Origin of the sequence: Streptomyces sp. NBC_00490, from assembly GCF_036013645.1 — a bacterium.
GTDB lineage: Bacteria > Actinomycetota > Actinomycetes > Streptomycetales > Streptomycetaceae > Streptomyces > Streptomyces canus_F.
Window position 1 is genome coordinate 10,077,292 of the sequence record NZ_CP107869.1, and the last position, 56,291, is coordinate 10,133,582.

General features: G+C 69.2%; 57 protein-coding genes (2 of these 57 only partly in view). 39 read left to right on the top strand and 18 right to left on the bottom strand.

Features of this window, described 5'->3' with window-relative positions; genetic code table 11:
• Positions 1 to 220, bottom strand: the 5' portion of a protein-coding gene (locus OG381_RS46040; RefSeq protein WP_327721957.1) for a sensor histidine kinase. Its footprint begins 953 nt before the window's first position; 220 of the gene's 1,173 nt are visible here — the first part of the coding sequence; it begins with the start codon at positions 218 to 220; its stop codon lies beyond the left edge, outside the window.
• Positions 221 to 395: 175 nt separating this feature from the next.
• Between OG381_RS46040 and OG381_RS46045 the strand changes: the two genes are divergently transcribed.
• Positions 396 to 2,666, top strand: a complete 2,271-nt coding sequence (locus OG381_RS46045) for an MMPL family transporter (RefSeq protein WP_327721958.1) — start codon at positions 396 to 398, stop codon at positions 2,664 to 2,666.
• A gap of 108 nt (positions 2,667 to 2,774) precedes the next feature.
• Here OG381_RS46045 and OG381_RS46050 read toward each other — a convergent pair whose 3' ends face one another.
• Positions 2,775 to 2,999: a hypothetical protein gene (locus OG381_RS46050; RefSeq protein ID WP_327721959.1), complete on the bottom strand. Its 225-nt coding sequence runs from the start codon at positions 2,997 to 2,999 to the stop codon at positions 2,775 to 2,777.
• 610 nt (positions 3,000 to 3,609) lie between these two features.
• Between OG381_RS46050 and OG381_RS46055 the strand changes: the two genes are divergently transcribed.
• The 8 genes from OG381_RS46055 (at position 3,610) to OG381_RS46090 (ending at position 11,467) form a co-directional block, all read left to right on the top strand.
• Positions 3,610 to 3,870, top strand: a complete 261-nt coding sequence (locus OG381_RS46055; RefSeq protein WP_327721960.1) for a hypothetical protein — start codon at positions 3,610 to 3,612, stop codon at positions 3,868 to 3,870.
• A gap of 143 nt (positions 3,871 to 4,013) precedes the next feature.
• Positions 4,014 to 5,258: an IS256 family transposase gene (locus OG381_RS46060; RefSeq protein ID WP_327721961.1), complete on the top strand. Its 1,245-nt coding sequence runs from the start codon at positions 4,014 to 4,016 to the stop codon at positions 5,256 to 5,258.
• 78 nt (positions 5,259 to 5,336) lie between these two features.
• Positions 5,337 to 5,495, top strand: a complete 159-nt coding sequence (locus OG381_RS46065) for a hypothetical protein (protein ID WP_443061999.1) — start codon at positions 5,337 to 5,339, stop codon at positions 5,493 to 5,495.
• Positions 5,496 to 5,652: 157 nt separating this feature from the next.
• A complete protein-coding gene (locus tag OG381_RS46070; RefSeq protein WP_327721962.1) occupies positions 5,653 to 5,811 on the top strand; it encodes a hypothetical protein in 159 nt (52 codons plus the stop codon).
• A 643-nt stretch (positions 5,812 to 6,454) separates the two neighbouring features.
• Complete coding sequence (locus OG381_RS46075) at positions 6,455 to 6,865, top strand: ATP-binding protein (RefSeq protein WP_443062000.1); 411 nt, start codon at positions 6,455 to 6,457, stop codon at positions 6,863 to 6,865.
• 178 nt (positions 6,866 to 7,043) lie between these two features.
• Positions 7,044 to 7,736, top strand: coding sequence for a GAF and ANTAR domain-containing protein (locus OG381_RS46080; RefSeq protein WP_327721963.1), 693 nt, complete (start codon positions 7,044 to 7,046; stop codon positions 7,734 to 7,736).
• A gap of 515 nt (positions 7,737 to 8,251) precedes the next feature.
• Entirely contained in the window at positions 8,252 to 9,919 is a 1,668-nt protein-coding gene (locus tag OG381_RS46085) for an alkaline phosphatase D family protein (protein WP_327721964.1), read from the top strand.
• A gap of 186 nt (positions 9,920 to 10,105) precedes the next feature.
• A complete protein-coding gene (locus OG381_RS46090) occupies positions 10,106 to 11,467 on the top strand; it encodes a carbohydrate-binding protein (protein WP_327721965.1) in 1,362 nt (453 codons plus the stop codon).
• Positions 11,468 to 11,573: 106 nt separating this feature from the next.
• Here the strand turns inward: OG381_RS46090 and OG381_RS46095 are convergent, their stop codons facing one another.
• The 5 genes from OG381_RS46095 to OG381_RS46115 all read right to left on the bottom strand — a co-directional run bounded on the left by OG381_RS46095 (position 11,574) and on the right by OG381_RS46115 (position 15,468).
• Positions 11,574 to 12,596: a serine hydrolase domain-containing protein gene (locus OG381_RS46095; RefSeq protein WP_443062001.1), complete on the bottom strand. Its 1,023-nt coding sequence runs from the start codon at positions 12,594 to 12,596 to the stop codon at positions 11,574 to 11,576.
• Between the two features lie 71 nt (positions 12,597 to 12,667).
• Positions 12,668 to 13,588 (bottom strand): DUF6895 family protein, encoded by a 921-nt coding sequence (locus tag OG381_RS46100; protein ID WP_327721967.1) that lies wholly within the window; start codon positions 13,586 to 13,588, stop codon positions 12,668 to 12,670.
• Entirely contained in the window at positions 13,585 to 14,517 is a 933-nt protein-coding gene (locus OG381_RS46105; protein WP_327722734.1) for a DUF6895 family protein, read from the bottom strand. The genes OG381_RS46100 and OG381_RS46105 overlap by 4 nt, the downstream gene beginning before the upstream one ends.
• 38 nt (positions 14,518 to 14,555) lie before the next feature.
• Positions 14,556 to 15,266 carry a hypothetical protein gene (locus tag OG381_RS46110; protein ID WP_327721968.1) on the bottom strand — a complete coding sequence of 237 codons (711 nt, stop codon included), beginning with the start codon at positions 15,264 to 15,266 and terminating at the stop codon, positions 14,556 to 14,558.
• Positions 15,267 to 15,279: 13 nt separating this feature from the next.
• On the bottom strand, positions 15,280 to 15,468 hold the full coding sequence (locus tag OG381_RS46115) for a hypothetical protein (RefSeq protein WP_327721969.1): 189 nt from the start codon (positions 15,466 to 15,468) through the stop codon (positions 15,280 to 15,282).
• A 745-nt stretch (positions 15,469 to 16,213) separates the two neighbouring features.
• Here OG381_RS46115 and OG381_RS46120 point away from each other — a divergent pair.
• Positions 16,214 to 16,456 carry a hypothetical protein gene (locus OG381_RS46120; protein ID WP_327721970.1) on the top strand — a complete coding sequence of 81 codons (243 nt, stop codon included), beginning with the start codon at positions 16,214 to 16,216 and terminating at the stop codon, positions 16,454 to 16,456.
• A gap of 313 nt (positions 16,457 to 16,769) precedes the next feature.
• Here OG381_RS46120 and OG381_RS46125 read toward each other — a convergent pair whose 3' ends face one another.
• The 4 genes from OG381_RS46125 to OG381_RS46140 form a co-directional block, all read right to left on the bottom strand.
• Positions 16,770 to 17,690 carry an alpha/beta hydrolase gene (locus tag OG381_RS46125; RefSeq protein WP_327721971.1) on the bottom strand — a complete coding sequence of 307 codons (921 nt, stop codon included), beginning with the start codon at positions 17,688 to 17,690 and terminating at the stop codon, positions 16,770 to 16,772.
• A 113-nt stretch (positions 17,691 to 17,803) separates the two neighbouring features.
• Positions 17,804 to 18,097: a DUF1427 family protein gene (locus OG381_RS46130; RefSeq protein WP_327721972.1), complete on the bottom strand. Its 294-nt coding sequence runs from the start codon at positions 18,095 to 18,097 to the stop codon at positions 17,804 to 17,806.
• The gene (locus tag OG381_RS46135; RefSeq protein WP_327721973.1) at positions 18,094 to 18,243 is read right to left on the bottom strand and encodes a DUF1427 family protein; all 150 of its coding nucleotides are present in this window, start codon (positions 18,241 to 18,243) and stop codon (positions 18,094 to 18,096) included. Before OG381_RS46135 ends, OG381_RS46130 begins: the two co-directional genes overlap by 4 nt.
• Before the next feature lie 5 nt (positions 18,244 to 18,248).
• Entirely contained in the window at positions 18,249 to 18,809 is a 561-nt protein-coding gene (locus OG381_RS46140) for a quercetin 2,3-dioxygenase (protein WP_327721974.1), read from the bottom strand.
• Positions 18,810 to 18,954: 145 nt separating this feature from the next.
• Between OG381_RS46140 and OG381_RS46145 the strand changes: the two genes are divergently transcribed.
• Entirely contained in the window at positions 18,955 to 19,398 is a 444-nt protein-coding gene (locus OG381_RS46145; protein ID WP_327721975.1) for a MarR family winged helix-turn-helix transcriptional regulator, read from the top strand.
• A 973-nt stretch (positions 19,399 to 20,371) separates the two neighbouring features.
• On the opposite strand, the gene OG381_RS46150 is transcribed toward OG381_RS46145, so the two are convergent.
• Positions 20,372 to 20,953: a TetR/AcrR family transcriptional regulator gene (locus OG381_RS46150; protein ID WP_443062072.1), complete on the bottom strand. Its 582-nt coding sequence runs from the start codon at positions 20,951 to 20,953 to the stop codon at positions 20,372 to 20,374.
• A 180-nt stretch (positions 20,954 to 21,133) separates the two neighbouring features.
• Here OG381_RS46150 and OG381_RS46155 point away from each other — a divergent pair, with 180 nt between their 5' ends.
• From OG381_RS46155 to OG381_RS46170, 4 genes are read left to right on the top strand one after another with little or no spacing between them, the layout of a single operon-like run.
• Positions 21,134 to 21,691 (top strand): (2Fe-2S)-binding protein, encoded by a 558-nt coding sequence (locus OG381_RS46155; RefSeq protein WP_327721977.1) that lies wholly within the window; start codon positions 21,134 to 21,136, stop codon positions 21,689 to 21,691.
• Positions 21,688 to 22,680: an FAD binding domain-containing protein gene (locus OG381_RS46160; protein ID WP_327721978.1), complete on the top strand. Its 993-nt coding sequence runs from the start codon at positions 21,688 to 21,690 to the stop codon at positions 22,678 to 22,680. Before OG381_RS46155 ends, OG381_RS46160 begins: the two co-directional genes overlap by 4 nt.
• Entirely contained in the window at positions 22,677 to 24,794 is a 2,118-nt protein-coding gene (locus tag OG381_RS46165; protein ID WP_327721979.1) for a xanthine dehydrogenase family protein molybdopterin-binding subunit, read from the top strand. Before OG381_RS46160 ends, OG381_RS46165 begins: the two co-directional genes overlap by 4 nt.
• Entirely contained in the window at positions 24,787 to 25,998 is a 1,212-nt protein-coding gene (locus OG381_RS46170; protein WP_327721980.1) for an XdhC/CoxI family protein, read from the top strand. Before OG381_RS46165 ends, OG381_RS46170 begins: the two co-directional genes overlap by 8 nt.
• A gap of 470 nt (positions 25,999 to 26,468) precedes the next feature.
• Here OG381_RS46170 and OG381_RS46175 read toward each other — a convergent pair whose 3' ends face one another.
• The gene (locus OG381_RS46175; RefSeq protein WP_327721981.1) at positions 26,469 to 27,032 is read right to left on the bottom strand and encodes a TetR/AcrR family transcriptional regulator; all 564 of its coding nucleotides are present in this window, start codon (positions 27,030 to 27,032) and stop codon (positions 26,469 to 26,471) included.
• A 135-nt stretch (positions 27,033 to 27,167) separates the two neighbouring features.
• Here OG381_RS46175 and OG381_RS46180 point away from each other — a divergent pair, with 135 nt between their 5' ends.
• The 16 genes from OG381_RS46180 (at position 27,168) to OG381_RS46260 (ending at position 42,204) form a co-directional block, all read left to right on the top strand.
• Positions 27,168 to 27,530: an SDR family NAD(P)-dependent oxidoreductase gene (locus OG381_RS46180; protein WP_327721982.1), complete on the top strand. Its 363-nt coding sequence runs from the start codon at positions 27,168 to 27,170 to the stop codon at positions 27,528 to 27,530.
• Between the two features lie 151 nt (positions 27,531 to 27,681).
• Positions 27,682 to 27,891 (top strand): SDR family oxidoreductase, encoded by a 210-nt coding sequence (locus OG381_RS46185; protein WP_327721983.1) that lies wholly within the window; start codon positions 27,682 to 27,684, stop codon positions 27,889 to 27,891.
• 69 nt (positions 27,892 to 27,960) lie between these two features.
• Entirely contained in the window at positions 27,961 to 29,031 is a 1,071-nt protein-coding gene (locus tag OG381_RS46190; protein WP_327721984.1) for an aldo/keto reductase, read from the top strand.
• 250 nt (positions 29,032 to 29,281) lie between these two features.
• On the top strand, positions 29,282 to 30,034 hold the full coding sequence (locus OG381_RS46195) for a DUF4097 family beta strand repeat-containing protein (protein WP_327721985.1): 753 nt from the start codon (positions 29,282 to 29,284) through the stop codon (positions 30,032 to 30,034).
• A 105-nt stretch (positions 30,035 to 30,139) separates the two neighbouring features.
• The gene (gene htpG / locus OG381_RS46200; RefSeq protein ID WP_327721986.1) at positions 30,140 to 32,041 is read left to right on the top strand and encodes a molecular chaperone HtpG; all 1,902 of its coding nucleotides are present in this window, start codon (positions 30,140 to 30,142) and stop codon (positions 32,039 to 32,041) included.
• Positions 32,042 to 32,424: 383 nt separating this feature from the next.
• On the top strand, positions 32,425 to 33,450 hold the full coding sequence (locus tag OG381_RS46205; protein WP_327721987.1) for a hypothetical protein: 1,026 nt from the start codon (positions 32,425 to 32,427) through the stop codon (positions 33,448 to 33,450).
• A gap of 198 nt (positions 33,451 to 33,648) precedes the next feature.
• On the top strand, positions 33,649 to 33,813 hold the full coding sequence (locus OG381_RS46210; protein ID WP_327721988.1) for a hypothetical protein: 165 nt from the start codon (positions 33,649 to 33,651) through the stop codon (positions 33,811 to 33,813).
• A gap of 338 nt (positions 33,814 to 34,151) precedes the next feature.
• Complete coding sequence (locus OG381_RS46215; protein WP_327721989.1) at positions 34,152 to 34,598, top strand: DUF6086 family protein; 447 nt, start codon at positions 34,152 to 34,154, stop codon at positions 34,596 to 34,598.
• 311 nt (positions 34,599 to 34,909) lie between these two features.
• On the top strand, positions 34,910 to 35,095 hold the full coding sequence (locus tag OG381_RS46220) for a hypothetical protein (RefSeq protein WP_443062002.1): 186 nt from the start codon (positions 34,910 to 34,912) through the stop codon (positions 35,093 to 35,095).
• Positions 35,096 to 35,442: 347 nt separating this feature from the next.
• On the top strand, positions 35,443 to 35,742 hold the full coding sequence (locus tag OG381_RS46230; protein WP_327721990.1) for a hypothetical protein: 300 nt from the start codon (positions 35,443 to 35,445) through the stop codon (positions 35,740 to 35,742).
• An 81-nt stretch (positions 35,743 to 35,823) separates the two neighbouring features.
• The gene (locus tag OG381_RS46235; RefSeq protein WP_443062003.1) at positions 35,824 to 36,123 is read left to right on the top strand and encodes a transposase; all 300 of its coding nucleotides are present in this window, start codon (positions 35,824 to 35,826) and stop codon (positions 36,121 to 36,123) included.
• A complete protein-coding gene (locus OG381_RS46240) occupies positions 36,120 to 36,992 on the top strand; it encodes an IS3 family transposase (protein ID WP_327721991.1) in 873 nt (290 codons plus the stop codon). Before OG381_RS46235 ends, OG381_RS46240 begins: the two co-directional genes overlap by 4 nt.
• An 832-nt stretch (positions 36,993 to 37,824) precedes the next feature.
• Complete coding sequence (locus OG381_RS46245) at positions 37,825 to 38,106, top strand: hypothetical protein (protein WP_327721992.1); 282 nt, start codon at positions 37,825 to 37,827, stop codon at positions 38,104 to 38,106.
• A 1,970-nt stretch (positions 38,107 to 40,076) separates the two neighbouring features.
• Positions 40,077 to 40,625: a SigE family RNA polymerase sigma factor gene (locus OG381_RS46250; protein WP_327721993.1), complete on the top strand. Its 549-nt coding sequence runs from the start codon at positions 40,077 to 40,079 to the stop codon at positions 40,623 to 40,625.
• Complete coding sequence (locus OG381_RS46255) at positions 40,622 to 41,338, top strand: SecDF P1 head subdomain-containing protein (protein WP_327721994.1); 717 nt, start codon at positions 40,622 to 40,624, stop codon at positions 41,336 to 41,338. The genes OG381_RS46250 and OG381_RS46255 overlap by 4 nt, the downstream gene beginning before the upstream one ends.
• A 539-nt stretch (positions 41,339 to 41,877) precedes the next feature.
• A complete protein-coding gene (locus OG381_RS46260; RefSeq protein ID WP_327721995.1) occupies positions 41,878 to 42,204 on the top strand; it encodes a nucleoside triphosphate pyrophosphohydrolase in 327 nt (108 codons plus the stop codon).
• 131 nt (positions 42,205 to 42,335) lie between these two features.
• Here the strand turns inward: OG381_RS46260 and OG381_RS46265 are convergent, their stop codons facing one another.
• On the bottom strand, positions 42,336 to 42,539 hold the full coding sequence (locus tag OG381_RS46265; protein ID WP_327721996.1) for a hypothetical protein: 204 nt from the start codon (positions 42,537 to 42,539) through the stop codon (positions 42,336 to 42,338).
• 715 nt (positions 42,540 to 43,254) lie between these two features.
• Between OG381_RS46265 and OG381_RS46270 the strand changes: the two genes are divergently transcribed.
• The 5 genes from OG381_RS46270 to OG381_RS46290 all read left to right on the top strand — a co-directional run bounded on the left by OG381_RS46270 (position 43,255) and on the right by OG381_RS46290 (position 48,352).
• Complete coding sequence (locus OG381_RS46270; protein WP_327721997.1) at positions 43,255 to 43,488, top strand: hypothetical protein; 234 nt, start codon at positions 43,255 to 43,257, stop codon at positions 43,486 to 43,488.
• Positions 43,488 to 43,760 carry a hypothetical protein gene (locus OG381_RS46275; RefSeq protein WP_327721998.1) on the top strand — a complete coding sequence of 91 codons (273 nt, stop codon included), beginning with the start codon at positions 43,488 to 43,490 and terminating at the stop codon, positions 43,758 to 43,760. The genes OG381_RS46270 and OG381_RS46275 overlap by 1 nt, the downstream gene beginning before the upstream one ends.
• Before the next feature lie 66 nt (positions 43,761 to 43,826).
• On the top strand, positions 43,827 to 43,949 hold the full coding sequence (locus OG381_RS46280) for a hypothetical protein (protein WP_327721999.1): 123 nt from the start codon (positions 43,827 to 43,829) through the stop codon (positions 43,947 to 43,949).
• A 697-nt stretch (positions 43,950 to 44,646) separates the two neighbouring features.
• Positions 44,647 to 46,209, top strand: coding sequence for an alpha/beta hydrolase (locus OG381_RS46285; protein ID WP_327722000.1), 1,563 nt, complete (start codon positions 44,647 to 44,649; stop codon positions 46,207 to 46,209).
• A gap of 934 nt (positions 46,210 to 47,143) precedes the next feature.
• Positions 47,144 to 48,352 (top strand): RNA-guided endonuclease InsQ/TnpB family protein, encoded by a 1,209-nt coding sequence (locus OG381_RS46290; protein ID WP_327722001.1) that lies wholly within the window; start codon positions 47,144 to 47,146, stop codon positions 48,350 to 48,352.
• A 389-nt stretch (positions 48,353 to 48,741) separates the two neighbouring features.
• On the opposite strand, the gene OG381_RS46295 is transcribed toward OG381_RS46290, so the two are convergent.
• From OG381_RS46295 to OG381_RS46310, 4 genes are all read right to left on the bottom strand, one after another.
• On the bottom strand, positions 48,742 to 49,428 hold the full coding sequence (locus OG381_RS46295; protein ID WP_327722002.1) for an AAA family ATPase: 687 nt from the start codon (positions 49,426 to 49,428) through the stop codon (positions 48,742 to 48,744).
• Between the two features lie 167 nt (positions 49,429 to 49,595).
• Positions 49,596 to 50,297 carry an ATP-binding cassette domain-containing protein gene (locus OG381_RS46300; protein ID WP_327722003.1) on the bottom strand — a complete coding sequence of 234 codons (702 nt, stop codon included), beginning with the start codon at positions 50,295 to 50,297 and terminating at the stop codon, positions 49,596 to 49,598.
• Positions 50,294 to 50,827 (bottom strand): hypothetical protein, encoded by a 534-nt coding sequence (locus OG381_RS46305; protein ID WP_327722004.1) that lies wholly within the window; start codon positions 50,825 to 50,827, stop codon positions 50,294 to 50,296. The genes OG381_RS46300 and OG381_RS46305 overlap by 4 nt, the downstream gene beginning before the upstream one ends.
• A gap of 116 nt (positions 50,828 to 50,943) precedes the next feature.
• Complete coding sequence (locus tag OG381_RS46310; RefSeq protein WP_327722005.1) at positions 50,944 to 52,179, bottom strand: hypothetical protein; 1,236 nt, start codon at positions 52,177 to 52,179, stop codon at positions 50,944 to 50,946.
• Between the two features lie 1,049 nt (positions 52,180 to 53,228).
• Between OG381_RS46310 and OG381_RS46315 the strand changes: the two genes are divergently transcribed.
• The 3 genes in view from OG381_RS46315 to OG381_RS46325 are tightly spaced (each overlapping or abutting the next) and all read left to right on the top strand, a layout consistent with a single transcriptional unit that may run on beyond the window.
• On the top strand, positions 53,229 to 53,753 hold the full coding sequence (locus tag OG381_RS46315; RefSeq protein ID WP_327722006.1) for a PadR family transcriptional regulator: 525 nt from the start codon (positions 53,229 to 53,231) through the stop codon (positions 53,751 to 53,753).
• Positions 53,750 to 54,445 (top strand): ABC transporter ATP-binding protein, encoded by a 696-nt coding sequence (locus OG381_RS46320; protein ID WP_327722007.1) that lies wholly within the window; start codon positions 53,750 to 53,752, stop codon positions 54,443 to 54,445. The genes OG381_RS46315 and OG381_RS46320 overlap by 4 nt, the downstream gene beginning before the upstream one ends.
• Positions 54,442 to 56,291: the 5' portion of an ABC transporter permease gene (locus tag OG381_RS46325; protein ID WP_327722008.1), read on the top strand. 493 nt of this gene lie beyond the right edge of the window; the window shows 1,850 of its 2,343 coding nt (coding positions 1–1,850); its start codon is at positions 54,442 to 54,444; the stop codon falls past the right edge of the window. Before OG381_RS46320 ends, OG381_RS46325 begins: the two co-directional genes overlap by 4 nt.

Genomic DNA, 56,291 nt, shown 5'->3' on the forward strand with positions numbered 1-56,291 from the left:
CCGTCGCCAGCGGGCGGGTCCGGCGCCACAGGGGCAGCAGGCACAGCCATACGGCGAACACCACCGCCATCGGCCGCCACACGACGTTCTCGCGCAGGGTGGCCTCCAGCGCCACACCGGCAAGGCCCGCGGCGAGCAGCGCCCAGTCCCGCCGCACCCGGGCTGGCGCGTCGGGCGGCCGGGGTTCGGTCCACAGGGTTCGCAGGTCGTCTCGGAGCACGGTTCTCAGCCTAGGGACCGCGGCGTGCCGCGCATCGGCCGAAAGGACGGGTCCTCGCTCCGCCCCGGGGCTGACGGATCCGCGGCCCGTGAGCCGATGCCGCGCAGCGCCGTGGCGACGAGCCTCGGCATCGGCGGCCGTATATGGACGGCCGACGAGGTGGTTGGAGGACCCGATGCTGTCGAAAGCCCTGTTGCGCCTGGGCGCAAGCGCCGCCCGCCATCCCTGGCGGGTGATCGCGGCATGGCTGGTCGCCGCCACGCTCTCCGTCCTCGCCGCCGTCACCATCGGCGGGCGGACCGCGGACTCGATGACCGCTCCGGGACTGGACTCCCAACGGGCCGCGGAACTGATCGAGCGGGCCGGCACCGGCCAGGAGGGGATGACCGCCCAAGTGGTCGTCACCCCCCTCGACGGCGCTGCGACGTTCTTCGACCACGGCAGCGCGCGCACCGCTCTCACGCGGCTGCAGACCGAGGTGAAGCGGCTGCCGCACGTGCTCGGCACGAGCGACGCGGCGGGGGCGCTCGACGCACGCGGGGACACCACCGTGCGCGGCGGCCTGGTCTCGGCCGACGGGCGGATCGCAGTCGTCCGGGTGCAGTACCCCGACCAGAGCCGGCTGTCGGCCAAAGACCTCGACGCCCTGATCGATCTCGGCGACCGGTTGCGCGCCGAACTGCCCCTGCGCATCGAGATGGGCGGGAGTCTCTTCTACGCCTTCTCCGACCCCGATGGCGGCGCAAGCGAGCTGATCGGCCTCCTCGCCGCGGCCGCGGTCCTGTTCCTGGCGTTCGGTTCGCTCGTCGCTGCCGCGCTGCCGATCGGCATGGCGGTCTTCGGACTGACCGTCGGGGTCGCCGTGATGACGGTACTGGCGGGGGTCACGGACGTCCCCACCTTCGCACCGGTCCTGGGCAGCATGGTCGGGCTCGGAGTGGGCATCGACTACGCGCTGTTCGTGCTCGCCAGGCACCGGGAGTACCTCGCGTGCGGGCTCGATCCGCAGGCGGCGGCCGGACGAGCGGTGGCCACGGCGGGGCGGCCGGTGGTCTTCGCCGGCGGAACCGTTGTCGTGTCGATCCTCGGCATGGTGGTCGCGAACGTGCCGTTCATGACGGTGGGCGGGGTTGCTGTCTCGATCGTCGTCCTGACGATGGTGCTCGCGTCGGTGACGCTGCTGCCGGCTTTCCTCGGCGTGGCGGGCCCGCGGCTGGCCCGGGCCGGCTGGATCGGCCGGGCTGTGCAGACCAGGAAGTTGGGCCGACTCGCACGGCGGCGGGACCCGGCGGCAGGCTCTGCCCACGCCGCCGGGTGGCGTCGCTGGATCGGGCACGTCAGCCGGCACCCGGTGCCGTACGCGGTCGGTGCGGCGGGGGTGCTGCTGACCGCGACGCTGCCCGTGCTCGGCCTGCGCGTCGGCCTGCCCGACGACGGCTCACTGCCCCACAGCCGTACCGAGCGCCGGGCCTACGACCTCGTCGCCGAGGGGTTCGGCCCGGGCACCAACGGTCCCCTCGTCATTGCCGCGGACCCCACCGGTGATCCGGGAGTGCTGGATCGACTCGTCGGGGCGGTCGCGGCGGACCCGGGCATCGCATCCGTCGCGCCGACGCACATCGATCGGGCCACCGGTATCGCGACCCTTGTGGTGTTCCCGACCACCAGCCCTCAGGACAAGGCCACGGCCGACACGATCGCCCGGCTGCGCACCGACGTGGTGCCTTCGGCGATCGGGAACGGCCCGGCCAGGGCCCACGTCGGCGGCGCCGCCGCGAGCCTGTCCGACGTGGGTCAACGCACCAGCCAACGCCTGCCGGTGTTCGTCGCCGCCGTGCTGGCGATGTCGTTCCTGCTGCTGATGCTGGTCTTCCGCTCGATACTCGTACCGCTCAAGGCGGTACTGCTGAATCTGCTGAGCATCGGTGCGGCCTACGGCATCATGGTCGCGGTCTTCCAGTGGGGCTGGGGAGGCGCACTCATCGGGCTGGAAGCGACGGTTCCGATCGTGTCGTTCATCCCGATGTTCCTCTTCGCCATCCTGTTCGGCCTGTCGATGGACTACGAGGTGTTCCTCCTCTCCCGCGTACGCGAGGAGTACCTGCGTACCGGCGACAACGGCACGGCGATCGTTGAGGGCGTCTCGGGCACCGCCCGGATCATCACCTCGGCCGCCCTCATCATGGTGGCGGTCTTCCTGTCCTTCGCCGTAGCCGAGGACCCCTCCACCAAAATGTTCGGGCTCGGCCTGGCCACCGCGATCTTCATCGACGCCACGGTCGTACGCATGGTGCTGGTACCGGCGACCATGACACTCCTCGGCCGATCCAACTGGTGGCTGCCGAAGTGGCTGGACCGGATGCTTCCCCGCGGCCCTGTCGGCACCGACGACACCGACGCGGAATCCACGGGTGAGGCCCCGCGCCCACGGCTGGTTGACCGTTGACTCAACTCCTGCCCGCCCGTGGCGTCCGGCACCTCAGCGCGTCACCCAGGGACATATCGAGTCGTGATCATCGGGTGGTCCTGGTGAGGTCCTTGAGCCAGATCATCGTCAGTTCTGCCTCTTGCGCCGCCACCTCGCGCCGGCCTCTCGGGCCCGGTCGTTCCAGTGGTCCCGCACCCATCCCCAAAACAGCGCCACCGGCGCTGCGACCAGGGCGACCAGGAGCGACTTGTCCCAGGCCATGCCGCCGCGCCCGTATCGGAACATCAGCACGAGCAGCGCATAGACGCCGATGCCGAGTAAGAGAGCCTTCACCGGTTTCGAGAGATACATGCGGTGCGGATACCCCGCGTCCACCGATAGATCCGGCGCGTCCTTCGCATCCGTCTTGCCTCTCTTGTCCCGCGTCCCGTCTGTCGCAGAGGCGGGGAGCGCGTCCTCGTCTTTCCCCGCACTCCGCACCGGCAGGTCAGCTCCGAGTCCACCCCATGCCGCCTCCGTTCGGCAGGCCCGACAACGCCCCCAGCTGCAGCCCGCGTCAGCACTGAATCAGGCAGCTGGCGGAAGCACACCAGGTGCTCAGCGACCTCGGCGACGTCTTCCGGTTCTCGGAAACACGGTGCGGGCCTTCCAGGGCACCGCGACCGGGCTCGGGGCCGGGCCGGGCATCGGGGGAGAGGAGGGCGTGCAGCTGACGATCGACACGCGCGCCGACACGTAGGCGGAGGCGGAGGCGGTCGCGGCCGTGCAGGCCGCGTACGGGCGCAGCCAGGATGTTCTGATGTAGTGGCGTGCGCAGCTTTTGGGCGCAGATGAGCTTCTCCAAGGCGCCGTTGCGGGCTCGTTGGCACTGACGCTCGTCGCCGATCCGCCCACCTTGCCTGCGTCGGTCGGTTGAGGAATTTGGTTGCGGTGGACCAGGCGGATGCGGTGATACTCCCGCATGAGTAGAGACGCCGAGGCCATCGTGCTCGCCCGCTGGTCGGACGAGGTGATGGAACCGCTGACACAGGACGATCCGGAACGCACGTGGCAAGGTCGCTTCGTCCCGATAGCGGGGCACTGGGGCTACAAGTTCGGGTGGGCCCTGGAGTTGGAGAAAGTGCGTGCCCGCAAGGGCCTGCTCAGGCACCTGGAGTCGCTGCCGTGGCCGAATCCGCATACGGTGCAAGTTCTGCTTCGCGACCAGGATGGCGTCCCTTGAAGTGGTGTAGCCGGGCTTGGCCGCGGAACGCGCTGGTGTCTGCCCGGGGCGTGCATCCGCTGACCGTGCATGCTCCCTGAACAAGGGCAGGCCATCGCGTAAGTCTCCCTGGTGAACGGGCAGTTCAACCGGAGGAGCACGCGATGGCCTTGTCCCAGTCTGAGCTGATGCGGCTGCTGGAGTCACTACGTCGGGCCGATGGAGTTGAAGCAATCAGGGTGGTGTGCGAGCGCATCCTGCAGGAGCTCATCGAGGCCGAGGCCACCGAGGTGATCGGTGCCGCCCCGCGTGAGCACTCCGAGTCGCGCACGACCTGGCGCAACGGACACCGCGACCGTCTGCTGACCACCCAGGCCGGCGACCTGGACCTGAAGATCCCGAAGGTGCGGACCGGGTCGTTCTTCCCCTCGCTGCTGGAACGTCGGCGGCGCATCGACCGGGCGTTGTTCGCCGTGGTGATGGAGGCATACGTGCACGGCGTCTCCACCCGCAGCGTGGATGACCTGGTCAAAGCACTCGGTGCGGACTCCGGGATCTCCAAGTCCGAGGTCTCGCGGATCTGCGGCGAACTCGACGAGGAGCTGACCGCGTTCAAGGAACGGCCGCTGGATCACACCGTCTTCCCCTACGTCTTCCTGGACGCCACCTACTGCAAGGCCCGGGTGAACCACCGGATCGCCTCGCAGGCCGTGGTCATCGCCACCGGCATCTCCGCCACCGGACACCGCGAGATCCTCGGCGTGATGGTCGGCGACAGCGAATCGAAGCCGTTCTGGACGAAGTTCCTGCGCTCGCTTCGGGCCCGCGGCCTGGAGAACGTCCAGCTGGTGATCTCCGACAGCCACAGCGGGCTGGTGGCCGCGATCCGCACCGTCTTCCTCGGTGCGGCCTGGCAAAGGTGCCGCGTTCACTTCGTCCGGGACGTCTTCAGCGTGATCGAAAAGGGCTCGGGCGAGATGGTGGCAGCGACCATACGCACCATCTTCGCGCAGACCACCGCCGAGCAGGTGCGCACCCAGCTGGACGTGGTGGCCGACATGCTCGGACGACAGTTCCCGCAGGTCAAGAAGATGCTGCTGGACGCCGCACCGGACATCACGGCGTTCGCGGACTTCCCTCCGACGCACTGGAAGAAGATCTGGTCGACCAACCCGCTGGAACGGCTGAACCGGGAGATCAAACGACGGGCCGACGTCGTCCAGGTCTTCCCCAACCCCGCCGCCCTGGACCGGCTCGCCGCCGCGGTCCTGGCCGAACTCCACGACGAATGGCAGGTCTTCGACCGCCGCTACCTCTCCGAAGCCTCCATGGCCGAACTCCTCACCACCCAGCCCACTCCACCCGAGCCGCAGATCACCCCGCAACCGGAATCGAAACAGCTGCCGTGACTACACCACCCCGCGGGACATGACCGCGACCAGGACGACGACTGCTTCGGGCTATGGATGTTCCAGGAGGGCCGGCTGGTGGAAGTCACCATTCCGCGCACCGAGCGTTTCCACCAGCCGGCACCGCCCAATGAGGACTTCGAACCCGACCCGGGCATGCTGCTGCGCACCGACCACAACACGGCTCTGCCCGAGCAGACCCCGGAAGCACTCCGCGACACCCGCTCACCCTGGTAGGCCGAGTTCGACAGCTCATCTTGGGACGTCCGGGCTGTCGACGGATGGCGTCCCGCCGAAGACACTGTTGGCGAATTCGGCTGTGGTCACCAAATGCCCTTGCGGCGACGTGATGATGGACGGAACGGCGTGGGGGCGCGATCGTGAGGTGATCGAGGTGTCGCTGCGTCCACATCTGCCGGGTGAGGTTCCGGTCCAGACCGCCGAGGTGGCCCGGCTGGCGTTCCCGAAGGGCTGTCTGTGCATGCGGATCCGGGAAGTGATCGGGCTCGCTACCACCCGCACCTCCCGCTTCAGCCGACTGAGCCCCACATAGACGCCGCCGAATTCGCCAACGGTGTCCGCCGAATGGTGTAGCCATGCGGACCATGTGGCTCCGCTCAGGGCCGAGGTGGGGACAGCCGGCCGGCTCACCCGGCCGCAGCGCGCGCTGCTCACGGGCGTCAGCACCCCGATCCGGCGCCGAGGCGACTGCGTCGGCCAATTGACCTGCGGAGTCACGAACTCCGCGCCCGTGTATGCGAAATCGTCGAACGGTGCGATCCGCAGGCAAAAGCCCAGGTACACCATTCGGCGACAAGGGAGACGACCCGCCGCGGCTCCGCCGCCCACCCCGCGGGCAGCGCCGGATCATTGACCGGTACGGCGCGCATCGGCTCGGGCAGCGACCAGCTGGACGGCATAGACGCAGGCATGGTCGGCGTCTTCCACCGCCCCAGCCGCTGTTCTTCCAAGTGCGCACCGATTCCACGCTTCCGACGCGAAGCGGTGGCTGTGTCACCTTCTGTGGACGTCATCCGACGAGTTCGGGGATCACGTGGCGTGCTTTCGCGTGATGGCTGACGCGAGCGTGTCCGCCCGGCTGGTAGCCGTGTTCCTCAGGACGAGGGTGGCGGTGGGGTTGAGTGGTGCCCGAAAACGAGGATCTGCCACTGGCCGACCGTCCGATCCTGTCGGCTGTGACGTTCGCCGGCAGTGAGTCGGTGGCCGAGGCCCGGGATGCAGCCCGGGCCTTCCTGACTGAGGTGCAGGCCGTGCACGCCATCCCGGTGTCGGAGCGTGCGATGGGCCTGGTGCTGCTGGTGGTCAGCGAGCTGGTCACCAACGCGCACAAATACGCCCCCGGTCCGTGTCTACTGGACCTGGAGATCAACGACGGCGCGGTGGAGGTCAGCGTGTGGGACACCGATCCGACACTGCCGGTGGCCCAGCGCCCTGATCCGGGCCGGGTCGGACAGCACGGCCTGGAGATCGTGATCGGCGCGTGCCGCAGCTTCGAGATGCGCCGCGAGCCGGTGGGGAAACGCATCATGGCCGCCATCGCGCTGGCCGACGATCCCGGCGGGAACCCGGCAGGCCGCCTGATGTGAGGGACCACGCGATGCCTCCCACCTGGCACGACTGGGGTGGAGACAGCGGGGCCCACGAGATTTCATGCTTTCGACGAGAGCGGTGTGGACCGGCCGGCGCCTCTACTGCAGGCCCAGGCCTGCGGCTCAGCGGCTGGGGGTAGGGTTGCCGATTCGGTGATCGAGGCAGGGGTGACGGATGGATTGGCGTGAGTACGCCGAGCAGATGGCTCTGCTCGCCCGGGATCTGCTGGCTCGGGACTCGGTTCAGGCGACGCTGGATGAGATCGCGGCGTCGGCGGTGAAGCTGGTGGAGGGCTGTGACGCTGCCGGCATCCTCGCGGTCCGCAAGGGCCGGGCCGTGACCCTGGCATTCTGTGGGGACGTCGTCCAGGACTCGGACCGACTCCAGGGCGAGCTGGGCGAGGGCCCCTGCTTCGACCTGGCCCGCCGCAAGGACGGCGAGCGGGTGTACCGGATCGCCGACATGTCCCAGCCCCAGCCGACGTGGGAGCGGTTCGCCGCGCAGGCCCAGAAGCTGGGCATCGGGAGCATGGCCGGCGTCCTGCTCTATACCGACAACGAGGACTTCGGCGCGCTGAATCTGTACGCGCGCCGTCCGGGCGCCTTCGGCCAGGACATCGAGACTGCGGGCTGGCTGCTGGCCTCGCACGCTGCCGTCGCGTTGGCCGACGCCCGTACCATCGACCAGCTGCAGCACGCCGTGGAGACCCGGGAGGCCATCGGGGAGGCCATGGGCATCCTCATGGAACGCCACCAGCTCAGCAAGGAGGATGCCTTCAGCGTGCTGCGCCGCGTCTCCCAGGAACACAACATCAAGCTGCGCGACGTGGCCCAGAAGGTACGCGCCGAACGTACCGACCCTGTCTGACGGGCCAGGTACGGGACGGGGATGTGAGGAGGGCCGCGTCCGGGCCGGCTGCCTGCGCCGGGTCGGTCGTGGTCGGGCACAGCGACCACGGCGCCGCCAGCCCCTCCTTGAGGAGTAACGCCTTAAGCGCTGCGTAGCGGTTGCTGAAGGGGTGCCCGGTGAGGTCCTGTCCGTGTACGCGCAGCAGGTCGAACGCGACCAGGTGCGCGGGGAATTCGACGGCCGCGCGGGCCGCGGCCGTGCCGCGGTGGTGCATGTGTTGCTGGAGACGCTCTGGGTTCAGGTCGGAGATAGGCGGGACCCATGCATCGGGGCTCCGGCCGTCTCTTTCGCGTCCTGACGCTCGGACGTACGGCCCGCAGAGACGGCTGGGACACACGGCCCGACGCTCTCGGGAACTCGCACCTGCCGCGATTGTGACCTACATCTGATTAGCATTCAGAAGTTCGTTTTCTGCAACTTTGTCGTACGTGGCGTACAGGTCCTGCGTGCAATCAACCACGAGAGGAGGCCACATGGCCTCATCAGGCCGTCGTAGATCGCTGCTGCACCACACTTCTTCTCGACACGACCTTGAACTGCGTGCCGCGGCACCGCACTTCGGGCGGCGCCACTTCTTCACGATCACCGCGGCGGCCGCCGCGCTCGCCTTCACCACCAACCTGCCGGCCCGGGGCGTGGCGGGCTCCTCCGAGCTCGACGCGGCGAGGATCCCCAGCGACCCGTTCACGCTCGGCATCGCCTCCGGGGACCCGATGCCCCAGTCCGTACTGCTGTGGACGCGGCTCGCCCCCGCCCCGTACCAGGCGGACGGCGGTCTGCCCGGGCAGTACGTCGCGGTCCAGTGGGAGGTGGCCACCGACGAACGCTTCGCCCTGACCGTCCGCACCGGCCTCGCCATCGCCTATCCCGAGTACAACCACAGCCTGCACGTCGAGGTCGACGGCCTCGACCCCGACCGCGTCTACTACTACCGGTTCAAGGCCGGAACCTGGATCAGCGAGACGGGCCGCACCCGCACGGCCCCCGCCACCACGGCCGCCGCCGCGACGCTCACCTACGCCGCCGTCGCCTGCCAGGCCTACTTCGACGGGTACTACACGGTGCACCGCCATCTCGCCCAGGACGACGTCGACGTGGTGTTCCATCTCGGCGACTACCTGTACGAGTACGCCGTGAACTCCGTGGGCGGCCACCGGAACTACACCGACCGCAAGCTGCCCGACCTCTTCAACCACGAGGCCATGACCCTGGAGGACTACCGGCTGCGCTACGCCCTCTACAAGAGCGACCCGGACCTGCGGGCCGTCCACGCAGCCCACCCCTTCGTCGTCACCTGGGACGACCACGAGACCGAGAACAACTACGCGGGCGCCATCAGCGAGAACAACGACCCGCCGGAGACGTTCCTACTGCGCCGCGCCGCCGCCTACCGGGCACACTGGGAGAACCAACCGCTGCGCAACGCACAGCTGCCCAGCGGCCCGGACAGCCGGCTCTACCGCCGGCTCCACTGGGGCACGCTCGCCCAGTTCGACGTTCTCGACACCCGTCAGTACCGCTCCGACCAGTTGTACAGCGACGCCAAACACGCAGTTCTCGGCCCCGAGGTGGACGACCCGAGCCGCACCATGACGGGGGCGGCGCAGGAGAGCTGGCTGATCGACGGCTGGCGCGCCTCCGAGGCCCTGTGGAACGTGATGCCGCAACAGGTCTGCTTCTCCCAGCGCAAACTCGACCTCAACGCGGAGCCGAAGATGTCCATGGACGCCTGGGACGGCTACCGGGCCTCCCGTCGGCGGATCCTCGACGGCGCGAAAGCGGCCGAGGTCGAGAACCTGGTGGTGATGACCGGGGACGTGCACGTCGGGTACGCCTTCGACATCAAGGACGACTTCGACGATCCGGCGTCCAAGACCCTCGGCACGGAGATCGTCGCCACGTCGGTGGCGAGCGGCCGGGACGGCGCCGAGAGGCCACCCAACTGGGACACATACCTCAAGGCCAACCCGCATCTGAAGTTCTACGACGGGCGGCGCGGCTATGTGAGGGTCACCCTGGACCGTCAGAAGGCGCGGGCCGACTTCAAGACCGTGTCCGCCGTGACGACGCCGGGCGCGCCGATCACGACCGCCGCGTCCTTCGTGACCGAGGCCGGCAACCCCGGACTCAAGCCCGCGTGACACCGGCACCGGGACGTCGACACCCGTACCGGGGTGCCGACCCGTCAGCATCCGGTGCTCCGCCGGGCGGGCCCTTCGCGTCGTCCAATGCGCGGAACGGCCGGGAACCGGACATCTTCTGAGCCCTCTTCGGCAAAACCTAAGGTTTCGAGGCCCTTCTGCCACCGAAACCCGAGGAGACGCCTGATGGTCCACAGACATGCCGGAGTCGGCTGTGCCGCCTTGACGGTGCTCGGCGCGCTCGCGCTCGCGGGGCTGCCCCACACCGCAGCCGCGGAGCCCCCCGCGCCGACACCGGCACCCTCCGCCGCCGAGACGCTCGGCGCCGACAAGCCGTCGCCCGCACTCCTGAGCGCACTGGTGCGCGACCTGGGCCTGACCGACGCACAGGCCAGGACGCGCCTGGTGAACGAGGCCGAGGCGGGCACGCGCGCCGGCCGGCTCCAGAACGCGCTGGGCAAGCACTTCGCGGGAGCATGGGTGAGCGGCGCGACCTCCGCCGACCTGACCGTCGCGACCACCGACACCGCGGACGTCCCCGCCATCGAGGCCGGCGGGGCGAAGGCGGCGGTCGTCAAGACCGCGCTGGAGGACCTGAAGAAGGCCAAGACGAAGCTGGACGGCGCCGTGACCGGCAAGGCCCTCGACACGCCGGTGCGGTACGTCGACGTACGGACCAACCGGGTGACGGTCCAGGCGACGAGCCGTGCCGCCGCGGACACGCTCATCGCTGCCGCCGAAGTCGCCGCAGGGCTCGTGGACGTCAAGGTGTCGGCGGAGCAGCCCCGCGCCCTGCACGACGTGCGGGGCGGTGACGCCTTCTACATCGACGACCAGGCCCGCTGCTCCGTGGGATTCTCCATCACCAAGGGCGAGCAGCAGGGCTTCGCCACGGCCGGTCACTGCGGCAATGCGGGCGCCAAGACCACCGGCTTCAACAAGGTTGACCAGGGCACCTTCCAGAACTCCGTCTTCCCCGGCCAGGACATGGCCTGGGTGGGCGTCAACAGCGACTGGACCGCAACGCCCGCCGTCAAGGGGGAGGGTGACGAGAACGTGCAGACCGCCGGCTCGGTGAAGGCCCTGGCGGGCGCCGCGGTCTGCCGGTCCGGGTCGACCACCGGCTGGCACTGCGGAACGATCGAGCAGCACGACACCAGCGTCAGCTATGCCGAGGGCACCGTCGACGGTGTGACCCGCACCACGGTGTGCGCCGAGCCGGGCGACTCCGGCGGCTCCTACATCTCCGGAACCCAGGCGCAGGGCGTCACGTCGGGGGGTTCCGGTGACTGCACGAGCGGCGGAACGACCTTCTACCAGCCGATCAACCCGGTGCTCAGCGCCTACGGCCTCACCCTCAGCACCAGCACGGTCGAGAGCGGTACGGCCGCGCCCCAGGACGCTCAGACCGGCTGGGCCGCGGGCCAGGTCTACGACACCGGAGCGCGCGTGACGTACGACGGCGTCTCCTACGAGTGCCTGCAGGCGCATCAGGCGCAGAGCGCGTGGCAGCCCGCCCTCACTCCGGCCCTGTGGCAGCGCCTCTGACGAGCGTGGCGATGCCGCGGCGCGAGGTCCTCGGACTCGGTCCTCGCGCCGCGGCATGACGTCGGCCGCTCCCGGCCTGTCGCGCCCTACCTCGGTCGGTGTCGCGCTATGCCTCGGTCAGCAGCGCGTACGCGGTCGGTATGAAGGCGTCGCGAGCGCGGAAGCGGCGCGTGCACATGGCGGCCAGCGCCGTTCCGGTGTCGGGCCTGAAGCCCAGGAAGGCCTGCTGCCCGAGGGTGGCCCCGCCGTGGAAGTACATCGGACCGCGCTCGGTAGGGTGCTGGAACCAGGCCACCGTGTGCACATGCCGGTGCCCGAGTCCGCGCCGGAGCACGGGGCGGCGTACCGCCCGCAGAGCGTCGGTCAGGGGCCGGCCCGCCGGGTCCAGGTGTGCTTCGAGGAACGTGAGCAGGTCGTGCGGGGTGGCCCGGACGGCGCCGGCCGCCTGGAAGCCGCCGACGGACAATGCGGGCGTGGGCGTCGTACCGTCCCTGAGGTGTCCGACGGCGTCTGTGTCCGTGCCGCCGGGGCACAGGGCGGTGCCGCTCAGCCGGAGCGGACGCAGCACCTGACCGGTGAGCAGTTCGTCCCACGGCGTCGCGGTCGCCGCCACCAGCGCGTGACCGAGCACGGCGACACCAAAGTTGGAGTAGTGCCAGCGGGTGCCGGGCCTGCGGCGCCGCCGATGGCGCAGAAAGGCGTCGATCACCCGCTCGGCCGGATAGCGGGCGTAAGGGTTGGTGCGCCAGGTGGGCAGCGCCCGGACGAAGAAGTCGGCAGGAAGGCCGGGCAGTCCGGAGGTGTGGGTGATCAGGTGGGCGAGCGTGACGGGGTCCGGGCCGGCCGGCCGAGCCGGGTCCAGAATCGTGGCGGCCGGCTCGGCCGCAGACAACAGACCCGTCTGCGTCAGGTGGGCCAGCAGCAGTCCGGTGAACGTCTTGGAAGCGGACCCCATCTCGTAGCGCAGTTCGTGGCGCGCGACGGACGGGGGCGGCGCGCTGCCTCCACATCGCACCGTGCGGCGACCGTGCCGGGAGAACGCGAAGACGACGTCGGGTGCGTCCACGGCGCCGACGGCCGCGTCGAGCCGCCGCACCACGTCGCCGTCGGCATCTGCGGATGCGTCCATTGGCGGGCCACCGGGCGGGAGCACGCCGGTGGCGCCGAGCGGATCACCCGGCCAGGGGACGGGCCGCGTGGTCATGCCGGTGTGCGCACCAGCCGCGCCATGGCGCGGGAGGTGGCCAGTACGGAGGCGAAGGCGGCGACCAGTGTCGAGTGGTAGACGATGTCGAACACCTCGTCGGGGTCGCCCTCGGGCATGGTGCGGATGGCGGGCATCGCGCCGTCGGGCTGCTGGGCGGCGGCGAAGCCCTCCCAGGCCCGCTCGTCCCAGGTGGGGCGGGGCAGGCAGGCATCGACGACGAGCAGTTCGCCGAGCAGGTCCCAGCGTTGCAGGTCCAGCCAGTCGTCCAGCCAGGCCGGCAGCCAGGTCGCGAGATAGTCGGCGATGTGTGGTGGCAGACCGTCGGGACGCTCTCCCCAGTTGGTCAGGTGGAAGACGGTGTGGGTGATGTCGTAGGCGGTGTGCCCCTCGACCGTCCAGGGTTCGGGGGTGCGCCCCAGCCATGTCTCGGGGACGATGTCGGCTTCCGGCGGCCGGGGCGGCAGGCCGAAACGGCGCTGGTACGCGGACAGGCCGAGGCGGCGGACCGGCGCCATCTCGAGGGCGGCGTGGCTCTCCAGACGCTGGTTGAGCAGGAAGGCCTGCTCGGCCTCGGGACAGCTGTAGCCCAGCTCCTTGAACGGGAGGTACACCTCGAAGGGGACGGGAGACAAGGGCTCGGTCGCCTGGCCGAGCACCAGCATCCGGCCGCCGTCCAGCGTGTGACGCCAGGCATGGTCGACCAACTGCCGTGCCAGCTGGGCCTGTCGCGATCCGGCGACGCCTTCGCGGAACAACACCTTGCAGATCAGGGCCAGTTCGGCGACCGGTTTGAAGCGCTCCAGAAAGCCGATCTCGGGATCGACGTCCGGCTCCAGCCGGAAACCGTCGCGGTGGGCATACAGCCACTCGAGGGCGCCGGCCCCGACGTTGTGCACGAGACGGGTGCTGGTCATCTCAACCCTCCTTGTCCACTCCGCGCCGCCGCGCCGTCCTCGACGGCCCCGCGCAGACGGTTGATGGTCAGCACGGCGGCGAAGACCGTCATCAGTGTCGAGTGGTAGCAGTCGATGAAGTCGTGCGCGCCGCCATGGCCGCCGCGGCCGGCGCCGACCTCCGGGACGGCCCCGGAGTCGTCCTGCGCCACCGCGAGCCTCGCCCAGGCGTCCTGGAACAGGGCGCGCTCCGGCGGACCCGGCAGACTGCCCGCCACGGCCAGGAGTTCGCAGCTCAGGTCCCACTGCTCGTCCTCCAGGCAGGTGTCGAGCCAGGACGGAAGCCAGTGCCGGAGGTAGGCCGCCACCGGCGGGGGTACGGCCTCGGGGGTCCGGCCCCAGTCGGTGAGGTGGTAGACCACATGGGTAAGCGTGTAGCCGGCGGCTCCCTCGAAGGTCCATGGCTCCGGCAGACCGGCGAGCCAGGTGCGTCGCAAGGCCTCAGGCAGGTCCGCGTGTTCCGGGATGCCGCTGCGGCGCTCGGAGTTGAGCACGCTCAGGCGCCGGTTCGGTTGCTGCTCCGTCACCTGCCAGCTGCGGGTGCGGGCCACTGTCGTGGTGGCGCTCTCGTAGCCGGCGTGGCGCAGGCCGGCCGACGCGAACGCCGCGTAGATCTCCAGCGGGTACGTCGCGAAGGGTTCGAGGCGCTGCAACTCGACGAAAAGGGCGCCGCGCCCGGTCTGTTGCCACGCGAACGCCAACAGGTCGGAGGCGGTCACATGGAGCGGGTCGGCCGGATCGGTGTGCCGACGTACACAGACGCACACCTGGGCCAGCTCGCCGAGGGGTTTCCAGGTGAGGTTCACATTGCCACGTTCGGCCAGCGCGTCCTCGCCGAGCCGGAATCCGTCGCGGTGGGCGGACACCCAGGCCAACGCGGCCTCGGCCATCCTCCGGACCTGGCGCGCCTCCTGGGTCTCATGCGCCGTCACACCGGCACTCCGGCCCGCATCAGCTGCGCGGCCTGGACCTGCAGCGCCACGCGTGCGTCGGCGCGGCCCATCTGGGCCACGAACTCCAGGCCGGTGTCCAGCCCGAGGGTTTCCGGCACGTCGTCCAGGAGGACCAGCCAGCGTCCCGCTCCGGCCGCCTGGAGCCAGTCGCGGCGGCGGACTGCCCGGACGAATCCCCGGGAGACGTCGACAGGGCGGCCGCGTGCCACGCGGGCCACCGCGCAGTCCTCGTCGGGGAGTGCGAGCGGGGCGAGCACCGCGAGTTGGTGGGTCAGGAACTGCCACGGGGCATCCTCGAGCCATGTCGCGTCGGGCTCGGCGTCGTGGTCCCAGTCGCCGTCGAGGGACGCGTCCAGCCGCAGGAGTGCTCGTCTCATGGCCCAGTGACTCCACACCGAGGTGGGAGAGGCGTCCGCGGGTGGCGGGTAGGCGTGCACGGCTTTGCTGAACATGCTGAGATCGTCGGACTCCGGGGGCGCGTTGCGCAGGGCGCTCGGCAGGACGGCATCGGCTCCCATCACCCGTATGGCGGCAAGGGCCAGACCGGCGGTCACCTCGGGGTCGTCCCCCTCCGCGAGGCTGCCCGTGAGCCGAAACGGGTCCCCGCTCCGGAGAGCGGAGACCAGTTCCGTCGTAAGGCCCTGCACTGCGCCCGCGAGGCGGGTCGAAGTGCCTGACTTGTCCATTCGGTTTCTCCCGTCAGCCCTTCTTCGGACGTGGCGTCGGAGGCGACAGCAGGATGTTGCTCGACGAGCTCGTCAGGGCGAGCGCCGCGCACTGGCGGCTGTCGCGGTAGTAGCCGTCGGCCTCGACCGGGTCGAGAGCCGCCTCCACATCGATCCCTTGGACCTCGATGAGGTCATCGAGCAGAAACTCGGTGGCAGACATACCACCATCTCCTTTGTGAGAGATGTGCTTGTCTTCTCCCATGTCACCGCATCTGGCCGACTTATGCAAAAAAGATTGGTATGTCCCGAATGGTCTGATCTTCAATTTCCTGCGTGCGAGTAGTTGAACGACTGACGTCGTCCGGTGTTCAACCGCCGGTCAGGCCCGGGCGGGACGGTGGCGCGGACCGAGGGGTGCGTGCCACCGTCCCGAGCTGCGGGATGCGCGCCCCACACTCATGATCGTTCTGCTCGGCCTCACCCAAGATGGAGCGCTCTGGAACCGTCCCGGCGAAGGCCGAGTAAGGGCGGCAGGCCGTGATGGGTGCTGGGGCGGGGGCGCCTGACAGGATGTCCGATCGACCCTTCTGAAGGAGACGGTCGCTTCGCGGCTGGCGGCGGTGAGCGCGGTGGAGGTGGTCGCCCGACACGGTCTGGCCCGTGTCCAGGACGGCACCCTCCAACTGCACCGCCGCACCCAGGACTTGCTCACGGGGCAAATGACCCGCCAGGAACACGGCCGGGCGGAGACGGATGCCGGAGCACTCCTGGCGGGCGGCCAACCCCGGCCGCCCAGACAAACCGCAGTACTGGCCGGTCTGGCAGGTCCTGCTCCCACACGCCTTGGCCCTCGACCCCGCCCAACTCACTACCAGCCGGGGCCGGGGCGTGGTGAAAGAGGCGTGCCCGCCGGCATGCCCCTCAGGGCACCGAGCTGCCCTCGAGCGGTGAAGATGGTTGATCCGGTGTCTCAGCGGAGGCGGTTCCCCGACCTCACCGGGCGGCCCACGGCTCAGTTGACCGGTCTCTGTCCGTTCGTGGAGTCGATCGGGTTCTCGCCGGGTGAGGTCCTGGCCGTGTACGCGCAGCAGGTCGAACGCGATCGGATGGGCGGGGGAGTTGACGGCCGCGCGGACCGCGGCCGCGCCGCGGTGGTGCAGGCGCTGCTGGAGACGCTCGTACGCGAGCTGACCTCCCTCTCACGTTGAGCTGGCAGTCGACCGCTGTTTCGTCGGGCAGTTGCCGGACTGCCTCGTTGATCTCCGGAGTGCGACGCCAGGACCGCGCGCGAGTCTGCCGGGCAGTACGCCCGAGGTGTAAAGCGCATCGTGCTCCAGAGCAGAGCGCGTCACCCGGACGACGTTGATCGCCATGGCAGAGGGCGAGAATTCTGTGTGTCTCCCGGTCTTGCGCCCAGTGGGCCAACACATACTCTGCGGCGCCAGGTTGTTTGCCCGGTTCGCGGAATTCCCTGCGGCTGGAGCCGTCCCCGCCCGATGTGGGCGGGCTGCGGACGCGTTGTCACCGCTTCTCGGGTGGGATGAGTGCGGGGGGCGTGGTGGTGAGAGTGCGGGCGAAGCTCAGTGAGGTGGTGAAGCATTCTTCGACGTCCACGTTGGACAGGCCCGCCCATGCGTGATCGGCGCCGGGGACGTGGCGGAAGTCGACGTGAGCGCCTGCCTGGCGTAGGGCTACGGCGAGTTGCTCGCCCTGGGCGGGTGGGATGAGCGAGTCGTCTGTGCCGTGCAGGATGAGGAAGGGTGGGGCGTCGGCGGTGACGTGGGTGACCGGGCTGGCCGCACGGGCGAGTTCGGGTGCGGTGGCCAGGGGCGCTCCGATCAGCAAGGCCTCGCGTGTCGTGGGGTCGGAGGTGTCGTAAGTGCCGGGCCGGGACTGGGCGGGCAGCGTGGTCAGGTCGGTGGGTCCGTACCAGGCGATGCAGCCGCGCACCTGGGTGGTGAGGGCCAGTAGGGCGGCGAGGTGGGCCCCGGCGGATTCGCCCCAGGTCACGGTTCGGCCGGTGTCGAGCCCGAGTTCGTCGGCGCGGGAGTTGAGCCAGGCGGTGGCGGCGGTGACGTCGTCCAGCTGAGCGGGGTAGATGGCTTCGCCGGTGAGCCGGTAGTCGAGGCTGGCGACGGCGAATCCCGCCTGTGCAAGGCGGGCGAAGGGGCTGGGGCGCCAGTGTCGAAAACGCGGTCCCATGTCCGTGCGGGTGCCCGTGCGCCAGCCGCCGCCGTGGATGTAGACGATGAGCGGCAGCGGGGCCTGCGGTTCGTCGGGCAGCCATAGGTCGAGTTCGAGTGGGCGGATGCCCTCGGGGGCGGAGTAGACGGCGCCGCGCAGCAGTCGTGTGCCGGAGGCGGGGTGCGCGGCGGGCGGCAGTGGCAGGTGGGCGGGGGCGAGTGTGGCGAGCAGGGCGGCGAGCTCGGGCGGCAGAGGCATGGGGAGTCTTTCCGAACGAGACGGACGGCGGGTATGGGTCCGGGAGACGGGTGGCGGGTACGGGGGCGGTGTCTGGGGCGCGTGGGAGGGTGCGGTTGGTGCCGGTGTGCAGGTCAGTCAGGTGTAGGCGGTAGACAGGTGCAGCGGGAGGCCTTTTCCGGTTCGGCCAGTTGGGGGTCATGCGGAGGCGCCGGAGGGGTGCGGTGGCGGGCCAGCCGTGCGCTGAGCGCCATGGCGGCCCGCTCCCCGAGGCCGATGCCCAACAGGCCGGTGAGCCCGAGCAGGGCCGGTGCCGGTGCCTTGAGGTCGCAGGCCCAGTAGAGGGCGCCCATTGCCAGCCCTGCGGCAAAGGAGATCGCGAGGCGGCGTCCGAACGCGGCGGGGCCAGGCCGACGTGTGGCCCTCACAGCAGCCTCTGCAGCATGCTCTGTCCGAGCAGTATGCCCAGCAGGCCGGCCAGGGCGACGGGCGGAGGAACGGGCGCTTTGACGCGCAGCGCCGCGTACAGGACGCCGACCAGGGTCCCGGCCAGCAGGGTTTGGACATACGCCACCGCGGTCAGTTCCCGGTGCGCCACTGGTGGTTGGGCAGGAACCTCACGTCGTACTCGCGCGGGACGGTGCCGAATTTATGCGGCTCGGGCACGTACGGCTGCACCGGCAGGCCGAGTTCTTCGGTGGGCGTGCCGAGGTGTTCGAAGAACCGCTCGAAGGTTCCGCCCGGGCCCGCGGCGACCCCGACGATCCGGCTGTGGTGGCGCTCGATGCGGTAGGCGTGCGGGCAGTTCTTGGGTACGAATCCGAAGTCGCCCGCGGTGAGGAGCTTTTCTTGCTGCTCGCCCTGGAGGTCCTCGACGAAGAGGCGGACCGCGCCGTCGGTGACGTAGAAGACCTCGTGGGTGTCGGCATGGGAGTGGGCGGGGATGAGGTCGCCCTTGGGGCCTTCGACGGTGAAGAAGTTGAAGGCGTTCTCGGTCTGCTCGCCGCCCGCGTAGACGGTGACCAGGTCGGTGAACAAGTGGGCGCGGTCGCCCATGCCCTTCTCGATGAAGTAGGGCTTGCCCTGCTCGGCGGGGATGCGGGACCGCGATCGGTAGCGGGTGGCGAACTCCATGGTCATGGGAAACCTCCGGAGGCGAGGAAGCAAGGAATGTCAGGCTACCTGACATTCGAGAGAATGGTGCTCCACGGTGACGCTGGTTTTGCCGGATCGGGGTCGCCGGTGGACTGTCGCTATGCTCGCCATCCCGTCCCGCTGAGGAGCCATGAACACACCCGCGCCGAACCTGCCCCAGTTGCTCACCGAGGCCAAGCGGTGGTTCGACGACGCGTTGCTGGCCAGCATGGAGGCCGCGGGCGAGCAGCCGGTGACCGTCGCCCAGGCCTCCGTCTTCGCCACGCTGGACGAGGACGGTACGACGATCTCCGAACTCGCCCGCCGGATCGGCGTCACCCGACAGACCGTTCATCAGGCCGTGCACGGCCTGATCGGCATGGGGCTGCTGTGCCAGGTCCCTGACCCGGCCTCCGCTCGCAGCCGCTTGATCCGCCCCACCGGCGAAGGCGTTCGCGTCCATCACCGGGCCCAGGCCGCGCTCGCCGTGATCGAAGCCGAGCTGGCCCAGCGGATCGGCACCGCCGCCGTCGATGCGCTACGACAGGCGCTGACCGTCTCCTGGGGGGAGCCGCCCCTGGTGGCGGCTCCCTGAGTTGCTGGAGGCGGTGCCGACGTGCTGCCGCCGAGGCGTGTAGGCCGACATGCCCGTGTGTCAGTCCTGCTCACCGACCACGTCGATGGTGCAGGCGTGCGTGCCCGGTCCGGTGGCCACGGTGCCTGGGGGTCCATCACCGGAGAGGCGATACGGCCCAGCGCCGTCTGCGGGCCCGTCTCGGCGGGCGTTTCGCACTCGGGGGTCAGGTGCGCTTCAGGGCCACTGCGTCCGAGATCAGGGCCATGCCCCGCAGTGCGGCGGCAATAGGCCGGTGCACCGTTCCGGTGCCGGAAGCGGCACCGGAACGCGGTCGGCGCCAGTGGAGGCGGCTCGGCGGACGCCATCGCCGACGAGGTCGCGATGTCCGGCGGCGAGGAGCGCCGGGATGCCAAGCACGCCGCCGTGTACGACCACTGGCTGTGGCCGGACTGCGAAAGAACAGCGCGCTTTGCCTGGACACGACTTCGTGGTGGGTGGACGGCGGCATACAGCTCACCAGATGGAAATCCCTGGCCCGTGCCTCCGCCCGGAAGTTGACGATCAGGGGGATCGCGAAACTGATGCGGTGGTGATCTTCATCCAGAGAGTGGGTCGGACTCTGCGCGGAGCGGCGGTTGGGCAGGTCGGTCGTGGGTTGTGACGGTGACGCGGTACAGGCCCTGCTGGGGGAGCGATGCCAGTGCCACGAGGCATGTCCAACAGGAGCGAACTGCCGTATCGCTCCTGCCGATCCAGCCGACACCATTGCACCCATGACTCCCCGCCTGCGACTCAGCCGCCACGTCCTTGAGGTCTGTCACCCCGGGGGGCCTCCCTGAGACGATCGGGTGGATCGGCACCCGCTTCGGCACGATGGCCGCCATTCGGGACACCAGGGAAGTCCCGAGGAGTGAAACCGGCCGGCGCCGCTGGTGCGTTTCGCCTCTGGACGTACCAAGCCTCGCTCACCCGTGCCGACGAGGCACGTCCCTTACAGCCGGTCTGATCCGCCGGGCAGGCCCTGGGGTCCGGGTGCCCCTGCGCGCAACCCGTCCATGACGATGTCCAGCAGGCGCGTCGCCCTCGACTGCCAGTCATCGTGCGGGGCGAGCTGCCACAGGCCGGCGATGGCCAGCATGAAGTCGTCGGACGTGACGCCGGGACGGATCGTGCCGGCCTCCTCGCAGGCGCGGAGCAGAAGGTCCGCCGCGTCGGTCACCGGCGTGTGGCCCGGCTTCGTTGCCTTCCCGGACGAGGTGGCCTGGCGGATCGCCTCCGCCAGGCCGGCCTTGGTCATCGCGAACCCGGCGAGGTGGTCCATCCACGCCCGCAGCGCGCGGTCGGGCTCCCTGGTCTCCAGCAGCTCGGACGCGGAGTCGGCGATCTGCTGCACCCCGTGGCGGTAGAGCTCGAGGACGAGCGTCTCGCGGTTGGGGAAGTTCCGGTAGAACGTGCCCTGGCCGACGCCCGCCTTCTTGGCGATCGCGCTCAGCGGGGTGTCGGCGGCCCGGGAAAGTTCGGCGAGAGCCACTTCCAGGATGCGTTCGCGGTTGCGCTGCGCGTCCGAGCGCATGCGCGGGTCGTCCTTCTGCCGCACTCGTCCTCCTCGCCGACTCGTGTCCGAAAGCGGTCCTTGAGAACCGGACAGTTGTCCACTACGTTCGGACCGATAGCGGACAGCTGTCCGCTTGAGCTCACTCTAGCGTCGGACTGACGCCCCGACGTGTCCGGGACACGCGAAAGAAGGCTGAACATGGCCCCAGCCCCACCGTCTACGTCCAGCGACATCACCCTGAACATCAACGGCGAGAAGCACACCCTGCCCGTCGACCATCGCACCACCCTGCTCGACGCCCTGCGCGAGCGCCTCGACCTGACCGGTACCAAGAAGGGCTGCGACCAGGGGCAGTGCGGCGCCTGCACGGTACTGCTCGACGGGCGCCGGGCGGTGTCCTGTCTGCAACTCGCCGTGGCCGCCGAAGGACGCGAGATCACCACCATCGAGGGCTTGGCCGAGGGCGACCGACTGCACCCGGTGCAGCAGGCGTTCCTCGACCTGGACGGCTACCAGTGCGGCTACTGCACCCCCGGCCAGATCTGTTCGGCGATCGCGGTGATCGAGGAACACGCGGCCGGCTGGCCCAGCGCCGCCACCGACGACATCCGCCCCGAGGCCGGACCACCGCCCCTGAGCGCCGAGGAGATCCGGGAACGGATGAGCGGCAACCTGTGCCGCTGCGGCGCGTACGTCTCGATCGTCCAGGCCGTGGCCCGGGCGGCGGAAGCGAAGTCCGAGGAGGCGGCAGCGTGAGGGAGTTCCTCTACGACCGGGCCCCCGACGTCTCCGGGGCCCTGGCCCTGCTGGACGCCGACCCCGACGCCCGGTTCCTCGCCGGCGGCACCAACCTCGTCGACCTGATGAAGACCGGCGTCGAGCGGCCCGCCCGCCTGGTGGACGTCCGCGAACTCCCGCTGGACGACATCGAGGTGACGGCGGACGGCGGCCTGCGCATCGGCGCGACCGTCACCAACAGCGACCTCGCCGCCCACCCCGAAGTCCGCCGCCGCTACCCGGCGTTGGCCCAGGCCGTGCTGGCCGGCGCCTCCGGTCAGCTGCGCAACATGGCCACCGTCGGCGGCAACCTGCTCCAGCGCACCCGCTGCGGCTACTTCACCGACGTGACCAAGCCCTGCAACAAGCGTGTGCCCGGCAGCGGTTGCCCCGCGATCGAGGGCGAGCACCACAACCACGCCATCCTGGGCGCCTCCGAGCACTGCGTGGCGACCCACCCCTCGGACATGGGCGTCGCGCTGACCGCCTTCGACGCGGTCGTCTCGTACGAAACCGCCGACGGTTCGGGCGAAGTGCCCCTCGCCGACTTCTATCTTCCGGTCGGTGACACCCCGCACCGCGAGACCGCGCTGCCGCCGGGCGCACTGATCACCGGCGTCACCCTGCCGCCCGCTCCAGTGGCCGCCCGCTCCCGCTACCGCAAGGTGCGCGAGCGTGCCTCGTACGCCTTCGCCATCGGCTCGATCGCCGCCGCGCTCGACGTCCAGGACGGCGTCGTACGCGAGGTGCGCCTGGCCTTCGGGGCGGTCGCGTCCCGGCCCTGGCGGGCATCGGAGGCCGAGCGCGTCCTGACCGGAGCGCCGGCCGACGCCGCGACCTTCGCCGCCGCCGCGGACGCCGAACTCGCCGCGGCGAAACCGCTGTTGCACAACGCGTACAAGGTGACCCTCATGCGCAACCTCGTCGTGGCCGTGCTGACCGAACTGGCCGAGGAGGCTTCCCGATGACCACCGCCCCCACAGCACGCGAGAACGCCGTCGGCACCGCGCACACCCGCGTCGAGGGCCGCGACAAGGTCACCGGAGCCGCTCGCTACGCCGGTGAGATCCCGTTCGCCGACCTCGCATACGGCTGGCTGGCGCTGTCCACCATCGCCCGTGGCCGCATCCGCTCCATCGACACCGCCGACGTCCTCGCCAAGCCCGGCGTCATCGCCGTCCTGCACCACGGCAACGCCCCGCGGGTCGAGACCGGCTACATCGGTCTGCTGGGCGTCCCGGACCCGACCGCGACCGTCTTCCAGCACGACCGGGTGCCGCACGCGGGCTGGCCGGTGGCGCTGGTCGTCGCCGAGACCTCCGAACAGGCCCGGGAGGCCGCCGAAGCGCTGGTCGTGCACTACGAACAGGAGCCGCACGACGTCGACTTCACCGGCGAGCACCCCGACGCGTACCCGATCGACTCCCATGGGCCGGGGGTGATCGAGAAGGGCGACCTGGAGGCCGAACTCGCCACCTCCGCCGTCGTCGTGGACGCCGAGTACACCACCCCGGAAGAGCACCACAGCATGATGGAGCCGCACGCGGCCACCGCCCGCTGGGACGGCGGCCGGCTCGAAGTCGTCGACTCCAACCAAGGCACCTTCTGGGTCGCGAGCGAACTCGCCCAGATGTTCTCGCTCGACCCGTCCGCTGTCCGGGTGCGCTCCGAACACGTCGGCGGCGGCTTCGGCAGCAAGGGCATCCGCGCCCACCAGGTGGCCGCCGTCATGGCCGCGACCGAACTGCAGCGCCCGGTCCGCGTGGTCATGACCCGCCGTCAGATGTTCTCCCTCACCGGCTACCGCAGCCCCACCCGCCAGCGCCTGCGGCTCGGCGCCGACGCCGACGGCCGGCTGCGCGCGCTGGAGCACCGTTCGCTGAGCGCCACCTCCACCGTGCACGAGTTCGTCGAGTCGGCCGCCGGCCCGGCCCGGACCATGTACGGCGCCAACGCCCACCACACCGCCAACCGGCTCGTACGACTCGACGTGCCGACCCCTACCTGGATGCGCGGGCCGGGCGAGGCACCGGGGTCGTTCGCGCTGGAGTCGGCGATGGACGAACTCGCCGTGAAGTGCGGCCTCGACCCGATCGAACTGCGCGCCCGCAACGACCCCGAGACGGGCCCGGTGTCCGGGCTGCCGTTCAGCGGCCGCAACCTCATCGCCTGTTTCCGGGAAGGCGCCCGCAGGTTCGGCTGGGCCGACCGCGACCCGCGCCCCGGCCTGCGCCGCGAGGGACGCTGGCTGCTCGGCACCGGCACTGCGGCCGCGTCCTTCCCGGCCGGTGTCGGCCCGTCCACGGCAGCGGTGACGGCGGAGGCGGACGGCACCTACACCGTGGGGATCAACGCCGCCGACATCGGCACCGGCGCCCGGACCGCGCTCACCCTCGTCGCCGCCGACGCCCTGGAGACCGCACCGGAAAACGTCCGCGTGCACATCGGTGACAGCGACCTCGGTCCCGCGTTCATCGCCGGCGGCTCCATGGGCACCCGCTCCTGGGCCTGGGCGGTCACGATCGCCGCCGGGGAACTGCGGGAACGGCTTGCCCTCGGCGCCGACATCCCGCCGGAGGGGATCACCGTGCGGTCGGACACCACCGAGGCCATCGGCGCTCTCGCCCAGAAGGAACGGCACTCCTTCGGCGCCCAGTTCGCCGAGGTCGCCGTCGACCCCACCACCGGTGAAATCCGCGTGCGCCGCATGCTCGGCATCTTCGCGGCCGGCCGGATCGTCAACCCGCTCACCGCCCGCAACCAGCTCGTCGGCGGCATGACCTGGGGCATCTCCATGGCCCTGCACGAGGAGGCGGTCCGCGACCGGGCCCTGGGCAGCCACTATGGCGCCGACCTCGCCGGCTACCACGTCGCCGCCCACGCCGACGTCCCGGCCATCGAGGCGGACTGGATCGACGACCCGGACCCCGACGACCCGGTCGGCATCAAGGGCATCGGCGAGATCGGCATCGTGGGCGCCGCCGCGGCCGTAGCCAACGCGGTCTGGCACGCGACCGGCGTACGCCACCGGGACCTGCCGATCCGCCCCGACCGCGTCCTGACGGCAGGCGTCCGTGCTTGACCTCGCCGGGGAACTGCACCGCTGGATCGAGGAGGGCCGCGCGTTCGCCGTCGCCACCGTCGTGGCCGTCGGCGGCAGCGCCCCGCGCGGCCCCGGCGCCGCTCTCGCAGTCGACAGCGAGGGCACGGTCATCGGCTCGGTCTCCGGCGGCTGCGTGGAGGGAGCGGTCTACGACCTGTGCGTCCAGGCCCTCCAGGACGGCGAGACGGTCGTCGAACGGTTCGGCTACAGCGACGAGGACGCCTTCGCGGTCGGACTGACCTGCGGCGGGACCATCGACATCATGGTCACCCCGGTCGGCCCGGACGCGGCCGCGCGACCGGTGCTCCGGGCGGCCCTGTCAGCCGCCGCCCGGGACGAGCCGGCAGCCCTCGCCCGCGTTGTACGCGGCCCCGCCGAACTCCTCGGCGCGGCCCTGCTGGTGCGGCCGGGCGAAGCGGGAGCGGGGCCCTCCTGGCAGGGGCACGGGGCGGGCTCGTACGAAGGCGGACTCGGCGGGCACGCGGAGCTGGACCGTACGGCTGCCGGTGAAGCCCGTGCCCTGCTGGACGCCGGCCGCACCGGCACGGTCGAGCTGTCGGCGGACGGCTCGCGCTGTCCCGGCGGAGTGACCTTGCTCGTCGAGTCGAGTGTGCCGCCGCCTCGCATGATCGTGTTCGGGGCGATCGACTTCGCGGCGGCCCTCGTGCGGGTGGGCAAGTTCCTCGGCTACCACGTGACCGTGTGCGACGCCCGCCCCGTCTTCGCCACCACAACCCGCTTCCCGGAGGCCGACGAGGTCGTGGTCGACTGGCCGCACCGCTACCTGCGCGGCACCGCGACCGACGCGCGCACGGTGCTGTGCGTGCTCACCCACGACGCCAAGTTCGACGTACCCCTGCTGGAGGCGGCCCTGCGGATGCCGGCCGCGTTCGTCGGCGCCTTGGGCTCACGGCGTACGCACGCCGACCGGGAACGACGGCTGCGTGAAGCGGGCCTGAGCGACGGGGAGTTGGCGCGGCTTCGGTCGCCGATCGGACTCGATCTCGGTGCCCGCACACCCGAGGAGACGGCCCTGTCCATCGCGGCGGAGATCGTCGCCACCCGGCGGGGCGGGACGGGCACGCCCCTGACCGGGTCGGGCGGACCGATCCACCACGGCCAGGCGCCCCGACGTCCTCGTGCACCGGCTCTCATTGAGCATCCTGCGGTAGGCGCAAGGTGAAGGTTGCTCCCTTGCCCAGCCCGTCGGATTCCGCGGTGATGTCTGCGCCGTGGGCCCGGGCGACGCCCCGGACGATCACGTGGTGCCCGGGCGACGGTTCGCTGTGCACGGACAGCGTCACATGCCCGTGCCGATCGCACGCGGCCAGTGCGTTGCCGAGCAGGTCACCAGGACCTGAGTGATCCGGTCCGGGGTCGCAGACAGCGGAGTTCCCGTGGGCCGCTCCTTGGTGCGGTGGGTCGGGATGCGCGGTCGTGCCGCGGTGGCGCATGCGCTGCTGAAGACGCTCGAACGCGCTGGCCTGCGCCTCACACGACGAGTTCGCCATCGACCGCCGTATTGTCCGGCAGTCGGCGGACGGCCTGTTCGGTCTCCGGGAACGCACCAAGGTCTGGGGTACCACGACCGCCGCGACCGCAGCCATGCCGTCCAGCATGGGCCGACGCCTCGCCGAACCGCTGGCGTATCGCTTAGCGGGGCCTGAGTCCGTCGACGACGACGTCCAGCATTCGGTTCAGCTGGGGGCGCTGCTCAGGTGCGCCGGCCACGGAGAGCAAACCGGCGAGGATGCCGCCTACCTCGACCGGGTCGATGTCGCTGCGCAGTTCTCCTGCTGTGGCGCCGGCCTCGAGCACCATCGCCAGGACCTGTTGGACCTCGTCACAGACCGGTCCGGTGCCGAAGCGGCCGGAAGCGCTCATGGCCACCAGGGCCTCGCAGATGCCGCGTCGTTCACCGGCCCAGTCGGCGAATCGGAGCATCCACGCGTGGAGGGCCTGCGCGGGCGGCTTGGTAGCCAGCAGGGTGCGCGCATCTTCGCGCAAGGGCCGGATCTGGTCCCGGTAGACCTCTTCGACCAGATCCTCTCGGGTGGGGAAGTGCCGGTACAGGGTGGCGTTCCCCACTCCCGCACGTTTGGCGATCGCGTCCAGCGAGATCGCGCGTCCGGACGCGAAGGCTTCGGCGGCCGTGGCGATCAGCTGCTCGCGGTTGCGCTGCGCGTCGGCGCGCAGGGTGCTGCGTGGAGGTGTCATGACCTTCGCGATCGTGAGTGTCGGACGAGGTTCGGGAGCGAATCGGGGATGTCCCCGGTTCAGTGTACGGTGAGACAACCGGGGAGGTCCCCGATTGCGAGTGGTCTCACACCCTGCAGCGACGAAAGGTTTGCCATGCCTACAGCTCTCATCACCGGGGGGACGACCGGGATCGGCAGAGCGGCGGCCGAGCTGCTGCACGCCCGCGGCTACCAGGTCGCGGTCACCGGACAGGATCTCGAGTCCCTCGCGCGGGCGCAGTCCGAGCTCCCCGACGACGTGCTCGTCGTCCGATCCGACGGGCGCGTCCTCGCCGACACCGACGCCCTGATGTCGGCGGTGTCGGCGCGGTTCGGGTCGTTGGACCTGCCCTTCCTCAACGCCGGGATCTTCCGTCGGGCACCGGTTGCCGAGGTGACGGAGGAATCGTTCGACGAGCACGCCGACCTCAACTTCAAGGGCCAGTACTTCACCCTCCAAAAGGCCCTTCCCTCATGAACGACGGCGGCTCGATCGTGCTGACCATCGGCTTCGGATCCCGTCGCGGCACCCCTGACGCCACGGTGGGGTCGGCGACACGCGGCGCGCTGCTGGCCATGCTGCCTCGCTCGCGCTCGAACTGGCCCCGCGCAGGATGCGCGTCAACGCCGTGAGCCCCGGGGCCACCGGCACCCCGCTGCTCAACAAGCTGGGAGTGCCCGAGAGCGGCCGGGACGCCATGCGCTCGATGATCCCCTTCGAGCGCTTCGGATCCAGCCAGGAGGTCGCGGAAGCAGTCGCCTTCCTCGCCTCGGACGCCGCCGGCTACATCACCGGCCAGGACATCACCGTGGCCGGCGGCTACGGGCTCGGCGCCTGAAACCCGGGCGAGTCAACCACCAGTCCGCACCTCTCGAACGCCACGAACCGCACCCCACAGGAGAACACGATGGCACTCACTCTCGACACTTATCGGCTGCTGGGCCGTTCCGGACTCCGGGTCTCACCGCTGGCGCTGGGCACGGCGACCTTCGGCACCGAATGGGGTTGGGGCGCCGAGCGCGACGAGGCGCGCAAGCTCTTCGAGCGCTACACCGAGCTCGGCGGCAACTTCTTCGACACCGCCAGCACCTACACCAACGGCAGCTCCGAGCGACTGCTCGGCGAATTCGCCCGCACCAACCGCGACAAGATGGTGCTGGCGACGAAGTACTCGACGCTGCGTCAGCCCGGTGACCCGAATTCCGGGGGTACCCACCGCAAGAGCATGCTGGCGTCGGTGGAAGGCAGTCTGCGGCAGCTGAACACTGACTACATCGATCTGCTCTACGTGAACGTTTGGGACTTCAGGACGCCGGTGGAGGAGATCCTGCGGGGCCTGGACGACCTGGTGAGGCAGGGCAAGGTGCTGTACGTGGCGATCTCCAGCGCCCCGGCCTGGCAGGTGTCGCGCATGCAGGCGATCGCCGACCTGCGCGGCTGGTCGCCACTGGTCGCACTGGAGACCGAGTACAGCCTGATCGGGCGCACCGCGGAGCGTGACCTGATACCGATGGCACGCGAGATGGGACTCGGCGTGGTCCCCTTCTCCCCGTTGGGCGGCGGGGTGCTCACCGGCAAGTACAGCCGGGAGGACCAGAACCCGGCGGGCTCTGTTGTCGGCGAAACCGCCGGCAACCGCAAGAGCCTCAACGTCGCCCTGGGGTGGGTCACCGACCGCAACCTTGCCATTGCCGATGTGGTGAAGGAGGTGGCCTCGGAGCTGGGTCGCACACCCGCCCAGGTCGCACTGGCCTGGACCCTGAACGCCCCGGGCGTGACGGCACCCATCATCGGCGCCCGCACCATCGCGCAGCTGGAGGACAACCTGGGCGCCCTGCGGGTCGACCTCACTCCTTTCCAGCTGGCCCGCCTCGACGAGGTCAGCGCCATCGACCTCGGCAATCCGCACGACCTGCTCGCCAGCGATCACATCCGCACGGTCACCACAGGCGACATGAAGATCGAAACCCTCGGCTGATTCGCTCCTTGGCTTCCTCCCCCGCCTTTAGGCGGGAGAGGAAGCCAACAGGAACTCCTCCCGCCGACAGAGCAGGACCGGCCTCCTGGCCGGGCAATGTTCCGCTGGGGCGCGAAGCTGCGCAGCGGAGCTGGAACCGCTGTTGCCGAAGGGTGCCAGAGCGGGGCGACCACCCGTCGGGACATCCCCGTCGACAACCGGCACCGTGCACGCCGCCATGGCCGCGTCGATGCGGGGAAACCGTAGGGGCATGACAGTGATGCCCCCGCGGCACCTCGTGCCTCCGACCTTGTTGCTGCTGCTGGCGCTGCCGTTCGCGGGTTCCTGCGGCGGCGGTGGCACTGACGCGTCCCGCGCCGACAACGCACTGCGTGCGGCGGAGTCCGGGGGAGAAGTGCTGATCAGTACCGACAACGGACTGCGGCTGCGCCCGACCGGCGGCGACCACATCAGCGTGGACGACCGGATCGACGAGCACTGGTCCCACCACGACGACCGCTGGACCCTGGACCTGGACTGCGCCGACCACGACGACCATGGCTGTCCACGGATGCCGTACGTCGAGATCCCCGACGGTGCAAAGGTCACTGTCACCGCCCGCAATGCCGGCGTCGACGTGGTGGACGTCGCTGCCGCGCTGGACGTCACGACCGTCAACGGCGATGTGACGGTGACCCACTCCGGTCAGGAGCACGCCCCGTTGCGGCTGTCCACCCGCAACGGATCGGTGCGCGCAACATCGCTCGAGGCCGGCCGGCTGCACGCGAGCACCGTCAACGGCGATGTCGCGGTGCAGTGCGCTGCCGCACCCGCGAGTGTGAACGCGAGGACCGTCAACGGCTCGGTCGATGTCACCGTCCCCCACGATGCCCCGGCCTACCGCGTCACCATGACCACCGACAACGGGCGCACCACGACCGATGTCCACGCTCCGGATGCCGACCGAAATCGCCCGATGACCCTGACCACGGTCAACGGTGACGTCACGGCCCGCCGGGACTGAGGTGTGACGAGCTGTCAGTTTCACGTGAAACGCCCTGACGTTGTGTTTTAAAGTGACTGTCGCCCGTTTTCCGCGACTCAGGGATCTGTGAGGGACACGCGAACCATGTCCACCGAAACGTTTGAGTTTCAGGTAGAGGCCCGTCAGCTCCTAGAGCTGATGATCCATTCGGTCTACTCGAACAAGGACGTCTTCTTGCGGGAGCTCGTCTCCAACGCCTCGGACGCGCTCGACAAACTGCGCCTGGCCGCCCTGCGCGACGACAGTCTCGACGTGGACCTGTCCGACCTGCACATCCAGATCGATGTAGATCCCAAGGCCCGTACGCTCACTGTGCGGGACAACGGCATCGGGATGTCGTACGACGAGGTCGGCACGTTGATCGGCACCATTGCCAACTCCGGCACGGCCGCCCTCCTCAAGGAACTGGAGGACGCCCAGGACGAGGCCGGCGCGGAGGGGCTGATCGGCAGGTTCGGCATCGGGTTCTACGCCGGATTCATGGTGGCCGACGAGATGACTTTGGTGACCCGGCGCCTCGGCGAGAGCAGCGGCACGCGCTGGTCGTCCCGCGGGGAGGGCACCTACTCGCTGGAGAAGGTCGAGGAAGCGCCCCAGGGCACGTCCGTAATCCTCCATCTCAAGCCCGCCGACCCCGAGAACCAGCTGCACGACTACACCTCCACCTGGAAGATCAAGGAGATCGTCAAGCGGTACTCGGACTTCATCACCTGGCCGATCCGCCTCGTCCCCCAGGCCGGTGATGGCGCGGAGACGACCGAGCCGGAGACGCTGAACTCGCGTAAGGCCCTGTGGGCACGCTCTCGCGAGGAGGTCTCGGCTGATGAGTACCACGAGTTGTACAAGCACGTCAGCCACGACTGGCGTGACCCTCTGGAGACGATCCGGCTCCAGGCCGAGGGCACCTTCGAGTACCAGTCGCTGTTGTTCCTCCCGGCCCACGCCCCGCACGACCTGTTCACCCGGGACTTCCGGCGCGGTCTCCAGCTCTACGTCCGACGCGTGCTGATCATGGACGACTGCGAGGCGCTGCTGCCGCCGTACCTGCGCTTCGTCAAGGGCGTCGTCGACGCGCAGGACCTGTCGCTCAACGTCTCCCGGGAGATCCTCCAGCAGGACCGCCATATCAGGATGATCCAGCGACGGCTGACCAAGAAGGTCCTGTCGTCGGTCAAGGAGATGAAGGCCCGCGACCCCGAGAAGTACGCCACGTTCTGGCGTGAGTTCGGCGCCGTACTGAAGGAAGGACTGCTCGGCGCCCCGGACAACCGCGACGCCATCCTCGCGGTCGCGTCCTTCGTCAGCACCCATGAGGCAGATGAGCCGACGACGCTCCAGCAGTATGTGGAGCGGATGAAGGACGGCCAGGAGCACATCTACTACCTGACCGGCGAGTCCCGGCAGAGCATCGAGAACTCCCCGCACATGGAGGTGTTCAAGGCCCGAGGCGTCGAGGTCCTGCTGCTGACCGACCCCGTCGACGAGGTGTGGGTCGATGCCGTGGGCGAGTTCGAGGGCAAGCAACTGCGATCCGTCGCCAAGGGCGAGATCGACCTCGACGTCCAGGGCGGCGATCAGGAAGACAGTGCAGGGGATGAGCAGGACGAGAGCTACGCCGGCCTGCTGGAGTGGATGAAGGAGCAACTGGGGGAGGAGGTCAAGGACGTCCGGCTGTCGACCCGCCTGACCGTGTCACCGGCGTGTGTCGTCTCCGACGCCCATGACCTCACTCCGGCGCTGGAGAACATGTACCGGGCGATGGGCCAGGAGGTGCCGGTCACCAAGCGGATTCTCGAACTCAACCCCGCTCACGCGCTCGTCCGTGGCCTGCGCCAGGCCCACGCGGAGCAGGAGGACCGGGCAGAGCTCGCCGAGACCGCCCAACTCCTGCACGGGCTTGCCGTCCTCGCTGAAGGCGGACAGCCCAACGAGCCCGCCCGGTTCGTGAAGCTGGTGGCGGAACGGCTGGAGCGCACGCTCCGCTGAGCCGGGAGGGCGTCGACGCTGCACGGCGGTCGCATTCCCGGCCGCCGGGGGCGGGGCCACCGTTGTGGAGGAGCCATGGGGCTCCTCCACATGCCCGGTGTTGCCGCGCCGGGTGTCATTCGGGGCGGCGGCCTGCGAGCTCCGCGTCGGGGATGCCGGCCGGGGCGGGTGTGTTGAGGCCGAACGTGGAAGTGAAGAACACAGTGTCCCTGGACCTCATCCATCGTCTGCGGGGGCGATCGTCCGGCTGAAGCCCGCAAAGCGTCTCTGATCAGCTAAGCGAACCTGTGTGAACCGCCCTTTCCTGCATCGACGTCCCCGACGAGGTGCTCGTGGGTCGGTCACGAGGGCCGTTGTCAGAGGCGGTTGGCAAGATTGCGGCCATGAATGTCACTCCTGTCACTCCGCCACGGCCGATCGATGTTGCCGCGGTCTTTCCCCAACTGGCTGCGCTGGCCCGCACGGCGACCCGCCTGCACCCCCGCCCCGGGGCGCCGACGTGGCACGACAGCTCGATCGGCGGGCCGCTGCTGTGGCCCGCTGAGGAGCCGTGGCCGTTCTGCGAGGAACCGCATGAGGTGGATGGCATCAACCCAGCCCAGTCCCCGGCGGATCTGCGGCTGGAACGACGGATCTTCGCCGCCTCGCACGGCCGGGAGATGACTGCGGAGGAACGGGAGACGCTCGAGCGGATCCGCCCCCCTCAGACGTATCCGGTGAGGCTGGCGGTCCAGGCGTACGACGGCCCCATAGCGATGCTGACCGTCGCGCAGCTGTACGCAAGGGATGTGCCCGATCTGAGCCCGCCGCAGGGCAAGGACCTGCTGCAGGTTCTGTGGTGCCCCTTCGATCATCCGATCATGCCCAGGACCCTGCTCTTCTGGCGTTCGGCAGCCGCCGTCACCGACATCCTCGACACGCCCCCCGAGCCGCCCGCAGTGCAGTTCGACGGCTACCTGCCGGAACCGTGCGTGCTCGAACCGGAGCAGATCACCGAGTACCCCGACCATCTGGAGCTGAGCGAAGAACTGCGCGAGCAGCTCAAGCAGTGGAATGTGCCGCAGGCAGCAGAGCGAGACCTGGACCCGGACACGTACTACGACTGGGTGCTGTCCAACGCACCCGGCTGGAAGGTCGGCGGCTGGCCCGCCTGGAACTCCACCGACCCCAGCCCGCAGCCCTGCTCCGAATGCGGCACACGCATGGAGGTCCTGATGACCATCGCCACGTTCGAGAAAGGCGATGACGGCAGCAACAGCTGGTCTCCGCACCCCCACCCAGGTGCTGGACCCTACCCCGGCCACCGCGGCTACAACGCGACCGGCGTCCAGATAGGCAGCGGCTACCGGCAGCACCTGTTCGTCTGCCCGGCACAGCCCGAGCATCCGCACATCGAGTTGATGACGTAGCCCGTCCGCAGTGTGCAGCCGCGGCGTCACGGTGCGGACGGGCCGTGACGCCGGGTGGCCGCGAGGCAGCGGCTGATCCGAGGCGCGACCGCCGCGCCCAGCTACGGACCCGCCTTCACCGACGCGTCCGTCGAGCGCATCGCCGGTCTGTCCAGCAGAATCGGACGCTACCGCCGAGCCGTCACGAATGGTGAAGGCATGTCCGAAGCCGACCGGAACGCCGACCACTTCCTTGTCCGACTGAGCGGCCACACCGCCGTACAGAACACCATCGCCCTCGCGATCGCGTGCATCTCCCTGGTAGGAGCCGTAGGCATCACGTCCGGCTTCACGGCCCCGCCATACCGGCCCCCCACACCGTAAATCCGCCATATGGGCCGGTAGCCGGATCGGTGGATACGCATACGCCCAGGTTGTGGCCGCATGCCTGTACATCAGGATTAGATATGTACAAATCGGTTAGGGCGTCGCTGTGTTCGCTCGGTCGTCACACCGTCGCCGACCACCGCCCTGGGCGCGCACAGGTGGCTCTGGTGCCATGTCCTGGAAGATCTCCCAGAGTCCGTCTGGTACCAGCTGCTCAACTATGCCCATGCCAGAGCAACGAGCCTTGGCCCTCAAAGGCACAGTTTTACCCGGGTGCCTGCCACCCGCCCGATCTTCTATCCTGTGCCGGGGGCTGCTGAGCAGGGGGACTGGCGATGAGTATGTACTTCGACATCGGTGACGAGACGCTGTGGAACCCGTCGAACGGTGCCGGCCGCCTCTTCCTACGGCAGATCGAGGTCTTTGAGGCGGAGCTCAAGCTGCCCTCGGGAATCGGCCAGGGGAAACATTGGGGCGACCCGGACACACTCGAGGTCGATCCGGCCGTATACGCGGAGTACGCACGCGCCCTGGTCGCCTGGCACTGCCGGACGAGGCACTCCGTGATCCTCGCGCTCTCCGAGGGGTTCGTGGCGACGGCGGTCGCCCTCGCGCGGCGCGCGGGAATCGATGTGGAGATGCCCGAACCGGTGCCCGGCCATGTGTGTGATGGTGCCCAGCATGACGTGCAGGTTCCCGGCGGTCCCCGGACCGCGTCAGCCGTCGTCGTCACCGCCCTGGACACGCGGGCGCGGGAGATGGACTGCCGGATGGCCCGCTGAGCAGGTGAGCTCAAGACCGCTCCTTGCCGACCCAACCCCCCGAGTCAGCTTGCCGTTCGCGCTCTCTTGCCCCCAACTGAGACGTCCTCTAGGGGCTTGGTGATCATTCATCGACACTGAACTGGAGCTCCAGTGGCACGGAAGGTGCCGTGAACCGAATCGAGAAGATCAAAAGGCAGCTCTACGGACGTGCCGGATTCGAACTACTCCGCAGGACGATCCTGCTGCAGTGACGCTCCGCGACCGTTCCCTAAGATCTGTGCCAGAGCGCCCACCCGGGCGTCAGCGCCGCGCTCCTGGGCCCGCGCACCATGGACCACCTCCACGACCTTCTGGCCGGGGCCGACGTCGAGCTGTCCGACGAACTCCTCGACCGGATCGACGACATCGTCCCGCCGGGCACCGACGTCACCGCGCTCGACCAGGAATACCGGCCCCCGGCCCTGCTCGAGACCGCTCTGTGGAGTCGTCCCGCCGGGCTCCGGTCGGCAGCCTGACCCCCCAGGGGCCCGGCAGCAGGGGGCCCGGAGACGTGGCCCGGTCCCCGGCACACCGCGGGCAGGCGCACGCGCCCGAGGACCGCGATGGCAGCGTAAGCGCGGCACAGGAGCTGGCCCGGCACTGCGGGCGGAGAACGCCCGCTGCTCAAGGGCCGAGCGGGAGTGGCAGCTGGAGCGCGAGATCCAGCGCCAGGCAGTCGGCTCTTTCGCCCGAGAGGTGAAGTGGGTCCCTGCCGCTGGGACTTCGTCTCCCACAGCCGCCCTGACTTCGGCGTGCAGCGGATCTGCCGGATGCCTACCGCTGGGTGTGACGGACCGTCCTCGGTCGAGGCTAGGGTGGGCGCATGTCTGTGAACATCCACCTCTACCTGGACATCACGAAGCTTGCCTCCGCCGAGGAAGCCGACGCAGTGGGGGTGACAGTGGAAGAGGCCTTCAAGGAGCACGGAATCCATTCATGGATGTACGTGGGCGTCTTTCATAACCCGCCCAAGGTCATGACGAGCAGCGAAAACGGACCGATCATCATCAGCGGGTTCGCAAAGTGGTCCGAGCAGTTCGAGACCGACGTGACCCAGTCGATCCGTGCCACTGCGCCCGAGGCTCACATCGACTTGGAGTGGGGCTACCCGGACGAGGGGTGATACAGCGTGTGGGCTTGATCCGCTTTGACGGACATCCGAGATCAGGGGTTCTGCCCCGGGAGGATGTCCATCATGGAGAGCATGGGGAAGAAGAAGCCACGCCCTCGCCGCTCGTTCACGCCGGAGTTCAAGGCCGAGATCGTCGAGCTGTGCCGGCGCGGTGACCGCTCGGTCGGTCAGATCGCCAGGGACTTCGACCTGACCGAGACGGCGGTGCGGCTGTGGGTCAGCCAGGCCGAGGTCGACGCGGGCGAGCGCGACGGTCTGACCAGCAGCGAACGCGAGGAACTGGCCGCGCTGCGGCGGGAGAACCGCCGACTGCGCGAGGACGTCGAGGTCCTCAAGCGTGCGACGGCTTTCTTCGCGAAGGAGACCCGGTGACGGTGCACCCGTTCATCGAGGCGGAAAAGCATGGTGGTCACAGCGTCAAGCGTGCGTGTGAACTGCTGCAGGTCTCCCGAACCGCCTTCTACGCCCGCCGCACCGCCAAGCCGGGACCGCGGGCGGTCCGGGACGCCGAGCTGACCGAGAAGATCACGGAAGTCCATGAGCGGTCCCGTGGAACCTACGGTGTCCCGCGGGTCCATGCCGCCCTGCAACGACAGGGCGAGGACTGCGGACGGCGCCGCGTCGCGAGACTGATGCGCGATGCCGGGCTTGTGGGCCGCCACCGCAGACGACGACGGCTGACGACGATCCCCGACCCGCGGGCCGCCTCCAGGCCCGACCTCATCGTCCGCAACTTCGCTCCCGACCCGGACGGCCTCGACACCCGCTGGTGCGGTGACATCACCTACGTCGCCACTGACGAGGGCTGGCTGTATCTGGCCACCGTCATCGACATCGCCTCCCGTCGCGTGGTCGGCTGGTCCACCGCCGACCACCTGCGGACCGAGCTGGTCGCCGACGCCCTCACGGCGGCCTGCCGCGAGCGTCGCCCCGCCCGGCCGGTGATCTTTCACTCGGATCGCGGCTGTCAGTACACCAGTCAGCAATTCGCCACGCTGGCACGAGAGTTCGGCATCCGCCTGTCCGTCGGCCGCACGGGTCAGTGCTGGGACAACGCGCTCGCCGAGTCGTTCTTCGCCACCATCAAACGGGAGTTGCTCGACACGAGCCCCTGGCCCAGCCGGGCTGCCGCCCGCACCGCCATCTTCGACTTCATCGAAGGCTGGTACAACTTGCACCGACTGCACAGCAGCCTCGGTTACCGCAGTCCCGCCGAATACGAGACCGCGCTCGCAGCCTGACCACCACACCGATGGTGTCCGTCAAAGCGGAACAAGCTCAGTGACTGTCTGCTGGTGCACGGGCGCTGTGACGTCATTTCAGTTGGTGTGATCTTGCGGCCGTCTGGGGCGAAGGCTGCCGCGCCTCTCCAATGGGATGGCGTCGGAGGACCTGTGGGAGCAGTTTCAACGGGAAGTTCCGCCGCCTGACCGAGCGTTGAGGCCTGGCGAGATCACCAGCGCCCGCCCTCTGACCTCGTGTCCTTCGGACGACGGCCGGATGCGTGCGGCGCCTTCGGCACGCATTCGGCACAGGGCGGCGACGCGGGTCGGCTGAAGGCACACGCCCGGGGTATCCGCCTGAACATGCTTGCTCTGATTGCCTACCGCTCGTATCACGGCGCAACAACCGTGTGGGCCTTCGTCGTTGCCATCCTCATCGTGTTGGTGGCCGGTTGGTACATCCGACGCCGAAGGTAGGTGCAACACGACAGCCACGGGGTCGGCACAAGGACCTGCGGACTGTGCGCCGCCGCAGGCGACGAGGTGATGGCTGGCCGGAATCCGAACGGGGTGTCCGGGGCAGACCTCCCGCTGACGCGTGCTGTGGTGTCCACGATGACGGACCTTCCTTTTCGAAAGGTTGGCGGCCTGAACGTCATCGTGAGCGACATTGCTTCGCTGGGGACCCGGCGCGCGGGCCATCGTCGGAGCATGGCCGAAGAAGGGTGTGGGCCACTACTTCGACGTCATTAACATCGATGCGAGGTCGTCGTCCTCGACTTCCACTCGGGTACGGCCAATCCGGCCCACAAGAAGTACCGCCACTACCACGTAGTGAGGACCAACAGACATGCTCACCCCGGAAGAAGCCGGACGCAGGGCCCGGGCGTTCCTCGTGGAGGAGAGCAGAACATGGGGCATGTCCTCCAACGTGAGGATCATCCCCGAGTACTGCTTCACGGATGGGAACCGGTTCATCGCTCCCTACGACCATGTCGAGTACCTCGATCACGGACGTGAGGACATGCAACTCGGCGGGAACCTGCCCGTAGCTGTCGACCTGAGCACGGGAGCTTGTTCCTTCATCACCTGGGAAGAGGCAGAGGACGTGATGGAACGCGATCTGCTCTGACCTTTGCCCAGCAGATCGCTCCTGGTGGAGTCGTGGATTGGTGTGGCTCGACGACCTCGTGAGTGCCGTGCATCACCCGACAACACCCCGAAGGGCTCAGCGACCGGTCTCAGGAGGCACCGAGCCGTCGCCAGGCGATCGGACAACGGTCGCGGTCCGTGACGAGGCGGCCGTCCTCATCGCAGCCACCAACGAACGGATGAGGCCGGGGTCTTCAGGAACCGTAGGGGCCGCCACGGACGTACAAGCTCCGGTGCGCTCGTGGGCGGTCACCGCGCTCGTGCGCGGCGTTGGATCGGTCGGCAGGTGCTGTCCGTTGGGCCAGCCCCCAGCGTCTCCAGGCCGGCCAAACTCCCCCTCTGGGCTGTGACCGCCCTACAGGAAGCTCCGAAGGCACCTCTGACCTCGCAGATGACGCAGCCCTCTGGCCCTAGCTTGCCGCTCCTCGTGCGCACTGCCGTTTTGCTAAGCAGGTGGGCTGGGAGGCCTGACATGCTTCGGGTCATGGAGTCCCGGAAGAGTCCCGAGAAGAGCCCGCTACGCCTGGCTGACGTCTTCCCTGATCTTGTTGGCGAGATAGCGGCCCTGCTGCGGGACTCACATCCGGGAGACCCGATCGCGGACTCTATTTCGAGCCTTCCCTTTCACGGGATCTGCCGCAACTACGTGCTGACGGCTCCGGAGGGGACCCCAACGCCGTGGGTCATCGGGATGGAGCGTGAAGAGGAGACGGTGTTGCTGCTGGGCGTTGATCTGTCTCGGTCTGCAGTCACGTGGGTTGATGTAGTGGACGGGCGAGATCCGTCTGCTGCATTGCCGCGTCAGTCCTGACTGACGCGTATCGCACGGTCGCATCTGGGGAAGGGACCGACTGGCCGCGGTCGGGCCAGCAGCACCGAACAGAGTGGCGCCAGGAAGTACAGCTCATCTCTCATCCGGGGCTGCAGCGAGCCTGGTGTGAGCCCCGATCGCTGGGTCAACCAGGGCATCGTCTGCGACAAGTACCGCGATTTCCGCATCGCCAACAGGGACGAACGCCCGGCTATCCCGTGAGGTCCAGACGTCACCCCCAACAGCGTCGTGCCCACCAGCCTTCGTCGGGTGAGGCAGTCGGGTCTGGCCAACTACTGGCGGCAAAGCGCTCATCGAGCGGTTCGACCATGTCTCGCAGTTCTCGGGCAGCTCGCGGGGGTAGAGCGTGGAGGGCGAGTTCGAGGATTGCGCGTTCATCGGTCGAGTAGGAGGGATGACAGAGCGGGCAGCCGCAACCACCGGAAAGGGCAAGTCTCGGATGATGCGCTATCCGTGACCATTGTCGAAGGGCTTCAGCTACTGCTCCTGGCCACAGACGGTCTCGTTCAAGACGCGCGGCTGCGGCTGCGAGCTTGCCGGAACCGCGTGCGAACCCGGGCTTTGACGCTCCATGCGACTGCTGCCGGGAGAAACGGCTGGCGGTGGGGAGCTGTGACGGCCGTCTACGCGGCATCGTCCTTTCTGAATGGCTGCATCGGCACAGCATGCCAGAGCCGTCCTCCGCACCGCACCACCGGATCGTCGAGCTCAGGCAGAACCTGTGGAACTTCGGCAGCACCTCGCACGGGTTCGCTGGAACATGTCGTTTTGCAGTTCGGCGCCTCGGCGCTGGCCGCCTGCATTGCCGCGAGGTACCGGTCGATCAGGCGTGGGCGGAACGCGCCTCCGCCGGGAAAGGGGGAAGGAGACTTGGCCGGCGCGGACTTGCTGCTGCAGGGTGGCGAATCCCGGGCCGTTGTCCGGGCCGACGATCCTGGGCTCGGGCGCTGTGCAGGTGTCGGCGTGCCGGGTCAAGTCGGCTCCATGATCTGACCGTAGGTGGCCGTCACGTCGCTCCCGTGAGGAGCCCGGCGGGCTATGGGGCGAGAAAGTCTGGCCGGCGGGGCAGTCGATCCTGCTTCCGCGCCCGTCTTTACAGGGGAACGAGGGAGGGCGCATTGAACGCCGACGAGGAACGCCAGTTCCGCGAGTTCGTGGCGGCACGGTCGAGATCGCTGCTGCACACGGCTTACCTGCTCACCGGGGACTGGGAGCAGGGCCGGGACCTGCTGCAGACCGCGCTTGCGGCCACCGCTCGGCGCTGGTCGAAGCTGCGCGACCGGGAGCAGCCGGAGATTTATGTGCGCCGGGCGCTTTACAACGCCCAGGTGGACCGCTTCCGGCTGCGCAGCTGGGGACGGGAGACGGTCACCGACACCGTGCCGGACCAGCCGTCCGCGCAGGGCGTCGACTGGGCCGACACCGTGGTCCAGCGGCAGGACATCATGGCCGCGCTGCGGCGGCTGCCCAAGCGCCAGCGTGCGGTGGTCGTGCTGCGCTACTTCGAGGACCGACCGGACGCGGAGATCGCCGCGATTTTGGGTGTCGCCCAGGGGACGGTCCGCAGCCAGACCCACAAGGCCCTGGTTTCTCTCCGTACCGCCTTGGCCGAGGCGGGGCAGTCGGCCACATCCTCCACCGCCTCCGGAAGGGGCGTCGTCGCATGAACGACTCGACCGAACACCTGCTGCACGAAACGTCGTTGCACGACGCCCTGCACGCCCAGGTCCGGGGGAGCGGCGGGGATGCCGCCGGCGCCCATCTGGTCGGCCTGGCCGACGGCGCGTTGCGGATCGCCCGGCGGCGCCAGCGGCTGGCCCGTGCCGGTGTCGGCATCGCCGCCGCCGTCGCGGTCGCCACCGCCGGGGTGGCCGTCGCGGACGGCCTGACCCGGCGCGCCCACGGGGGCCAGCCTGCCGCGGGGGGCGTCACCACGAACACCGCGAAGGCCGCCCTGATCTCCTTTCTGCCGGTCACCTCGTCCAACGAGCACGCCTGCGCCCCGGGCAGCGGCGGCTACCCCGTGCCCGCGAGCGCGACCCACCCGGAGTTCTGCGTCCAGGCCGACCGAGCCACCGGCATGACCGACGTCCAGGTCGCCTCCGCGAAGGCCGACAAGAGCGGTGCCGACGGCACCTGGCGCATCGAGGTGACCCTCGACTCCGCGGACCGGACCCGTTTCGCCGCCCTGACCGGCTCCATCGCGTCGGCCCCGGTCCCACGCAACGAAATCGCCATCGTCATCGACGGCAAGCTCTGGGGCACCCCTTCTGTGACGTCGTCGATCACTGGCGGCCGTATCGAGATCGTCGGACCCTACGTCGGAGACCTCACCGGCACCACCGCCCGCGACCTTGCCCACCGGCTGGACCCGAACTGAGCGCCGGTGCACGTCAACCTGGCCGAGGGAGACACACAAGTATCCGAACAAGCTCATGGCCAGCTACCAGGCGGAGTTCAAGGCCGCCTGGCACAAGAGTGAGCCGGCCAAGAAGGCCGAGGCCGAGATCGGCAAGCTCCGGGAGGAGCTGGCGCGGGTCCGCAGGGAGAAGCGGCAGCTGACGGAGCCGGTGGGCACCTGCGCGGTCATGAACGAACAGCTGGCGAGGACTCGGGCCGAGGCCAAGGCCGAACGGGATGAGACCCTCACCGCGAGGGACACCGGCCTGGGCGTCACCGCCCTGCCCACCATCCCGCCGCAGCAGCGGGCTGCCCCTTCGGTCGGACGGACTCGGCGCCCGCTCCCGCCGCGGGGGCGGGGGCGGCGGAAGCGGGCCGGTGGTGCGGTACGGGGTCCCTCCGAAGGCGTGGGATGGGCGGTACGCGTGGCGAGTGAGGAGGCGACTTCTCTAGGCTGCGGCGGCATGAAGGGGCGGCGTCCGGCGACCCCCTCACGAAGACAGGTGCGGGTGAGCGCGGGTGGAGCCCTACAGCAGGCACGGCAAGTTGGTGCGGGACCGGATTCCGCAGATCATCCGGGCGGACGGGGCCGAGCCGGTCACCTACACCGCGGGCCCGGAGGAATATCGCGGCCGGTTGCGGGACAAGCTCGGCGAGGAGGTCGCCGAGTTCCTTGAGGCGGATGAGGACGCGGCGCTGGAGGAGCTCGCGGACGTGCTGGAGGTCGTGCGCGCGCTTGCCGCGGACCTGGGGGTCGACGCGGATCAGCTGGAGAAGATGCGTGAGGCCAAGGCGGGGGAGCGGGGCGGCTTCGCCGACCGGATCGTCTGGACGGGCAACCGCTGACCCAGGCCATCGTCAGCGACGAGTCGGTCCACGACTTCGTGCACAACTGCGTATGCGGCTAGGGATGTTGGTTGGTACGCGGCTTCGTGCACCAGGATGCCGACGGCTGGGGACGTTGGGCGGTACGGGGTTTACGTCCGGGGCTTGGTCAGAACGGCATGGCAGATCCCGGGCAGCGGCAGCACGAAGGCACCGGCGGCGGGGGCGAGCCCGGCCCGGCGGGCGAGGGCCGTGATCTCGCCCGGGTCGATGCCGCGTTGGAAGGTTTCCTTGTTCTGGCTGGACCAGAAGCTGTGGTGGGCGAAGGGCGCCGCGTCGCCTGGATCCGCTGCCACGGGTCGGGCAGCACGTTGAGGACGAACATCGAGGTGACCAGGTCGAAGCCGGTCCGATCGGGGCGAGGCCAGCCGAAGTCGTCGTGAGGGTCGAACCCTTCGGCATGCAGGCCCGCCGAACGGTAGTGGGCGGCGCGGCCGCAGCCGTGTCCCGGACGCTGCGGGCGTCGCGGTGGTCGGTCAGGTGCTCGGCCACGGCCCGGGAGGCCGGAGAGGGGGCCTGGCGGCTCATCGCGATCTTATGGCGCTGATACTCCCTTGGGGCCAGGGCGGCGAGCCCTGGCCGGCGAGCTCGCTCAGCGCGACCACTGACCACCCATGCCTTGAACCCGGCCTCGACCTTGGCATCCGCGCGCCGTCAGGCCGTGAACTCCAGCTCCACCGGACCGAACTTGATCGTCAGATCCGCACCCGCACCCGCCGCGGCCGCCTCCAACAGCTCATTTGCGCACCACAGCGGCAGCCTTCGTCAGCTCGATCTCCACCCATGTCCCCCTACGTCACCAACGAGTAGCCCCGGCCCATGCGCCCGGCCCCCGTACAGCCCGATGGTCAGGCTGCTCACCGTAGGAGAAGACGCCTGACAGGCGCAGTCTTTTCCGAGTCAGCGCAGGACCGCGGAGCCTGCGGGGCGCGGATGTGCCATCGGGCACCCCGCCGTACGCCCTTGAGCGATACCGTTGCGGAGGACACCAGCTCGCATCCGGGAGGTCCCATGAGTGACCAGTCGGCCCCCGCCGACCACGGCCGACAGCCGCTGGAGCCCGCGGCCGCCGACGCGCTGCGCGAGCAGGCGGCCCAAACCCGCGCCAGGGCCGACCAGTTCGCCGCGGTCCTCGAGGACATCGCCACCAACGGTCTCCCCGACCCCGAACAGTGCACCCCGTGGGAAGAGCTGCGTGAGCAGCACCTGGCTCGCCTCGCCAAGCAGAGGCCGGCCGTCGCCTGATGCCCCCTCACTCCCGCGGTCGCCGCGCCCGGATCGCGTTCTCCGACGCGGCCGTCAAGCAGCTGGAAGCCATCACGTCCGAGGCGGAGCTGCACGCTCTGGACCGCGTCCTGGTCGTGCTCTCCGTCGACCCTGAGATCGGCGAACCCCTGTCCGGCTCGTCCGCCGGCCCGCGGCTGCGCGAGTACACCGACGACGTCGACCAGGTCCGCGTCCTGTACTTCGTCACCACCCTGCGCACCGTGGTCGTCGTCGCCTACATCGAGGTCTGACCGGGCCGCGCACCACCACGGTGAGGCCGATGGAGTTCGTCTGGGGTTTGCTGAGGATCCGTGGTCGTGGAAGTCATCCCCGACGAGGTCAAGCCGGATGCTTCCGCCGAAGAGGAGCGCGTGAAGCTCGCTGGGCTCGATGACGAGGACCACGAACGTGAGGCCCGGATCGCTGGTGTCGTCGGCTGAAGCCTCGTCGGCAGGCACGCACCGTATTCCGGGCGACCCCCAATCATGGTGGTCCAGCGCTGCTGGACAGCGACGGCCAGTTCGTCCGAGGTGAGGAGTTGACGTGCCGAGATTGATCAGGCGGCAGGAGGTGGCCGTTGCGGTCGACTACGGCGCCTGGGCCTTGCAGGACTGGGATGACACACAGGTCCCGGTCCGCTTCCCCGGCGGATTCGAACGAGGTGCCTTTCTCTCTGCTCGTCCGGGGCGCCTGGATTTCACCAGTGCTGGGCACACGCATACCGCCGGCCTCACTGTGGAGGTTTGGGACGCTGAGCCTGACATCCCTGCTGGGGAGTGGGAGAAGACAGCCGAGGCCAGCATCCACTGCTCATCGGGCAAACTGCGTGCTCGAAGCATGGCCGGCGGGCCGATGCCCGGCAGCATCGAGTTGTCGGATAGACCGGGCACATGGTCAGTGCGCGTGGTGAGCGCGGGACGCAGTCGGGTCGCAGAACTCGCCGCGCGAGGTGTGCCGGAGGGAGTGGAGCAATACATCACGCAGTTCTGGCGGAAGGCGTAGGGGGTGCGTTCCAGGTGCCTCGGCTGGAGCTGAGCTGCTGTCGGAGACGGCTTGTACTCTGCATTCATTCGACGTCACGGACACGAGCAAGCGGGCACGGGGCGGGCGTCCAGGGGCGGGAGCGCGGGGATTTCGATGAGTGACGCACGTGACGCACATCCGTTACGGAGCCGCAGGCCGGGCCTCTCGGCTGGTGCGCTCATCATCGCCGGGGTCGTCCTCGCCGCGATCGGGGCCATCGGCGCCTGGCTCCAGCACGACGCTCCCGGCCGGAGTGCGCAGCCGCGTACGGAGTTCACCGCGAACAATCCGCCCGCCGGTCTGCCCACCGCGCTTACCACCGCCCAGCACCTCCGCTGGTCTCGCTGCAGCTCGCCGCCCACCGCGCGCACGGGCTACGACTGTGCCGCCATGAAGGCCCCCCTCGACTACCGGAAACCAGGTGGCAGGACGATCGACGTCGCCCTGATCCGCCATAAGGCCACCGGTCCAAACGCCCAGCGCCTCGGCTCGCTCGTCCTCAACTTCGGCGGCCCCGGCGTATCCGGCGTGAGCGGATTACCCGAACGCCTCAACCAGTACAGGCCGCTCCTCGACCGCTACGACCTGGTCTCCTTCGACCCGCGCGGCGTTGGCGCGACCATCCCCGTGCGCTGCGGCAAGAACGCGGAGGACACCGGCTACGACGGGGCCGACGCCTGCGCCGAGCGCTCTGGGGCGCTCCTCCCGTACGTCGGCACCTCGCACACCGCCCGCGACCTCGACCTGATGCGTTACCTCCTCGGCGACGAGCGGCTGCACTACTTCGGCGTCTCGTACGGAACGGCGCTCGGCGCGGTCTACGCCCACCTGTACCCGTCGCACGTCGGACGGCTCGTCCTCGAAGCGTCCGTCGATCCGACCGAGGACCTCAACGAGGAGCAGGTGTCGCAGGTCAAGGCGGTCCAGGCGGCGTTCGACCGGTTCGCTGCGCACTGCGCGGCCCGTATCCGCCACTGCCCGACCGGCGATGGGCCCGAGGAGGCCGCGCGGCGCATGACACGCCTGGCCGACCGCCTGGAGAAGACGCCCGCTCCGGCCGGCGGCGGAAGGAACCTCGACGCCGACGACCTCGCGCTCACCGTCAGTGACTATCTCGACATCGGCACAGACGGCTGGTCGCCGCTCGCCAAGGCGCTCACCGCGCTGATCGACCACAATGACGGCGGTCCACTGAGCAAGGGCGCGGATGACATCGGCTCCGCCGACCGCGCGACGTCCCCACGCGACAGCAGCCGCGCCGCCCGGATCGCGATCACCTGCGCGGACTCCAGCCTGCGTCCTGGCTTCGAACGCCTTGACAGGGACGAGGCCCGCATCAAAGCCGCCTCACCCGTCTTCGGCGCGGCCTGGTCCACCGGCGTCTACCTCTGCTACGACTGGCCGTTCGACGGTGAACGCGCCACGCTCCAGGTGAACGCCAACGGCGCGGCCCCCGTCCTGGTGGTCGGCGGCACCGGCGACCCGACCACCCCATATCCCGGCGCCCGCCACATGGCCCGCGCCCTGGGCGACGGTGTCGGCGTGCTTCTGACGGCCGAGGAAGAGGGCCACGGCACATACCCGCAGAACCGCTGCGTCGCTGAGGCGGTCGACACATACCTGCGCACGGGCCGCGCTCCGGCCGTGGGGACGGTGTGCCGGGGCAGCATGTCCTGAGGCTCGCCGGGCGGCCGTCAGCCAACTGCCCTTCCATCCCTTGCGAGTCCCGCGAGAATCGACGGCCATAGCCCGTCATCACCGACCTTTGAGGTGTGTCACCGAAGTTGGACCGGCGAGAGACAGCCGACTGCGGTCAGTGCCGACCACGCCGTCTTCGCCGAACGTATCCGGCAGTCACTCCCCGCGGACGAGCGGTTCACCGAGCATGTGAGGGTATCCACGCTCGTGGGACAGGTCGGGAACGTGGACGCTTAGCCAGCCGTCGCACCGGCCCGCACCAGCCGGTCGGCGGTCCGCGTACTCACCCGCCGACCGGTGCGTACCCCTGCCGCCTCGCTCGGCCTGCCATTTGGAGTGCACAGCCGTACGACCTTTTCGGGGCTGCTGGCCGCAGGCGGTGCTTCGGAGATGTCGTCGAAGGACTCTCCCGCACACGCTGGCCGGGTTGCGCCCTGGTGAGAGCCGGGGGATATCCGCGAGCCTGCGAAACGGCAGCTGTGGCAGCCTGCTGACATGCCATGGGAACCCAAGGAACACGCAGGTCGGCACTACGCTGTGCTGTTCCACTACGCCTTGCCCGACGATGCCTGGGCTGTGGAGCTGAGCGAGGCTGTGCCAGCGGCGGGCGGGGGGCCCGGGAACGCCGACGCGGTGACCCACTTGCCCGGTTCTGCCTTCCTGGTAGCGACTGTTCCGGACGAAGACCCGAATCCGCAGCCGGCCGTCCGCGTCTGGAGCCCTGAGGAGCACCTTGTCCCCTACGAAGTCATCGGGTCTGTCCTTCGTGGATACCCCGGCCTTCAGGCCGGGGAGGAATCGAAGCTCCTGCGGAGCAGGGCAGGGAAAGCCGGTTCGCCGCCAGGGCGGATCGGTGTGCGCCGTCCACCGGCTGACACCCGCTGCCCATACGGAAGTTGATAAAGTGTGAGACGTGACGCGGCAGGTCAAGCGGGCGTTCAAGTACCGCTTCTACCCCACGAACGAGCAGGCGGCTGAGCTGTCGCGCACGTTCGGCTGTGTCCGCCTCGTCTACAACAAGGCCTTGGAGGAGCGCACGCGGGCCTGGTACGGCGAGCAGCGCCGCATCTCCTACGTGCAGTCCTCCGCCGCGCTGACGCAGTGGAAGAAGACCGAGGAACTCGCTTTTCTGGCCGAAGTGTCCTCGGTTCCGTTGCAGCAGGCGCTGCGCCACCTTCAGACGGCGTTCGGGAATTTCTTCGCCCAGCGTGCGAAGTACCCGCGCTACAAGTCCCGTAAGAAGTCGCGGGCGTCGGCTGAGTACACGCGTAGCGCCTTCACCTGGCGCGACGGACAGCTGACGTTGGCCAAGATGGCCGGCCCTCTGGACATCCGCTGGTCGCGTCCGCTGCCCGAGGGGACGGAGCCGACCACGGTGACGGTGTCCCGAGACGCGGCGGGCCGCTGGTTCGTGTCCCTGCTGTGCGAGGACCGCATCGCCCCGGCCCCCGCCACCACGGCGGCCGTCGGCCTGGACGCCGGGATCACCTCCCTGGTGACACTCTCCACCGGCGAGAAGATCACCAATCCCCGGCACGAACGGCGTGACCGTGCCCGCCTGGCGAAGGCGCAGCGGGAGTTGTCGCGCAAGGCGAAGGGCTCGGCGAACCGCGAGAAGGCCCGCCGAAAAGTGGCCCGCGTGCATGTGCGGATCGCCGACCGGCGCCGCGATGTCCTGCACAAGCTGTCGACTCGTCTCGTCCGTGAGAATCAAACGGTCGTGATCGAGGACCTGAGCGTCCGCAACCTGCTGAAGAACGGCACGCTCGCACGCGCCATCAGCGATGCGGCCTGGACGGACCTGCGCTCCATGCTGGAGTACAAGTGCGCCTGGTACGGGCGCGAGCTCGTGGTGATCGACCGCTTCTTTCCCAGCAGCAAGCTGTGCGGGAACTGCGGGACAGTCCGCGGGAAACTGCCGCTGAACGTCCGCGTGTGGACGTGCGTCTGTGGTGCGGTGCATGACCGTGACGTGAATGCGGCACGCAACATTTTGGCCGCCGGGCTGGCGGCGTCTGCCTGTGGAGACGGTGTAAGACCTCAACGGGAGTCCTCCCGGACGGGGCAGTCGTCGGTGAAACAGGAACCCCAGCGGGCGACCGCTGGAATCCCCCACCTTTAGGCGGGGGAGGAAGTCAAGTGCTGGTTCATGGAGCAAGTGGCCGATCAAGTAGAACGCTGCCGCATCGCGTTCGAGCAGGGGCACCTGAAGCAGTGGAATGATCACGCAGTGGCAGGTGTGAGCACGGCATCGGCGTCTTCCTGGGTAGGCCGTTCTCCGCACTGAGCCCGTGCGGATACGGTCCGCTGGAAGATCGGACCTTGCTGGTCACCGCGTCATCGAGGTCTGACCGGGCCAACGCGTCGGCGGGGTGCGGTTGGTGGGGGCCGTTTCCGGTTCGCTGAGGATCCAGCCGTGGCAGATCTCCCCGACGAATGGCTGTCGTGACGAACCTGGATCGGGGGCGCCAGGTCCCGAGACGTCACCGGGCGGGTGACGACCGGTGTCGCTCATGAGTCGGGCCGCGAGATGAGCGAGCTGCCCGCGGTAACACGGGCGGCCAGGTCGCCAGCAGGGATGTCGATGAGTTCGAAACCGAACACGCGGTAGCTCTGTTCGTGGATCTTCTCGAAGACCAGCGACTCCTGGAAGCTGATCCGGCGGGCAGTGGTGGGCTGACCGAACCCCAGATTGCGGACGAAGAGCACCTGCCGCTCGTAGATCTCGTCGCTAGTGATCCGCTCGATCTCCGCTGTCAGCGCACGGGGTACCGGCCGCCCCAGGTAGTTCGCGAGCGCGTGTGTGCAGAGCGGTGACCGGTCGAACACCTGGGCAGAGCCTGTGGCGGGGGCTCCCAACTGCCGTTGTTTCTGCAGGTTGACGACCTCGTCGAAGGATGCTCGTGTCCACGGTTCGTCCTCGACCTGAGCCTGCGCTCGCGCGATGACCGGGTCGCGGCCTCCTCGTTGGCGCGCCCTGCCAGCCACCGCAGGATCGATGTCTTGCCCGCGCCTGGCGTGCCGGTGAGAACGTACCGTCGCATGCTCGGCGGCGGCGTGGACGTCACGCCGACGGGACAGCGCGATGAGCTCGGCCATGGTGATGTTCGGATTGAACGGCACCTGGCGGATGCGTTCGACCAGCGCCCGGCGGTCGGCAGCGGATCGCGGTGGTTGGCCAGAGTGCAGGCCGAGCACGAACCGCGACGGGAACCACGCCGGTTCTTGGCGCCGGTGTACGAGTCGCAGCACCAGTGGTTGGGCAGCCTCGCGCTGACCGTGCGGTCCCAGACCTCCTCGGTGGTCACATGGTGGGCGGAGAGCCACTGGGAAGGTTCCTCGTGGGCTGGCTGCAGCAACGATTGCTAAGGCGTATCTGGGACGATGGCGGAGTAGCCGCCGGCTTCATGTAGTCGTTGGAGGCTTCCTTGGAAGAGCTTGCTGGCCGAGTGGAGGATGACCGCGGTTTCGCAGCAGGAAGTGACGTCTTCCATCAGGTGGGTGGACAAGATCACCGTGGTGGTGTTGCCCAACTGCTGCATGAGGGCGTAAAAGCGTTCACGTTCTCGGATGTCGAGACCGGTGGTGGGCTCGTCGAGAAGTAGCAGCTTGGGACTGTTGACTAGTGCCTGGGCTATACCGAGTCGGCGCTGCATACCGCCGGACAGTGTGCGGTACTTGTGGTCGATGCGCTCGGTCAGCCCCACCTGCTCCACCGCGCGCTCGACGGCCCGGGGTGTTCTGAGGCTGGGCATGTCCTTCAGCCATGCCGCGTAACCTACGCATTCCCTGACGGTGAAACCGCGGTACATTCCGAATGTCTGAGGCAGGTAGCCCAGGCGGAGCCGGATCTCCAGTCGCGCGGAAGGACGTCTCGGGTCCCGGTCCAACAGCTTCAGTTCACCCTCCACCGCGCCTGAGGCTGTCGCCAGGACACGCAGCAGGGAACTCTTTCCTGAGCCGTTGGGACCGAGCAGCGCGTGGACACCTGGCCCGAGTTCCAGATCGAGGCTGTCAATGGCGGTGGTACGACGGTGGCGTACGGTCAGTCCCGTTGCACTGATCACCTGGACCTCACATCGTTGAAAGAATGACGGCGAAGCAGCAGCAGGACTGCCAGCACGTTGGCGGCCACGGCCCAGATCAGCTGCGCGCTGGCGTCCAGGAGGTTCTTCAGAACGTGAAGCAGGACGATTTCGGGTGAGCGGACCTGACCGTCCTTGCGCATGTCCAGCTGCCAAAGTGCAGCGATCAGGACGGCCCACCCTGCGCTGGTCGCGCTCGCGCTGGGCAGGCAGCCGATGTACGAGCCGAGGACCAGCGCGGCGAGTGTCAGGGTGAGGCTGGGCACCAGCCAGGCTGCCGCCCATGCTGAGACGCCCACGCCGACCAGAGCCGCGGCGAGCAGCAGCGGAAGACTGATGACGAGTACTGCCCCGGTGCGCAGGAGCAGCAGACGCAGGCCGCCAGCCGGCGTACTGCGGATGACGGGAGCGAAGGGGTCGGCCTTGCCGCCATAGCTGGCCGCCACCCACAACAGCGGCAGCAGGGGAGCGAGCGAGAGCAGCCAGAGCAGCGATTCTTCCTCGCCCGCCATGGTGCCGACCCCTGCGGCTGCGGAGCACACTCCGGTTACCGACAGCAGCCAGGGCCATCGCAGTCCGGGCACGGCTCGCAGCCATGCGGGAAGACGAGTTGATGGAACTGGCATGTCTACCTTTCGTCGGGGGCTGGGATGGGCGGCGGTGAGGCTCCGCGCTTTGTGGCTGCGAAATACCGGTTCAGCCATGCAGTGCGCTCGGGTGCGGGAAGAGCCGCCAGCTGGGACCCGAAGGGGCTCAGGTTGCACGAGGCGAGCCAGTGGAAAACCGCGGCCTCTTCGGCTGCGTACGGGTGCTCGCTCGTGCCCGGCACGTAGTCGCTGCAGTCTTCCCGCAGATAGGACCTGGAGTAATCTCCGCCGGAGGCGATCCTGGCGGCCAGCCGCTCGAGGTCAGGCTGATCGACCGGGATTGCCCAGGAGGAATCGGCAGCACCCCCCGCCTCCCAGAAAGTGACATTGCCCGTCCATACGTAATGGGTGGGTATCCCGTGGATGCCTTTCAGACGTTCCGACAGCTGTGCTGCAGTGCGCTCCAGTTGCGGACGCTGCTTCTCGTGCGGAGCCGAGATGCAGACGGCGGGCGCGTGCCCCCGGCAGCGGACCTCGACCGAAATGAGGGCGGATGCCTCGTAGCCGCCCGGCTGTGTCATGCTCAGCCCGAGCCCACCCGTGACCGACACCACGGCCAAGGCCACCGCCGACTTCCAGCGGCGGGCGGACAGGAGTACGGCGGCCGCCGCCAGTACGGTGATCAGGACGGCCCGGCACCACGGCAGCCATACGGGTGGCGCGGGTGGTGCCCAGGAAGCCACCTGCCGAGGGATCGGGTCCCCTGTGTAGGTCAGGTGGATCCCGAAGGGGAGCCCCCAGATTGCCCCTAGAAACATCGCCGCGAGGCCGATGACCAGCGGGGCCACCCGAAGCGGTATTGCCTGGCCCAATAGGTAGGCGATACATGAGATCGCGACGATGAACGCGGCGTCGACGCTCATCGCGTCCAACGGAATGCGGCCTGACGGTTGCACTGGTTGCGGCCAAACCAGCACCGCGGTCATGCCCAGGAGGTACCCGGCCAAAGGCCACAACACCCCCGAGGCGAGACCCATTAGCCGGTGCGAGACGGGCCCTCGCACAGATGTTCCCTCCATCCAGCGGGCACCGTTGCGTTCCTCCGCGCCTCCCTGCCACCCCGCCAGGAGCCCGGCGACCGCCCCGGAGACCACTCTGGCACCCATGCCGTAGTCATCGTAGATATCGGTCCAGGTGGGGACCTCAGACCAGGACGCCCATTTGTACACCTGGTACTCGTGGATCCAGGCCAGCGGAACGGCTACCAGCAGAGCCATCAGTGGCCCTCCCTGGCGTCGTAGGTTCGCGTTCAACACGAGCACGAACGAAGTTCGTTGGTTCACTGACACACCGATATGAAGCGGGAGAGGCATCGGTGGTTCCAGGGCTTATAGGGAGTGAAGGGGCAAAACGGGGGGCGTGCGTGCGAGAGTGAGCGCTCATACCCCGTGACGCGATCGTCTGACATGTGACATCTATGCTATTTGGTAGGCGGTTAACCTATTCGGGCTTCCGCAGAGGGCTCTGAGCCCGCACTTCCGGCCGGGACGGACGGTGGGACACCGGTTGACGATTCGCGCGGGGCGGCGCGGCGCCCGTGGGCATGTCGGGACCCGGTCGCGAGGTCGTCCGTGTTGGACTGACTGAACCGTCCCGTTCTTCCCTGGCCTGGACCCTGCCGACTGACCAGACTCGCCGAGGCCGGAGTGTGGCCGAGCAGCGATCTGGTGCGTCCACGGGTGCATGCCATGCGATTTGGCTGGCCCGTCAGGCGCGGCGGATCTGGTCCCTACTCGGGTTCGCAGGTGCGTGAGTGGCTTCGAGTCGGCTGGCGACCGTAGCGGTGCGCTCCACGGTGCCGTACGTTGCGGGCCCCCACCGCGACCAGGGCCTCCCGAAGCCATAGGGCCGGTTGCACCCGGCCCGCGGCACCGGAGCCCCGAGCACGATGAGCTGGGCTTCGGCGTACTGGTGGCCCTGCCGGTGGGGAGGGCTTCGGTCGGAAAAGGTGAACATTCCTCAGGTTCGGTGCCGACCAGCCTGACGGGCAAGGGTAGTTGGGGAAACAGTCGGAGACACGACCGCAAGCGTGAGAAGCGACGGACGGCTGCGACGTCATGGCCGTCGGCATCCCGGGCGCGGAACTCGGCCGGCCGGTCACCGACCGTCATCCGTTCGTCCCCCTGTACTGACCCAGGCTCCGCCTCCACAACAGCCGCGCCCCGAGGCCACTTGTATCAGTGGCAAAGGCGCGCGACCTGCAAGGGTGTCCCCACAACACTGCGCGTATACACGCCGCGTATACATGGTGTGTATAGTGCTGGTCATGTCCATCGGTAATACCCTTCTGGGGCTCCTGGAGTCCGGTCCGCGCCATGGTTACGACCTGAAGCGGGCCTTCGACGAGAAGTTCGGTCATGACCGGCCACTGCACTACGGCCAGGTCTACGCGACGATGTCCCGGCTGCTGAAGAACGGCCTCGTCGAAGTCGACGGCGTCGAGGCGGGCAGTGGGCCCGAGCGCAGGCGGTACGCGATCACGGACGCCGGGATCAGCGACGTCGAGCGCTGGCTCGCGACGCCCGAGAAGCCCGAGCCGTACCTGCAGTCGACCCTCTACACCAAGGTCGTACTGGCGCTGCTCACCGAACGGAACGCGGCCGACGTCCTTGACACGCAGCGCGCCGAGCACCTGCGCATGATGCGGATCCTCACCGACCGCAAGCGCAAGGGAGACCTGGCCGACCAGCTGATCTGCGACCACGCCCTGTTCCACCTCGAAGCGGACCTGCGCTGGCTGGAACTGACCGCCGTGCGTCTGGACAAGCTCGCCGGGGCGGTGACCGCGTGACCCGAGTTGATCCTCCCGGTTCCCTGCTCGCCGCCCAGGACCTGCGCAAGGCGTACGGGCCGACCACCGCGCTCGACGGCGCCGACTTCTTTATCCACCCCGGCGAGGTCGTCGCCGTGATGGGCCCCTCCGGCTCGGGCAAGTCGACGCTGCTGCACTGCCTCGCCGGGATCGTGCGGCCCGACTCCGGGTCCATCACCTGCAACGGGCGTGAGCTGGCCACCATGAACGACGCCCAGCGCAGCGCGCTGCGGCGCTCCGAGTTCGGCTTCGTCTTCCAGTTCGGTCAGCTGGTGCCCGAACTGACCTGTGTGGAGAACGTGGCGTTGCCGCTGCGGCTGAACGGCACTTCCCGCAAGGAGGCCGAGAAGGCGGCCCTGACCTGGATGGAGCGGCTGGAGGTCGACGACCTGCGCAAGAAGCGGCCCGGCGAGGTCTCCGGAGGTCAGGGGCAGCGGGTGGCCGTGGCCCGGGCGCTGGTCACGAGCCCCCGGGTGCTGTTCGCCGACGAGCCGACCGGCGCACTCGACTCCTTCAACGGCGAGCGTGTGATGGGGCTGCTCACCGAGGCGGCTCGCTCCACCAACGCCGCCGTCGTGCTCGTCACGCACGAGGCACGGGTCGCCGCCTACTCCGACCGCGAGGTCGTCGTACGGGATGGCAAGTCCCGGGACATGGAGCGCGCCATATGAAGGTGCGTCAGTGGTCCAGGGACCTGGGTATGGGGGTCAGATTCGCTGTCGCCGGCGGGCGGGAGGGGTGGGTGCGGATGCTGCTCACCGCCGTCGGCGTGGGGCTCGGTGTGGCACTGCTGCTGCTCGCCACCGCGGTGCCGAACGCGCTGGCCGTCCGGCACGACCGGGAGGAGGCGCGTAGCGACCTCACGCACACGTTCAGCGAGTCGCCGATGCGGAAGGCGGACAACACACTGCTGGTCCGCGACGCCGGGACGGTTTTCCGTGACAAGGAGGTGCGGGGGCGGGCGTTGCAGCCCGAAGGGCCCAAGGCGCCCCTGCCGCCGGGGGTCTCAAGGCTTCCGGGGGTGGGCGAGATGGTGGTCTCCCCGGCGCTGAAGCGGCTGTTGGAGTCAGGCGAGGGGAAGCAGCTGGGGGAGCGGCTGCCGGGGCGGATCGTCGGCACGATCGCCGAGCCCGGGCTGATCGGTGCCCAGGAGCTCGCCTTCTACCGCGGCGCCGACCATCTCGTGTTCAATCAGTACGGCGGCGGGGTCGAACGGATCGACCGATTCGGCGCAGGGTACCTGGAGTCGCAGAAGACAGACCCCATCCTCGTCCTGCTCTCCCTGGTCGTGTTCCTGGTGCTGCTGATGCCGGTCGGCGTCTTCATCGCCGCAGCCGTGCGGTTCGGCGGCGAGCGCCGGGACCGGCGCCTGGCGGCCCTGCGGCTGGTGGGCTCGGACAGCCGGATGACCCGGCGGATCGCCGCGGGCGAGGCCGTCGCCGGCGCCGTGGCCGGTCTGGCCTTCGGTACGGTCTTCTTCCTGTTCATCCGGGAGCTCTCCGGGTCTGTGGACCTGTTCGACGTGAGCGTGTTCCCGAGCTATCTGATCCCCTCGCCCCTGCTCGCCCTGCTGGTCGCGGTCGCGGTCCCGGCGGCCGCCGTGCTGGTCACCCTGTTCGCGCTGCGGGGCGTGGTGATCGAGCCGCTCGGAGTGGTGCGCACCGCGAAGCCCTTGCGGCGCCGGCTGTGGTGGCGGCTGCTGCTGCCCGTGGGTGGGATCGGCCTGCTCTACCCGATGATCGGCAAGGACCGGTACAGCAAAGACTTCAACCAGTACCAGGTCACCGGTGGCGTCCTGCTGCTGCTCGTCGGGGTGACCGCGCTGCTGCCGTGGGTCATGGAGACGGCCGTCGCCCGGCTCGGCTCCGGCGGGGTCGCCTGGCAACTGGCCATTCGCCGGCTTCAGTTGAGCAGCGGCACGGCCGCCCGCACGGTCAACGGCATCGCGGTCGCGGTGGCGGGCGCCATCGCCCTGCAGATGCTGTTCACCGGGGTGCAGGGCCAGTACACCAAGCACACCACCAACGACCTCACCCGGGCCCAGATGAAGGTGAGCCTGGAAAAAGAGGTCCCGCTCGCCCGGGCGGCGGCCGACTTCAAGGCGACTGAGGGTGTCGCGAAGATCTACGCGTTCGACGAGGGCTACGTTGCCGACCGGCGCGACGGCGCCGGGGACACCGCCGGTGTCACCATCGCCGACTGTGCGTCCCTGCGCGCGGTGGCTTCCCTCCCCTCCTGCAAGGACGGTGACTCCTTCGTCGTCCAGGGCGGCGCATACGGGGAGGCGACACCCGGCATGTCCAAGCCCGGCAGCACGCTCTGGTTCGACTACCTCGACGGCGACCCTGCTGCCGTTCACAGGCCCACGCCCTGGCCCGTGCCAGCGGACCTGAAACAGGCGCGGTCGATCGCGGACCCGGCAGGGAACAAGCGTGGCGGCCTGCTGCTGACGCCGGGCGCCCTGCCCCCAGCCACCGCACACGGTCTCGACGGGGAGATCTACCTCGCGCTCGACCC

Coding starts and splice junctions, on each gene's coding strand:
- OG381_RS46045 (WP_327721958.1), top strand. CDS start 396: ATGCTGTCGAAAGCCCTGTTGCGCCTGGGCGCAAGCGCCGCCCGCCAT.
- OG381_RS46050 (WP_327721959.1), bottom strand. CDS start 2,999: ATGTATCTCTCGAAACCGGTGAAGGCTCTCTTACTCGGCATCGGCGTC.
- OG381_RS46055 (WP_327721960.1), top strand. CDS start 3,610: ATGAGTAGAGACGCCGAGGCCATCGTGCTCGCCCGCTGGTCGGACGAG.
- OG381_RS46060 (WP_327721961.1), top strand. CDS start 4,014: ATGGCCTTGTCCCAGTCTGAGCTGATGCGGCTGCTGGAGTCACTACGT.
- OG381_RS46080 (WP_327721963.1), top strand. CDS start 7,044: ATGGATTGGCGTGAGTACGCCGAGCAGATGGCTCTGCTCGCCCGGGAT.
- OG381_RS46085 (WP_327721964.1), top strand. CDS start 8,252: ATGGCCTCATCAGGCCGTCGTAGATCGCTGCTGCACCACACTTCTTCT.
- OG381_RS46090 (WP_327721965.1), top strand. CDS start 10,106: ATGGTCCACAGACATGCCGGAGTCGGCTGTGCCGCCTTGACGGTGCTC.
- OG381_RS46095 (WP_443062001.1), bottom strand. CDS start 12,596: ATGGACGCATCCGCAGATGCCGACGGCGACGTGGTGCGGCGGCTCGAC.
- OG381_RS46100 (WP_327721967.1), bottom strand. CDS start 13,588: ATGACCAGCACCCGTCTCGTGCACAACGTCGGGGCCGGCGCCCTCGAG.
- OG381_RS46105 (WP_327722734.1), bottom strand. CDS start 14,517: ATGGCCGAGGCCGCGTTGGCCTGGGTGTCCGCCCACCGCGACGGATTC.
- OG381_RS46110 (WP_327721968.1), bottom strand. CDS start 15,266: ATGGACAAGTCAGGCACTTCGACCCGCCTCGCGGGCGCAGTGCAGGGC.
- OG381_RS46115 (WP_327721969.1), bottom strand. CDS start 15,468: ATGTCTGCCACCGAGTTTCTGCTCGATGACCTCATCGAGGTCCAAGGG.
- OG381_RS46125 (WP_327721971.1), bottom strand. CDS start 17,690: ATGCCTCTGCCGCCCGAGCTCGCCGCCCTGCTCGCCACACTCGCCCCC.
- OG381_RS46140 (WP_327721974.1), bottom strand. CDS start 18,809: ATGACCATGGAGTTCGCCACCCGCTACCGATCGCGGTCCCGCATCCCC.
- OG381_RS46145 (WP_327721975.1), top strand. CDS start 18,955: ATGAACACACCCGCGCCGAACCTGCCCCAGTTGCTCACCGAGGCCAAG.
- OG381_RS46150 (WP_443062072.1), bottom strand. CDS start 20,953: ATGCGCTCGGACGCGCAGCGCAACCGCGAACGCATCCTGGAAGTGGCT.
- OG381_RS46155 (WP_327721977.1), top strand. CDS start 21,134: ATGGCCCCAGCCCCACCGTCTACGTCCAGCGACATCACCCTGAACATC.
- OG381_RS46165 (WP_327721979.1), top strand. CDS start 22,677: ATGACCACCGCCCCCACAGCACGCGAGAACGCCGTCGGCACCGCGCAC.
- OG381_RS46175 (WP_327721981.1), bottom strand. CDS start 27,032: ATGACACCTCCACGCAGCACCCTGCGCGCCGACGCGCAGCGCAACCGC.
- OG381_RS46180 (WP_327721982.1), top strand. CDS start 27,168: ATGCCTACAGCTCTCATCACCGGGGGGACGACCGGGATCGGCAGAGCG.
- OG381_RS46190 (WP_327721984.1), top strand. CDS start 27,961: ATGGCACTCACTCTCGACACTTATCGGCTGCTGGGCCGTTCCGGACTC.
- OG381_RS46195 (WP_327721985.1), top strand. CDS start 29,282: ATGACAGTGATGCCCCCGCGGCACCTCGTGCCTCCGACCTTGTTGCTG.
- htpG (WP_327721986.1), top strand. CDS start 30,140: ATGTCCACCGAAACGTTTGAGTTTCAGGTAGAGGCCCGTCAGCTCCTA.
- OG381_RS46205 (WP_327721987.1), top strand. CDS start 32,425: ATGAATGTCACTCCTGTCACTCCGCCACGGCCGATCGATGTTGCCGCG.
- OG381_RS46210 (WP_327721988.1), top strand. CDS start 33,649: ATGTCCGAAGCCGACCGGAACGCCGACCACTTCCTTGTCCGACTGAGC.
- OG381_RS46215 (WP_327721989.1), top strand. CDS start 34,152: ATGAGTATGTACTTCGACATCGGTGACGAGACGCTGTGGAACCCGTCG.
- OG381_RS46220 (WP_443062002.1), top strand. CDS start 34,910: ATGGACCACCTCCACGACCTTCTGGCCGGGGCCGACGTCGAGCTGTCC.
- OG381_RS46230 (WP_327721990.1), top strand. CDS start 35,443: ATGTCTGTGAACATCCACCTCTACCTGGACATCACGAAGCTTGCCTCC.
- OG381_RS46235 (WP_443062003.1), top strand. CDS start 35,824: ATGGGGAAGAAGAAGCCACGCCCTCGCCGCTCGTTCACGCCGGAGTTC.
- OG381_RS46245 (WP_327721992.1), top strand. CDS start 37,825: ATGCTCACCCCGGAAGAAGCCGGACGCAGGGCCCGGGCGTTCCTCGTG.
- OG381_RS46255 (WP_327721994.1), top strand. CDS start 40,622: ATGAACGACTCGACCGAACACCTGCTGCACGAAACGTCGTTGCACGAC.
- OG381_RS46270 (WP_327721997.1), top strand. CDS start 43,255: ATGAGTGACCAGTCGGCCCCCGCCGACCACGGCCGACAGCCGCTGGAG.
- OG381_RS46275 (WP_327721998.1), top strand. CDS start 43,488: ATGCCCCCTCACTCCCGCGGTCGCCGCGCCCGGATCGCGTTCTCCGAC.
- OG381_RS46285 (WP_327722000.1), top strand. CDS start 44,647: ATGAGTGACGCACGTGACGCACATCCGTTACGGAGCCGCAGGCCGGGC.
- OG381_RS46305 (WP_327722004.1), bottom strand. CDS start 50,827: ATGGCGGGCGAGGAAGAATCGCTGCTCTGGCTGCTCTCGCTCGCTCCC.
- OG381_RS46310 (WP_327722005.1), bottom strand. CDS start 52,179: ATGGCTCTGCTGGTAGCCGTTCCGCTGGCCTGGATCCACGAGTACCAG.
- OG381_RS46315 (WP_327722006.1), top strand. CDS start 53,229: ATGTCCATCGGTAATACCCTTCTGGGGCTCCTGGAGTCCGGTCCGCGC.